The sequence below is a fragment of the Litchfieldia salsa genome (genome assembly GCF_900104555.1).
In the GTDB taxonomy this organism is placed as follows: domain Bacteria; phylum Bacillota; class Bacilli; order Bacillales; family Bacillaceae_L; genus Litchfieldia; species Litchfieldia salsa.
The window spans coordinates 286,272-343,942 of sequence record NZ_FNJU01000003.1 but is presented as its reverse complement, the minus strand read 5'-3'; the positions used below and the strand labels follow the sequence as shown (position 1 = coordinate 343,942).

The window sequence follows — 57,671 nt, the reverse complement described above, 5'->3', positions numbered from 1 at the left end:
TGAAGAACCTTTTATTATACCAATTCTCGACCAAATCATTTAGATTCCCTTCAGAAATAAACCTTAAAATATCTATATATGATAAGGTTCCAAGCGTTTTCTGACCAACATCTCTTACGATTAGACCGCTTAATTGATGTTCCTTCATCAATCTGGCAGCTTGTGTCATGGGCTCATTAGGTGAAATGAAGTAGGGAGTATCCATAAATGTTTTGACCCTAGTACTTAACAAGCGTATATTCTCATCTTCGTCACTGGCAGTATTACTTTTTATTTCGTTGTATAATGTCTTCATTCTTTCTCCGATACTTTCCCAAATCACCTTTGAGAATGTAGGATTAACTAACATAATTTCGAAAAAATGAGCTTTACTAAGCTTGAACACTGAACAATCCTCTAATGCCTGAACAGAAAAATTGAGTTCTCCACTCGTAAACATTACCATTAATCCAACAATGTCTCCTGGGTAATAATATCTTAATGAAACTTGTTTTCCGTTCGATTGGTGCAATATATTTTTCGAAAGACCGCTAACCAAAAAGTATAAATCTAATTCTTCAATTGATTCTTCCTCACGAAATAGAAACTCACCTTTTTTAAATTGGACTCTTCTTGCGTTTGTAACCACTTCATTTAATTGGTTTTCCGATAAGAGATCGAAAGGATAATAGTCTTTAAGCAGTATTTGTAAGTCATATTGTTGCATGGAGTAACCTCCTATAATAGCCTTTTTTGTATATATATAACCGTAACATAAATAATATAAAAATTAAAAATAATAAACCTTTGTATAAAAATGCATAAAATTCTATTAATATTCCTATATTTTTACATATTTAGACACTATGATAACGCTTTCTACAAAAAAGTTCATAAAAATGCAAATTTTATAGAAAAAAAGATTGTCAAACTATTATAAATTCAATATAATAAATTTATTGTCAGATAATATTACATTGAATGAGAGGTAATCAAACATGTCAGAAACTATTGTATCCCAAACAAACAATTCCACAATTACTTTAGAAGCGATTAAAGAAACAATTAAAACGAAATCAGTTGAACTATTACATCTTCAATTTGTTGATATTGAAGGTATTTTAAAGCATGTAACAGTTACTGCTGCACAACTAGAAGATGTAGTTGAAGGGAAAATGATGTTTGATGGCTCATCAATTAAAGGATTCTCACCTATAAATAAATCGGATCTTTATTTAATTCCTGATCTATCAACTTTTGCTGTCTTACCTTGGAGCGTTGAAGAAGGGTATGCAGAAGCACGCTTTTTATGTTCAGCAGCAAATCCTGATGGATCATTATTTGAAGGGGACACACGTAACGTCCTAAAAAAGACTGTTGAGCGTGCGGCAAACAAGGGATATACTATCTCTGTCGGACCTGAACTAGAGTTCTTCTTATTCAAAGCAGATGAAAATGGTAACCCAACATTTGAATTAGGTGATAATGGTGGTTATTTTGAGCCATCTCCAAAAGATTATGGTGAGCGTGTACGCTTAGAAATATATAAAGCATTAAAAGCAATGGGCTTAACAATTGAAGCATCTCATCATGAGGTTGCAGAAGGACAACATGAAATTAACTTTAAATATGCGGACGCATTAGGAGCGGCTGATTTAGCAACTACATACAAATGGGTTGTTAAAACAATTGCAAATCAGTTTGGATTACACGCAACATTTATGCCAAAACCTGTTTTTGGAATTAATGGATCAGGGATGCATGTAAATATGTCATTCTTTAAAGATGGCGAAAACTTATTTTTTGATGAGAACGGCAAACATCAACTTTCAGAACAAGCATATCAGTTTATCGCAGGTGTGATTGATAACGTGAAGAGCTTTGTAGCAGTTACCAATCCTCTAGTTAACTCATATAAGCGTCTTGTTCCTGGTTATGAAGCACCATGTTATATTGCATGGTCACCTTCAAATCGTTCAGCATTAATTCGTATTCCAGCAAAACGTGGAATGGCAACACGTGTTGAACTTCGTTGTCCAGATCCATCAGCAAATCCATACTTAGCATTTGCTGTGATTGCATCTGCAGGACTTGATGGAATTGAAAAGAAGTTAACGGCTCCAGCATCCATTGACGAAGATATTTTCCATATGTCAGAAGAAGAGCGCTTTGGTTTAGGGATTGAAAACTTACCAGGTAGCTTAGAAGCAGCAGTAGCAGAGTTAGAAAATGCTGAAATCGGCATTAAAACACTGGGTAAACATGTTTATGGTGAATATGTAGCATTAAAGAAAGCTGAGTGGGATAGTTATCGTACAGCTGTTCATACTTGGGAGTTAGTTAATTATCAATCAAAGTTTTAATCGAAGTAGTGGGGTTTGATGACCTCACTGCTTTTTTACATATAAGAAACTAAATAAAAGGCATACTATATAATCAAAAACTAATGAAGATATAGGACGGAGAGAAGGAAAGATGGAACCCATTCAGGATTATGTAGAGTATGGTTTGAAAATTCTTTTTGTAGGGTTTAACCCAAGCATACGTTCCAGTGAAACTGGCCATCATTTTGCCAATCCAAACAATCGTTTTTGGACAATTCTATCCCAATCAGGAATAACCCCAAGGAAGTTTGAACCGAATGAAGACTATAAACTGTTAGAGCTAGGATTTGGTCTTACTAATATAGTCAGTAGACCAACCAAAGCAGCTGATGAAATAACCACAGAAGAATATGAAGAGGGTAAGGTGCTCCTTAAACAAAAAATATCTATTTACAGACCAAAGGTCGTTTGCTTTGTTGGAAAAGGAGTCTACCTTGAATACGGAAAGAAAAAGAGGAGTCCTTGGGGAATTCAACAAGAACAAGTAGTACATGGAGTACATGACTTTGTTGCTCCATCCTCCAGTGGTTTAGTTAGAATGAAACTTGATGAAATCGTGAAAATCTACCGGGAACTACAAATATTTATCAAAGATTAAACTATCTAAAAGTTTTGATTAAATTGACTAATTCTATATCTATTGACCGTTTGGTCAAAAATCGTTAAATTTAAATAATAACTGTATTTTTGGAGGGAATCAATGAATATATTAAAAAAGCTATCCTTTGTTTTTCTCGGTCTATTGCTCACCTCGTTCGGAATAAAGCTTCTTTCACTTAGTTTATTGACTTTTGGAGGGACTGCTGGAATTGCAACGATCATTTCTTATCTAAATGAAGGATCCTGGGGAATCTGGTTCTTTCTCGTGAATTTACCCTTCTTTATTATCTCCATTCAACAATTAGGAAAGTGGTTTACCATCTCTAGTTTACTATCCATTACAGCAATCTCCTTTATTCGTGATTTACTAGACATATGGATTCCGACTTTTGAGATTAATATGTTCACCGCCTCAATTATATCAGGTCTTTTAATTGGAATAGGTGTAACTCTTGTTTTAAACAATGGGTCTTCTCTAGGTGGAATTCATATTTTAGGTTTATTCTTTGAGAATAAATTAGGAATAAATCGAGGGTTAGTTATATTCATATGCGATTCGTTAATTATTCTAGCAGCAATTTCAATCGTGGGCTGGTCAAAAGCACTGTTTTCTGTATTAACTATTGTTATTGCAAGTAGTTTGATCGGTAGATACAAAAGATCACCGATCAAAGAAATGGAACAAGATAAAGTCTCCGAACTTAAGAACGAGGTCCAGGCATAACTCGAATAAAGCTTGAAAATAATCAATACTATTGGTAGTATTTTTCTTAAAAGGTTGTTTTCTCAAAGTTTGTTGTTTAGACATATAATATTGAAATAGTAGTGACAAGCAGGCTGAATACACGTAGACTTCTGCGGGATCAGTGGCCAAAGTGAGACCCCACAGGAGCTTTAGCGACGAGGAGGCTCACTGGTCACCCGCCGGACGCGGAGTGTATTCAGCCTACGGGTTTAAAACAACAATCTATATGAAAACAGCTTTCTTAAAAGATCGTTTTTAAAAGGGAGAATACATTATGAAATGTGTATCAATTGATCTAGATGGAACTTTACTAAATACAGAACATATTATTTCAGATGAGGACAAAATGGTCGTTCAAGAATTAAAAAATAAAGGTCATGATGTAATCATTAATACAGGTCGTCAATATAAAGATGTGATTAAAATAGAAGGTGTTTCAGAACTTTCTTGTCCGATTTTTTGCTTAAATGGTTCGATGATTTTCTCTGAAACTGGGGAAACCCTATATGAAACTACCTTATCAACAGGTTTGTATAAAGAACTAATCCTTCTTCTAAAAGAATTTCAAGTCGGTATTCTAGTTTATACTAACCAAGGCGGGTTTCCTTGTACATTGCCACAACTCCGCGGTAGAAGTAATGAAGAAATACAGAGAATGTTTGAACAACAAGATTATGAAAGTATCTTAAACCTAAAAGATCTTAAAATTTATAAGTTAATTGCATGGGTTGAAGAAGATCAAAGCGTCCGAATTGAGGGAGTAAGGAAAAGATTGAATCCATTATCATCGATTTCTTGTTCTTCTTCATTCCCTAATAATATAGAAATCACTTCTTCAGAAGCTCAAAAAGGAAAAGCCATAAGACGTTATGAGCAAATCACTGGGGTAACTTACTCTGAAATTTACTCTTTTGGAGATGGAGGAAACGACCTTTCACAATTTGAAATATCCACACTTTCCTTTGCGATGGACAATGCACCAGAAGAAATTAAAGAAAAAGCAACACATATAACCAAAAGTAATAATGAAAGTGGCGTATCTCACGCTATTAAAAATATTCTAGCATTACTATAGTATTTAATGTTTAAATGGAAATAGAAAAGGACTATGTTGTTTAAGCGACATAGTCCTTTTTGAAAAGATAAGAAAGCATAAAAATTTCGTACTCAGATTTAGTGTCTAGCTCCAGCGCCTAGCCCCTCGTGGTCATAAGTCAAATCACTACGGAAAACAAGATTTCCTACGTGCTTTGCCTTATGCCTGTCGGGACTGAACAAGGCGCTTCCGCTTTTCTTATAGTGTATGATAGTAAAATATATAACTCTACTTATCCGGTAAAACACTTTAAACATAGGAGAGGATTAAATGAAATTTTTTCATACAGCAGATTGGCACTTAGGGAAATTAGTACAAGGCATTTATATGACCGAAGATCAAGAATACGTTTTGCAGCAGTTTATTAATGAAGTTGAAAAAGAAAAGCCAGATGCAGTCATTATAGCTGGAGACTTATATGACAGGGCTGTTCCACCTACGGAAGCAGTTCATTTACTAGATAAGACTTTAGAGAAAATCGTCATCGATTTAAACATCCCAGTACTAGCAGTTGCTGGAAACCATGATAGTCCAGGGCGATTACATTTTGGAAGTAAGATAATGAAAAATAATGGTTACTATGTACAAGGACAAGTTAATAAAGAAGTTGATCCGATTATTTTAAATGACGAACACGGTGAAGTTCACTTTCATTTAATACCTTATACCGACCCTAGCATTATTCGACATTTATTTAATGATGAAGAAATACGTACACATAATGATGCAATGAAAAAATTAACACAGAACATTGTATCTAATCTCAATAAAACTGCAAGGCATGTATTAATTGGACACGCATTCGTTACACCTCATGGAGAAGAAAAAGAGAATACAAGTGATTCTGAACGTCCGCTTGCTATTGGTGGAGCAGAGCACGTAAATGCAGGATTTTTCAAAGATTTCCACTATACTGCACTTGGGCATTTGCACCAGGCACACTTTGTCTTAAACGAATCGATTAGATATTCGGGTTCACCACTAAAATACTCCATATCAGAAGAAAATCACAAAAAAGGTTTTTTAATTGTTGAACTCGATTCAATTGGAAATGTTTCAGTTGAGAAGCGAATACTTACTCCAAAAAGGAATCTACGAACTATAGAAGCGACTATTGCAGAACTCATTACTCATGAAAGAAATGATGATTATGTGTTTGTTCGACTACTTGATGAAACACCAGTTCTTTCACCAATGGAAAAAATCCGCTCAGTTTATCCTAATGCAATGCATGTTGAACGAAAAATCCCAGTTGTTCAAATGAATCAGTCAGATTCAGCAGGAAAAGTAGAAAGACATAAAATGGATGATTTAACGCTTTTTAAAGCATTCTATGAAGAAGTAAAAGGAAGTGAAGTATCGACTGAAACTGAGGAGATTTTTAAAGAGATATTACAGGAGTTTCTAATTGAGGAAAACGTATTAGTAAAACCGGAATTCAAGCAGCCTGTAACGAAAAAATAAACGATAAAGGAGGGGATTCTGTGAAACCTATTAAATTAACATTAACAGCATTTGGACCTTATAAAAATTGTGAAATCATCGACTTTAGAGAATTAAAGAATAATAGATTATTCGTTGTCTCAGGAACAACAGGTTCAGGTAAAACAACCATTTTTGATGCTATTTGTTTTGCTTTGTATGGCACTGCTAGTGGTGAAGACCGAAGTGACACGAAGATGCTAAGAAGTGATTTTGCAGAAGATGATACACATACTGGAGTACAACTTGAATTTGAACTACGAAATAGAAAGTATCGAATATTAAGACAATTAAGTCATGTTAAAGAAGGTAATAAGAGTGCGACTGGAGAAAAGTACGAGTTCTTTGAAGTTACTTCAAACGGAGAATTACCGTGTGTAGACAGACAAATTGTTTCGGAAATTAATAAAAAGGTTGAAACATTATTAGGCTTATCGCAAGATCAATTTAGTCAAATAGTGATGTTACCCCAAGGAGAATTTAGAAAACTATTAACATCTCAGACAGAAAATAAAGAAGAAATTCTAAGAAAGATTTTCAAAACAGATCATTATAAGAAAATGAGTGAACGATTAAAAGAGAAAAAGACAAGAATAGAGGAAGTATTTAAGCAAGAAGCAATTAGAAGAGATTCCTATATAAATAATATTCCAGCGGTTCTTTCTTTGAGAGAAAATTCTTCACTTAAAACAGTACTTTCCCAGGAACACTATAATGTTAATCAAATATTAAAAAGCTTAGAAGATGAAGTATCTTTTTATGAAGAGCAAATGAGCAAAGACCAAAAGAATTATGACTATGCTTATCAAAAACATGATCTTAAATTAGCTGAATACCATATTGCGAAAGCGTTAAATGAACGATTTCATGTACTTGATGAGAAGACTAAAAAGATTGAAGAATTGGATACTAAACTCCCTGAAGTGAAAAATAAAGAAATTAAGTATGAACAAGGAGAAAGAGCCAGTCATATCAGGGTGTATGAAGAACAATTATATACGTTAAATGAGGAACTCTTAGAGAAAACAAAGTATCAGCAAAATTCCATCTTTGAAGAAAAAGAAGCAAAAGAACAGCTAGAAACAACTACTAATCAGTTCGAGATCGAAAAAGGAAGAAAAAGAGATCGAGAAGAGGTAACTACCTTACTTACCCATCTAAATGGTTATTTGACAGAGGTAAAAGATATAAAAAATAGAAAAGAATTACTTGAAGAACTAACAAAGGAAAGTAATCAATATACTAATTTAATAAATGAATCCACGACTAAAATTGAAGACATTAAAAAGATGAAAGAAGAACTGGGGAAGAATATTAAGGAGAAAGAGTCAATTGTGAACCAGTTGCCAGATATTCAGGAGAAACATGCTGAGTTAAGAGAAAGATTTAAGCTTATTAAAGATGTAATTCAATTACAGGAACAATTAGATACTCTTGAACTAAACGTTGAAAAGGCAGAAAAAGCTTATAATAAAAGCTTAGAAAAATATCAACAAATCGAGATAGAGTGGGTTAACTCTCAGGCAAGAGTTCTCGCAACACATCTACACGACGGTAGCGCATGTCCCGTTTGCGGAAGTTTAGAGCATCCCAATAAGGCTAGCCATGCTAATGTAATTGTTACGAAGGAACAGCTTGATTCCGCAAAGTCTGAAACTACGATGTTCGAAACGAATTATCGCACTATACTAGCTGATTATCGTAGCACTGAATCTCAATTACAGTTAAAAGAAGGTGAAGTTACTAGCTTAAAAACTTCTTCTATAAAAAATGAAGAAAGCTATCTTCTCCAAGAAGGGAAACGCTTGAGAGCACGTCTTGATGAACTGCAAAATATCCGTGCTCAGTTACAACCCTTAAGAGAAAAACATGATGGAGTTGAAATTGAATTAGATTCAATCACTCAAAAGAAAGTAAAAGTAGATGAACAATATCTTGAAACTAAATCTAAGTATGATTCCAATAAAGCAATACTAGAGGAAAAACTACAAAATATTCCTGAAGATGTTCAGGATTTATCTAAGCTTGAAAACAGAATTAAAGAAGTAGAACAACTTAAAACTTCACTAGAAGAAGCGTGGGAGAACCTACAAAAAGAACATCAGAATTCAATAACAGCTTATACAAGCTCTAAATTGAAGGTCGAACATGCTAAAATGCAACTTGATGAAGTACTAGTAAGAAAAGAGCGTGCCACTTTACAGTTTGATCAAGCACTTAGTGATGCTCAATTTAACACAAAGGAAGAGTATTTTAATGCTAAGTTACCTAAAGAAAAATTACTCTTATTAAAAAATGAAATCACATCCTTTAAACAGCTTCATAGCTCAATAGCACAACAAGTAACTGAACTTCAAATCGAATTAAAAGGGAAACAACGTGTTGATTTATCAGAGATAGAACAAATACTGAAAGACTTAAAAATAGCTTATGAATCGGCCCTTCAAGCGTATAATTTATCAAAAGATTATAAGAGTGAAGGTGAAAAGTTATTGTTCAAAATACGCAATATAGAAAAACAGTTAGAAGAACACGAGAAACAACTGTCGATAATAACTGATTTATATGATGTGGTAAGAGGTCAGAATTCAAGTAAGATTTCTTTTGAGCGATATTTGCAAATTGAATACCTTGAGCAAATCATTCTTGCTGCTAATGAACGATTAAAGGATCTGTCAAATGGACAATTTTATTTAATACGAAGTGACCGTCAAGAAAGCAGAGGGAAGCAAAGCGGTTTAGGATTAGACGTATATGATGCATATACAGGTACTACAAGAGATGTGAAAACATTATCTGGTGGAGAAAAATTTAATGCTTCTCTTTGTTTGGCATTAGGTATGGCAGATGTAATCCAAAGCTTCCAAGGAGGTGTATCTATTGATACAATGTTTATTGATGAAGGGTTTGGTTCACTTGATGAAGAATCTCTTCAGAAATCAATTGATACACTGATTGAACTTCAACAATCTGGAAGAATGATCGGTGTCATATCACATGTACAAGAATTAAAGTCTTCCATACCAGCTATACTCGAAGTAACTAAGTCAAAAGAAGGATATAGTCGTACTCAATTTGTATTGAAATAAACTAATATCCATCAAAGATAGAGACTGTGAAAACACTTAATTAAACAGTCTCTATTTCAATTGGTAACAATACTAATAATGGTTCTAATTGGATAGAATAGTAATTCATTATGATTAAATAGAAGGTGATGAATTACAAATGAAACCAATGAAGATTCTAACTATAGTCTTAATCTTATTAACTCTTTCTGGAAATACATATTTTAATAAATCATATGATGTCCTTGCACTAGAAGATGGGAACCCATTGACTCTTAGATTAAATGAAATAATAACAAGTGAACCAGGATTAAAAGGGAGTTTGACTGGTATTAGTATTCGATCAGCTACAACAGGAGAAATGATCTACGAGCATATCGGAGATACAAGGCTAAGACCAGCTTCTAATTTAAAGCTGTTTACGGCGGCTACAGCTCTTTCTGTTTTAGGTGAAAACTATCAGTTTCAAACACAGCTATTAACTGATGGAAAAATAATTGGAAACACTTTAAATGGGAATTTATACGTAAAGGGAAGTGGAGATCCAACTTTATTAAAAGAAGATTTAGACAAGATGGCAGAAGAGTTAAGTAAACAAGGTGTCCAAAAGATAAATGGGAATCTAATAGCTGATGACACTTATTTTGACAATGTCAGGTATTCAATGGATTTACCATGGAGTGATGAAACAACCTATTATGGTGCCCAAATATCTGCATTAACAACTTCACCAGATAAAGACTATGACGCAGGAACGATTATTGTTGAAGTTCTGCCAGGAAAGAAAATAAACGATAAGGCAGTAGTAAAGCTTACTCCAAATACAGATTATATAATTATTAAAAACGATACTACCACAATGAAGAATAAAGGAAAACACATCATTAAGGTAGAACGGGAACATGGTAAAAATATCGTTCATATTACTGGAACAATTTCATTAAATAGTAAGCCTGTTAAAGAATGGATAGCAGTATGGGAGCCTACAGAATACACACTGAATTTAATCAAGTCCTCGTTAGCTTCTAGTGGAATTGAACTAAATGGAATCCTAAAGGTAGGAGCTTCTTCTGAAGACTCAAAGGTTCTTGTCAACCATCATTCAATGCCTTTAACAGATTTGCTTGTCCCCTTTATGAAGTTAAGTAATAATGGACATGCAGAAACATTGATAAAAGCGATGGGTAAAAAGCAGAAGGAAGAAGGAAGTTGGCAATCTGGAATTGAAGTTGTTACACGTGAACTTAAAACCATGAAGGTTGACTCTGATTCGATGGTCATAAGAGACGGTTCTGGTATTTCACATGTTAATTTAGTAAGTCCAAATCAAGTAACAAATCTCTTATATCAAATTCAATCCCAATCCTGGTTCCACAGTTATTTTGAATCGTTACCTGTATCGGGATTTGGTGATAAGTTACTAGGAGGCACGTTAAGATATCGAATGTCTTCTCCAACGTTATTAGGTAAGGTCAGAGCTAAGACCGGAAGTATATCCACAGTTAGCTCACTATCCGGATATATTGAAACGAAGACCGGAGATACAGTTGTTTTTTCAATTATACTCAATAACATGTTAGATGAATCTATTGGAAAAGCAATAGAAGATAAAATGGTGAACACAATATATGAATATTACTAAAGATGAGCATAAGAAAGTAATTAAACTATAAGCTTTCTTACAAAGGGAGGTACCATGGAGCTATTAACTGCTACACATCTTCAAGCAATCGAGCATACAAAAGTGAAGATTTTTGAAGACATTGACCAATATCTAGGAGAACAAGAAATTCCACGTACATATCAAGAATATATAAGTGATAGAAAGCATTATATTGAACAAATTTGGGTGAATATTTGGTTAAATAAAGCGACCAACAAGATATCAAGAACAGAAAAGAAAGCATTTCTAAGTAACCAAGGTTATGAAGTAGAAGGCATCGATCGTAAAATTATTAATTCACTCTTTCGGAATGAATTAAGAGAATACAAACCTTTTCACGTTTTAGATTGGTTAAATGAAACCTATTTAAATAACGATTCAAGTTGGGGACAACGCTACGAGTATGCAAGAAACCATTATTTAATGAAGTTAGAAGAAGAACAGATTGAGGAAACAAAAGAATCTTTAAAAAATCAACTTAAAGAACAATCCAGAGAATTAATTAATAAAAATCAACATTTATATTATGTACACTTAAGATATGAAATGGCAAAACAATTACAGAAAGATTTTCAAACAAGAAAAAAATACATTGAAACACACTCTTACCGATATGAGGACCAACTTAAACAAAAGGGATCACTTAGGAAAGAGGATTATCAAACGATCCATGATTTCCTGTATGAGTTAACAGGGAATATCGAACAAACGATCTATTGGGGTAAAAATAATGTAGAGTATGAGTCATATTATTACATTTATGAGCGCTTAATCAATGATTATGTCTTTGATCATATAAGTAAGATCATTTACCAGGAACTTTCTAATGACGGAATGACCCATTTTGAAGAACTAGCAAATGAGAAATTAACAGTTAGGGAATATAAGAAGAATATGGCCAATGATCTGGCCATGTTAGCAAAACAGTATTTTCTTATGATTCAAGAAGAAAGAATTGATGACTTATTAGCACTTTTAACGAAATCTTTTGATCCATTTGAACATTTAACTATTTTTGAAAATGATTTAAAAGAAAGAGAAAGAAAAAGAGCAGAAGAACTGGCTGAGATACAGCGGCAGAAAGAAGAAGAAGCTCGGATCTTAGCAGATATCTTTAAGCATGAATATAGTCCCTCTTACAGCCCGAGTACAAAATATATTTTACACGTTGGAGAAACAAATACAGGTAAAACGTTCCAAGCACTTCAACGAATGAAAGAAGCTGAATCAGGACTATATCTTGCTCCATTAAGATTATTAGCTCTTGAAGTATTTGAGAAGCTAAACTCAGAGGGTGTTCCTTGTTCTTTAAAAACAGGTGAAGAGGAAAAGGATGTTAATGATTCAAAACATCTTTCTTCAACAGTAGAAATGTTCCATGAAAAAGACACATATGAGGTAATCGTGATTGACGAAGCACAAATGATTGCAGATAAGGACCGTGGGTTTTCATGGTATAAAGCAATAACAAAGGCGAACGCGAAAGAAGTTCATATTGTCGGTAGTAAGAACTTAAAAAAAATGATTCTACAACTACTAGAAGATGCAAATATTGAGGTACATGAGTATAAACGTGATATTCCATTAGAGGTTGAAGATAAGCCTTTCAATATTAAAAACACGAAAAAAGGAGATGCCCTTGTTTGTTTCTCTAGAAGAAGAGTTCTAGAAACGGCATCAAAGTTGCAAAATGAAGGGCATAAGGTTAGCCTGATTTATGGAAGTATGCCACCTGAAACAAGGAAAAAACAAATGCAACAATTTATCGAAGGCGACACAACAACGATTGTCTCAACAGATGCAATAGGGATGGGCTTAAACCTACCAATCCAACGAATTATATTTTTAGAAAATGATAAATTTGATGGTACACGACGAAGACGTTTGACTTCACAGGAAGTGAAACAGATAGCCGGTAGAGCGGGACGCAAAGGAATTTATGATATTGGTAAAGTGGCCTTTACAAAAGATATTAAAGTCATGAAACGTCTATTGTTTGACGAAGACCAACCTGTTCATACATTTGCTATTGCACCAACAAATACGGTTTTCGAACGTTTTCAACGATATTCGAGAGATCTTCAGACCTTCTTTGATATTTGGGATAAATTTGACAGTCCAAAAGGAACTAAGAAATCGACATTGGCAGAAGAGCGAGCTCTATATGAAACCATACAAGATACAGAGATTGAAGTAAGAATGCCGATGATGGAGCTTTATGGGTTTCTTCATTTACCTTTTTCATCTAATGAGCCAATACTTGTTAAACAATGGAAAAAAACGATGTATGCGATAGTAAATGGTCAAGATCTACCCGATCCAGTCTATAATAAAAGTGATACACTTGAAGATTTAGAGCTTTCATATAAGGTAATTGGATTACATTTACTATTTTTATATCGCCTTGAGCAACGAACCGAAGCAACATACTGGGAGAGAATTAGGGAAGGATTAACTGATGAAATCCATGAAAACCTAAAAAGTAATGTTAAAACATATACAAAAACATGCAAACAATGTGGAAAGCAATTACCATGGGATTATGATTTCCAAATTTGTGGAAATTGCTATTATCGAAGGGTTAAAAAAAGGCAGCAAGGCTAGGTAGCATTGATTATAATAGAAGTTCTCTGAGAATAGGTTCTCGGTAATAATTGTCCTCTTTTAGTAGATAATAAATAGATACTACTTTTAACTGGAGGAAATTCCATGCAAAATTTAAATTCAATTTTAAATTATTATATTGAAGGCATTATGAAGGAATATAATATTACCGACAGAATGGAAGCAGAGACCATTCTAGCCAGTGCATTAGTTCAAGACAAGTCAGATATAGCCATTACTGATGCAATTGAAAAATTGGTTGAAAATGAAACCTAATTAAAGGAAAACATGTGAAACACATTCACATGTTTTTTTGAATAAAGGAAACCTGTAGGTGTTTGTCGAATTTATTAAAGGGAGAAGAAATAATTATCTCATTGATTTCTATGTCAAAGGGATGGGAAACAGCATATTTCGCATATTACTGAACTTAGAAAACGGATTAATTGGTAAAATAAGGAGGAATGAATCATGAAACAAACATCACTTCAAAAACGAAATATCTCTTCTAGTAGGCTTGCTTTAGGATGCATGGGTTTTGGTGGTGGTTGGAATAAAGATCCAATTACGAGAGACCACGTCGTGCAAGCTGAAAAGGCAATTGATACTGCACTATCTATTGGAATTACAATGTTTGATCATGCTGATATCTATACGATGGGGAAAGCGGAAGAAGTGTTTGGGGAAATACTTAAAGAAAAGCCTTCATTAAGAGAGGATATTATTCTTCAATCGAAATGCGGTATACGTTTCCCAGAAGGTAACGTACCGGTACGTTATGATTTTTCAAGAGATTATATTTTAAGTTCTGTGGATGGAATATTGAAACGACTTAATACTGAATACATAGATATTTTGTTGCTTCATCGTCCTGATCCTTTGATGGAACCAGAGCAGGTATCAGAGGCGTTTAATACCCTAAAGCAAAGTGGGAAAGTGAAACATTTTGGTGTTTCAAATATGAATTCTTCCCAAATGAAATACTTACAGTCTTATCTGTCTGATCCTCTTGTCGTTAACCAGCTCGAAATGAATCTATCTCATTTAGATTGGCTAGACCATGGTGTTCATGTAAATCAACAAGCAGGTTCAACAGGATATTTTTCTGATGGTATTCTAGAGTATTGTCAAATGGAGGACGTACAACTTCAAGCATGGGGTCCTTTAGCAAGAGGTAAATTCACAGGACGTTCTGTCATTAATGAAAACGATTCAGTTGCTAAAACCGTGGAACTTGTTAAGAAAATGGCGAAGGAAAAGGGAACCAGCACCGAAGCTATTGTTTTAGGTTGGTTAATGAAACATCCAGCCAAAATTCAACCGGTAATTGGGACAACAAATCCAACGAGAATACAGGCTTCACAAGATGCAATACACCAATCAGAAACGATGACAAGAGATGAATGGTATAGTTTATATGTAAGTTCAAGAGGGGTAAAACTTCCTTAATAACTTTTCTAAGATACGATTTCAAAACAAAATTAAAATAACCTCACTGTTATCAGTGGGGTTTAATTTGAAGGATGAAATTAAAAAAGCCGCAATTGCCGTAACTTAGTAAGAAAGTTTTAAACCACCACTCCTCAAAGTGGGTGTTCGCAGAAACATTCCTGTTTGTCCTCCTAGTCGTATAGACAGAGGCTTGCCATTCCAGCTTCAATGTAAAACTCCCTATTACAGCTTAAAGGTTAAAACTTTATTATCATTACGAACAACGCAGCTTGTGTTACTATCATATACTAAACTCTCCAATATTTCAAATCGAGGAGGATTTTTTTTGAACAAAATCAGTTTAGCAATCGAAGTCGCAACAATTGCACACAAAGAGCAATATAGAAAATTAACGAATATACCTTATATTGTTCACCCTTACACAGTTGGAATGTATTTATTAAAACACGGTTGTAGTGAAGATGTTGTATGTGCAGGAATTCTTCATGATACACTTGAAGATACCGAAATAACATTACTTGATATTGAAAAACAATTTGGTAGCGAAGTTGCTAGGTTAGTGGAGGAATGTTCTGAGCCTTTTAAGGAAGATGTTTGGGAAGTTAGAAAACAACATACAATTGATTTTCTGAAAACAGCAACTAAGGAAGTGTGTATGATTACTTGCGCCGATAAATTACATAATATTCGATCCATTCGACATGATTATCAATTGATTGGTGAAGGAGTGTGGGAGAAATTTAATCGAGGAAGAAATCAGCAGGCTTGGTACTATAAAGGGATTGTTAATAGTCTATCTAAAGAGTTATCTGATGAGCAGCTTTTTTTAGACTTACAAAAAGAAATAAGTTATATTTTTGATTAAGGAATTAAAATCTATATTAAGGAGAAATAAATGGTAGAAAACCATACAATTAATTATACATTTTTAAGCGAATATTTTGACGAAGATAATAAGCTCGAGATCTATTCTGGAAAAAGTGGTTACAATAATACAACACGGTATTTAAATTATAAAGGCGAAAAATTCATTTTAAGAATATATGACACACATAAAGACGAATTAAAGGTTAAATTTGAGCATGAAGTTTTACTTAAATTAAACCAAATAAAAGGACTACCTTTTTCTATCCCCAAACCATTATTTACTAAAGATGGTCATTCCTTTGTGAGACTCAAAGACAGCTCCGATAAAATCGCTTGCATCTACCACTTTATTGAAGGAGTTAATCCTGACAATCTAGAAGGTAAAGCGATGGAATTGTATGGGGAACAGACAGGCTTTTTATTAAATGTTCTTAAAACAATCCAATTAAAACAACCCGTTACTTATCGCCCATATTATGAAATTGAGTATTCACATCCTAAATGTCAGATCGATGAAGTTGTTGAATGGTGTTCTAACCCTCCGTCTGAGTTTCATGAAGATCTACATACTTTAAGAGACATTTCGGAACAATTGTATCAATTCAACCAATACGTTCCAAAATTGAAGAAACTTCCTCACCAGTTAATTCATGGAGACTTAAATGAATCTAATATATTAACGAATACAGACGGTATGTTAAAAGCTATCCTAGACTTTGAATTCGTTACTTATGACTTACGAGTGATGGAAGTCGCCGTTTGTATATCAGAAATAATTATAAAAGAATCTGATGAGCGAATTTTATGGAATCAATTAACTTCTTATATCTCTGGAATATCCTCTATGCTTCAATTTACAAAGGACGAATTAAATGCACTCCCTATTTTGATTCAACTCAGACGTTTAGATGTATTCCTACACTTCTTAGGAAGATATTTAGACAGTATTGATGACTCAAGAGTATTAAAGGAACAAATCTGCAAAATTGGCATTAGTTTAAATTGGATCAATTTGAATGGTGAAAAATTAATTCACTGCTGGAATTCAGTAGGTAAGGAATCATAAATGAACCTAATTTTAGTGGTGGAGCTCGTTGATTGGAACGGAAGGTATGTGACTCCTCCGGGATGCGCAGGCAGGATGAGACCCCGCAGGAACGAACGGAACATCCCTGCACCAAGGAAAGCACATACCTGGAGTGCAAATCAACTTAACCTAGTCAAATAGCAACATAGTTTACGAAAAGAGCCATTTTTTATGAAGAAAATGGGTATTATAAAACTATTTAGTTGATACTACATATATCATGGTTGCAATTATCACTATTTATTAATTTGAAAAAAGGGGGAGCTTTCGTGGACCTTTCACCAGAACAAAGAATTACATTACATGGATTTAATAACCTTACAAAATCACTTAGTTTTAATATGTATGATATTTGCTATACAAGAACAAAAGAGGAACGAGAAGCTTATATTGAATATATTGATGAGGTTTATAATGCTGATCGATTAACAAAAATATTAACACATGTTTCTGATATTATTGGTGCGCATGTCCTTAATATCGCAAAACAAGATTATGTACCACAGGGAGCAAGCGTGACAGTCTTAGTTTCCGAGGGGCCGATCGTAGAAGTGCCAGATGAGTCTTATGATGAATCTCCAGGACCTCTTCCAGATTCTGTTGTACTACAACTAGATAAAAGTCATATTACCGTTCATACCTATCCAGAATACCATCCAGATGAAGGGATAAGTACCTTTAGAGCAGATATTGATGTTTCAACGTGTGGAGAAATTTCACCTTTAAAAGCACTAAATTATTTAATCCATTCCTTTGACACTGATATAATGACTATTGATTATAGAGTTCGAGGATTTACTCGTGATATTCAAGGTCATAAATTATTTATTGACCACGAAATAAGTTCCATACAGAATTATATTCCGGACGATGTGAAGGAATTGTTTGATTTAATAGACGTCAACATATATCAAGAGAATATCTTTCATACAAAGTGCAAATTGAAAAAATTTGATATTAACAATTATTTATTTGGTTACACAAAGGAAAAATTAAATGAAGATGAAGTTGAGGAAATTACTGAACGGTTAAAATCAGAAATGGATGAAATTTTCTATGGAAAAAATATTCAAGGACATTAAAAATTAAACGTCTAGTTAAAGGCTGTCCCCTAAGCCAAATCTGCTTTGGGACAGCTTTGTTGTAGTCATAGAGAACTATCCTTGCAAGGTTACTTCTTCTCTCTGCTTCTCTTTTTCAATTTCTATAGAAGAGACTATATAAGCGAACCCATTCATAAGAAAAATAACTACATTGGATTGTATACGGTCAATTTGATCTAAATACGTATTCATAATAATGAAAACCGAATAAAGAACGACAAAGAATAATGCAATCTTATTAAAAATCTTCATATTCTAATACCCCCTTTAACGCCTCTTACCTTAATCATATTAACTAAGTGTTAGTCCTATGTGTTTGAATTAACCAAGGTTTGACTCGTGCTTTTTGGTATCTGTCTTTTATTGTAATAGTGTATTGTGAATAAGGGAAACTTATATGTAATCTGTGTTGAAATAGGTGAAATAAATGAAAATGTTATGTATTGATGGTGGAGGAATTAGAGGTGTATTTGCTTTATCTATTCTAAAAGAGATAGAAGATGAGTTTGGTTGTCAAATAACTGATTTGTTTGATGTTGTTGCTGGTACTAGTACTGGTTCAATTATCGCATCTTCGATTATCCTAAAGAATAAAATGAGTGACGTGCTGAATAGCTATAAAGAGAATGGCGAAAAGATATTTGTTCCAAAAGCAAAAATCGGCTTATTTAGAAGCGTTTATAGTGATCGATTTTTAAGAAAATATCTTAAAGAAACGTTCGGTGACATAAAACTTTCTGACATAAAGAAACCCTTATTAATTCCGGCAGTGAATATTACAAATGGAAGACCGTATATTCATCGCTCAAACTATGGTCACACTAAAACTGGGGATTTAGATGTTAAACTTTGGGATGCCGTATTATCATCTTGTTCTGCACCAGTATACTTCCCTCCAAATAATATAGAAAATAAGTACTTGTCTATAGATGGTGGCTTATGGGCAAATAATCCATCGTTAGTTTGTATCACCGAAGCGACTAGTCATTTTAAAAAAAACATTTCTGATATCCAAATACTTTCAGTCGGGACCGGGTTACAAAATATTCAATTTTCAATGGAAAAAAATAAATATTGGGGAGTTAAGAAGTGGCTTCCTTTTCACCTTCCTTCAATGAAGGTAACGCCCAAACTAATCGATCTAGCTCTTAATTTATCCTCTGAATCCGTATCCTACCATTGCCAACATCTCCTAAATGAACGATACTTAAGAATGAATAAGGAGTTAGGGACGGAAATTCCTTTTGATGATATTTCAGCTATTGAACCATTAGTTGAATTAGGGAGACAAGTATCTAAAGAAATGAAGGAACAATTCATACAATTCATCAATAACTAAAATATATTATAGGGAGAAAGACTCTTGGAGTCTTTCTTCTATCAATTTTGAAGGGTTTTTTCTACAGATTTCACTTAATCTGTCGATAATAAGATAAAATATACTAGAAGTTATACTATTGATCTTTGGAGGAACTTTACTTTGATTTTAATGATGTCAGTAATATTAATCGCACTTATTTTAATCATCTTTTTATGTATAGGCGACCTTAAATTTAAAAAAGTAATATCGCATAACCAAGAAGAACGAAACGAAATCATGAATTTCATTGAACAATGTGGTGGAAATCATACATCACATTTATATTTACTAGGTGATAAGAATTATTTTTGGTCACAGCAAAAAAGAGTATTAATTACTTACCAGAGAATCACTAATATGTTTGTTGTATTAGGTGATCCATTAGGTGATCAACATTTAATAAAAGAAGCAATGAATGAATTTAACAGGTATTGTAATCAGCAGGGAGTAAGAAAAGTCTACTATCAGGTATCACACAAACATTTATCTTTATACAAAGATGAAGGATTATTAATAAAGAAAGTTGGGGAAGAAGCGAAGGTGTATATTCCTGACCATTCTCTTACTGGTAAAAAAATGACAAACATAAGGACAAACGTAAATAAATGCAAACGAAGTGGCTATCATTTCGAGATTTACACACCACCACATCACCCTCAATTACTACTAAATTTGAAGGAAGTATCGGATTCTTGGTTGGGAGATCGAAAGGAGAAGAGCTTTTCAATCGGTTATTTTGAAGAATCTTATTTATCTCATTTTCCCATCGCTGTTGTAAGTCAGTCTAACGGAACAATCATGGCTTTTGCTTCATTAGCTGAACATCAGGAACTTGGGGAAAAATTAATAACTATTGATCTAATGCGTTATCGAAGGGAAAGCTTATCCGGTACAATGGATTTTCTATTTTCCTCCATTTTAAATTGGTGCTCAGAAGAAGAGTATACTTGGTGTAGTTTAGGTAATTCACCACTGGCTAATATCGCTAATAAAAGTAAAAAAGGATGGTATGAGACTGTCGCAAACTATATGTTTACAAAGTCAAAATCAACTTATAATTTTAAAGGATTATTTGAATATAAAGATAAATTTAAGCCGAAATGGGATTCTAGATATCTAATATACGAAAAAAAATATGGACTACTATTAGTGATTCTTAATTTGATCTTACTAATTAATCGTAGAGTCAGTATTGAACGAACTCAACTAAGGTTTCCTGTTATACCTTTTGTAAAGAAAATGCGAAAAGTAGGTTAACAAATCTTAATATTCCCTTTAATGGTTTATTTTATTTACAAAGAAATTTTGAAATAAAACAATCAGATACCGTTTAAAATGAATCAGTATTGGGAATAAGAATAATGCAAGATAAAATTGTATTGCAATTCATTGTATTTGCAACATGCTTAGGAGGAACAAGAAAAATGGAACATGGTAAAGTAAAATGGTTTAACAGTGAAAAAGGCTTTGGCTTCATCGAACGTGAAGGTGGAGAAGATGTATTCGTACATTTCTCTGCAATAGAAGGTGAAGGCTATAAGTCATTAGATGAGGGTCAAGAGGTTACTTTTGACATCGAAAATGGTCAACGTGGTCCTCAAGCGACTAACGTTCGCAAATCATAGATTAACATAAAAAAATGTTACTCTTTATTTAATCCATGGGTTATAAAAAAGGTTGTCCCAAAGACTAAGTGCCAGTCACTTTATTGGGCAACCTTTTTTTGTGGAGAAAACTAAACAAATCAACAAACATACCGATAATTATAAAGATATATCAATATACAAAAACTGTTATATCAATATACATATGTAGGTCATTCTCCTACATAGAAAAATAGTTCTTAGCAAATACCCTAATCAAGGAGGAAAACATGATTAAGTTTTATTTTAAAAAGATGATTATGCTTGTGATTTTAAGTTTACTATTTCTGGTTGGATGTAATGACCAAAAAGTGAGCAATGAAGATAAAGTAGTAAAGGTTGGCATTATGTTATCAGATGTTGGATTAGGTGATCAATCTTTTAGCGATATGGCCTTTACAGGATTAGAAAGAGCTCGTGATGAGATGGGAATCGAATTCAATTATATGGAACTTAATGGCGATAGTAGTTATGAACAGGGCTTAACCAAATTGGTTGAAGAAAAGCCAGATTTAGTAATCGGGCTAGGATTTGCGATGCAAGAAGATTTAGAAAAGGTTGCGAAAGCACATCCTGATCAGTCATTTTTATTTATTGACGGAGTTTCGGAACTTGAAAATATCCACTCTATAACATTTAAAGAAGATGAAGGGGCATATTTAGTTGGAGTGCTAGCATCCTTTACTTCTAAAACTAACACATATGGATTTATTGGAGGAATGGATGTTCCAGTTATTGAAAGGTTTAGACAAGGATTTGAACATGGAATAAAAAGAATGAAGCCAGATGCAAATCTCCTTGTAGATTATACAAATGACTTTGGTAATCAAAAGAAAGGTGAAGAAATCGCGGTTAAGATGATGAATGAAGGAGCAGATATGATCTTCCCAGCAGCTGGTTTATCAGGACTTGGTGCGATTCATGCAACAGCTAAACATGACAATGTCTTTTCATTTGGAGTTGACACCGATCAGTTTTTCTTTGCGGAAAATACAGTCATTTCTTCAATGCTAAAAAAGGTTGATATCGCAATCTACCAGGCAGTAAAAGAATTGAATGATAACGGAAAACTTTTAGAAAAACACAAAGTACTTGGTATAAAAGAAAATGGTGTAGGATTGGCTCCAATTAGAAATACACAAATCACACCTACAATTGAAAGTGAAATTGAAAAAGCAAAACAAGATATTATAAATGGCACAGTAACGATTAAATCAGAGTAGGTGAAGAAAAAATGAAATTAAAACAAAGATTAATTATTAATATATTAGCACCATTGTCATTACTCGCTATTATTTTTATTATTGTCATCTTTCAAATGAATCAACTTAGATCAGATTCTGACGCAGAAGTGGCGATGTTAGTAAATATACAGCAATTAAAGGGAGATATCGTTTCCCTCCAACAATCTTTAGAAGCAACTGCATTTAATAAAACCGAAGCATCTGCTGAAAAGGTTAAAACCAGCTTATCATCAATAGATAGTTCTTTAGACAAAATTGGAAAGCAATTAAATAAGAATGAGCAATTACTACTCTATAAGTCACTAAATGAGAAATTTGATCAGATTAGTTCATTATCTCAGGAATCAATCACTGCAAAAAATTATGAGGAAGTAAAAAGACAATCTATTAGAGCAAGAGGAATTATTAATGATATTTTAAGACTTTATGACCGCTCTTTTGAGAACTATGAAGCAGCAATAGAAGGTCAGAAACAAAAAGTATCCTTCCTAATTACTTTTTCTATTATAGCAATTATTGCATTAGTTGTTGGTAGTATTATCGCTTCTATAATTGCAGCTAATCGCATGTCTAAACCAATTAAAAGACTTACAGCTAATGCAAATATGGTGGCTGAGGGTGATTTGAACATTAACAAGCTTGATCTAAAAGGGAAAGATGAGATTGTTGAATTGAATCATTCATTCAACAAGATGGTGGAAAATTTAAATGAAATTATCTTGTTGGTTGGCACCTCGAGTAGTCATCTAGCACAGACAGCTACCCAGTTTCAAACTACTGCTAATGATGGAAAAGCAATTACTCAGCAAATTACCTCTTTTATGGAAGAAGTCTCAGCTGGGGCAGAGCAAACAAAGTTAATGGCAGAAGAATCAGCTCGAGCAGTCGAGGAAACATCTATTGGAATTAACAGAATCGCGGAAAGTGCTTCAACGGTTTCAGATCTTACTGAAAGAACGACTGTCCTAGCAGAAGATGGAAGAGGTTCTCTAAATGATACAGTTCACCAGATAGAATCAATTTCTAGTGCCGTTTTAGAAACAGATGAATCGATTTCTCAGTTATATGAAAAGTCTGAAGAAATCTCATCAATCGTAAACATCATCACAGGAATCGCAGAACAAACCAATCTTTTAGCACTAAATGCTGCGATTGAGGCAGCGAGAGCTGGAGAAGCAGGAAAAGGATTTGCTGTTGTTGCAGATGAAGTGAGAAAACTAGCTACAGAATCAACAAAATCATCAAATGATATTAGACAACTTATTCAGGAAATACAAACTGCAACATTAAGTTCAGTTAATTCCATGAAAGATGTCAAAAACAGTGTTTCACTTGGTTCCGACAAAGCAAACCAGACAGCTGATAAATTTATTACGATTATGCAATCAATGAATGATGTAATGTCCCAAATCCAAGAGATTACCGCTACCACAGAAGAAATTTCTGCAGGAGCTGAGGAAGTTTCAGCTTCTGTTCATGAAGTGTCAGAGGTGTCGAAGCAATCAACTGAAAGTATAAATGAACTTTCCACTTCAGGTGAAAAACAGTTAGGCATGATGGAAGAAATTCAAAAGTCGGCTTCTTCTTTATCTGAGACATCATCAGAATTACAAAAGCTAATTTCAAAATTCACCACAAAATAAAACAACAGCCATATATTTGGTATGTTTGAATAATTTTTTTTAGTTAAAGTGATAATAACCTTGTTCAAACTGAATGAGGAGGTACTCTAAATGGAGAACAAAGAACCATACCAACCAAAAGATACAGGTAAGTTAACGAATTTCCATTATGCATCTAATGAAGATCGCCGTGACGAAGAAGTGTTAACAGAACATGGGACAGAAAAGATTGAGCACACACTAAAAGAAGAATAAAAGCGTAAAATTTATTTAAAAGGGCTACCCTGTTATATAACCATAATAACAGGGTAGCTTTTATTATAATTAAAAATAAAAAACAATTTTTAGAATAAAAATGACTGCTATATGAGATGGGGTTGGGCATGACTTAACTTATTGTATCTTCATGAATAGTGAAAAATGGCTGAAATTTTTGCTTCTATCTCAACTTGTCTCTTTTGAATAGCAGTATTTAAAGTGGATTGTAAAGCAAAAGATTCCTTTTGAAACGGAATGACTGACCGATTATTTTCTGTTATTTTTACCGGAACAATATTTAGTGACACTCCCAGTCCTTGAGCAATTTTCAGTGCTTTCTCTTGAGCATTTTTGATTGCTAGCTGTAATGCTTGTTGATAATAATATTCTTTATTAGATAAACGAAAATCTAACAAGTCAGTGAAATTTGCGCCAGCTTTGACAACAGCATCATAAATTTTCCCAATCAAAGAAATATTTTTAACTGTTACCTCAAATAATTGAATGACCTTGAATCCCTTTAGTAAGGTGTTACCTTCACTAAAATCATATAGTGGTTGAATAGTATAAGAAATCGTTTCAATATCATCTTTGGGAATGTTAAACTCTCTTAATACATCTAGTACTTTATTTGAACGAATTGCATTTTCTTGAGATGCGATTATTACATTTTGATTCTCTGTCATAATACCAACATTAATCACAGCTAAATTAGGCGTGATGCTTAATTTACCGTGTCCCTCTAGTTCAAGAAAGGGCTGTGTGAATGGATTTCCATTGGACTGACTGTAATGTAGGCTCATCTTTTAACTACCTTTCCTTTTTATTTAATTTAGAATTAATACTGGAGTCCCAATTGGAATGATGTTAGCTAATTCTTCAACATCTTTATTGAACATTCGAATACAACCTCTTGAGACGATTTTCCCAATTGATGATGGATCATTGGTTCCGTGTATTCCATAATGTTTTTTGGAGATACTCATCCACATTGTGCCAAATACTCCACCTGGATTTGGTGCTTTATTAATAATAATGAAATTTCCTAGTGGTGTAGGATGTTGTGCTCTTCCTATTCCAACTGGGTACGTACGCTGTATTTCGTTGTCCTTCATTAAACTGAGTGTTCTTTTGGATATATCGATAGTAATCTTATATGGGATTGATGATGTAGGCGGATAGCCAGGTATTACAATCTTTTGTCCAACATAAAGAATGTTTGGATTCAGTTCTGGATTCGCTAATAGAATCTCAGATATAGGAACTCGATAGTCCTCAGAAATGGACCACAGAACTTCTCCTGCTTTTACTGTATGAATCAGTTTAATCACCTACTTAACATTTTTTTATATCTTATGATTTACTTTTGACTTTGGGCATTGACGTGATCAGATTAAGTCAATAATTTATTTAATTTATTACACTCGAAGAACCAACTAAAATAGTATATTATTAAATACAAGCATTTATTTTAAGCATCAGGGGAGTTTTCAATGAAATTAGTTTCTTGGAATGTTAATGGGATTAGAGCATGTGTGCAAAAAGGTTTTTTAGATTATTTTAATGAAATAGATGCAGACATCGTTTGTTTGCAGGAAACAAAGCTACAGGAAGGTCAAATTACATTAGAACTTAAAGACCATCATCAATATTGGAACTATGCTATAAAGAAAGGCTATTCCGGTACTGCTATATTTACAAAGAAAAAACCTATTTCTGTATCTTATGGCATTGGAAAAGAAAATGAAGAGGCAGAGGGAAGGATCATCACTTTAGAATTTGAACAGTTTTATATCATAACTGTATACACACCTAACTCGAAAAGAGATTTAGCAAGAATCCAATATCGTCTAGAATGGGAAGACCTTATAAGAGAGTACATAAAAGAGCTGGATTTAATAAAGCCTGTCATTCTATGTGGAGATTTAAATGTTGCTCATCATGAGATTGATTTGAAAAATCCAAAATCAAATAAAGGAAATTCTGGCTTTACAATAGAAGAAAGAGATAAGATGACAGAACTATTGAATGCTGGATTTATAGATACATTTAGACATCTTTATCCAGACAAGGCGGATTCATATACCTGGTGGTCATATATGAATAAAGTCCGCGAACGAAATATTGGTTGGAGAATCGATTATTTTATTATTTCAAGTCACTTAAAATCCCACTTACTAGACTCTCAGATTCATACGGATATCTTGGGGAGTGACCATTGTCCAGTATACATTGAATTAGATATACCATAAAAGAATGGTATCAATAATACAGCAGGATTGGATATACTAATTATAATAAGTTGCATATAGGAGGATTACGGTTTTATGTTAAAAAAACAGATAGAAGCATACGTTAATCTAAAAATTGATACAGAAGGAAAAGGTCATCCCTTTGAACTCTTTAAAGAAGAATTTAACTACGTAAATAAATATAATTTACTACCAAATAATGATGTGAATTTGAATGAAATCGACTCGTCTTCTCGATTTGATGATGCCTATATTGAACGTTGTGATAAAGAGACAGAAAACGTTATAAATGAAGAAAACAGTTCTTTTTTAGATCATCCAATTACATATCTGAAAGAACATAAAAATGAATTTATTTATTTGGAGTCATCATGGTTTGATCTAATAGGAGTTGATGCTATATCAATCGAACAGGATGATGTTTTTGGAAATTATGATGTAATGCTAGGATTAAAACTACAGAAAAAAATGGAAAACGAACTAAAGAAACAATTACTTCTATTAATGCAAGAGGATGAATCAAGTTTTGATGTCATCTTTAGTCATGATGATGGTTTATGGAATGTGAATTTCTCTTTGAATGATATAAAAGGCTTTAATGAGGAAATGTCAATTAAGGATGCCTACAATCTAATATACAGTAGTATATTTAATCTAGTTGAAGAAATTGAAAAAAGATAAAAAACGTTTCTTTTAGAAACGTTTTTTTCTGAGCTATAACACAAGTTGCTGTAGTATTATTAGGTGAATTGGTTTATTATAGTAATATCAAAGTGCTAGCAGTTGATATCTTTTTGATAGTAATTTGATAGGAGGGGTACTGTGAACACAGAAACTAGAGTCCAGTTGAATGTTAGAGTTAGTAAATCAACATCAGATCAACTAGACGAAATCGTTGAATATTATCAACTTCATACAAAACTAGGTAGAGTGTATAAAGGAGATGTTTTAACTGATATCATTCAAAAATCTCATGAAATCATGGAAAAACAAAAGGTAATTAATAATAGAAAATACTAATGAAGGACATTAAACAGAGGGATAATGTAATGCTAATTTTAAGAAAAATAAATTTCACCTAAATATTTTTTTTTTTTGGATTACTCGCATCTAATCCTGTTTTATATGGAAAGATATAGTGGTACATAAGTAAAGGGAGGATGATTACAATGGAAAAGATTGAAGTTGGCGAAATCTTTACAATTACAGATGAAAACGAAAATGAAAATGAAGTAGAAGTACTAGCATCAATGACTGTTGAAGGTGCGGATTATATTGCAGTTGGATTTGTAGAAGAAATTGAAGTTGAATCTGAGGAAGATATTGATATTTTCTTTTTAAAGATTGAAGAAGATGGAGAGTTCTCTTACATTGAGAATGATGATGAATTCGAGAAGGTATCCGGAGCGTTTGAAAGTGTCATGGACGAAGAAGAGTAAGCATTAAAAAAGGGGGTAATCCCCTTTTTTATTATAATTAATTAGAAGGAGTGAGGATAATGAACGTGATTGAATTAGATGAGAAATTCTACAAGGAAGCTATCAAGTTATCAGAATATGCTTTTCAATATAAAGTTCCTGAGGAAAAAATCTCTGAACGACTAGAAACAATGAAAAGCTATCATAAATTATTTGGGATTGTTGATCAAGAACTTGTTGCAAAGCTTCACCTTTTACCATTTGAAATTTATCTACAAGATAATAAATTGAAAATGGGCGGAATAGCAGGCGTCGCTACATATCCTGAATTCAGAAGAAAAGGGTATGTCAAGGAAATGCTAACACATGTTCTTACTATAATGAAGGAAGATAACTGCACAGTTTCAATGTTGCATCCATTTTCGATTTCGTTTTATCGAAAATACGGTTGGGAAATTTTATCTAATAGGATAAAGTGTACTTTAACATCATCAGATTTAATTATGCGGCAAGATGTACCTGGGAATGTTAAACGTAAATGTACTGAAGATGCTTTTCACGATATTTCTGAAATCTACGAACAATACGCACTAAGATTCTCTGGTATGCTGGTACGTACCAAAGATTGGTGGCTTAAAAATGTTATTGATGATTCAAATCTAGCTATCTACTATAATCATGAAAATCAACCTAATGGTTATATTCTCTATTCAATCAAAGATAAAAAAATGAATATAGAAGAGTTTGTTGCATTAAACGGAGAAGCAAGGAATGGCTTATGGAATTTTATTTGCCAACACGATTCAATGATTAATGAACTTGTAATTACAACTAATGAACAAGACCCACTATTATATTCTTTACATAATCCTGCAATAAAAATAGAAAGATCACCTTATTTCATGGTGCGAATAATAGATGTAGAGAAGTTTCTCAAGCAATATACTTTTAATTGGACTGCAGGTCCTCAAGAGCTTCGGTTAAAAGTAGCGGATCCATATGCAACTTGGAATGAAAAAACATTTATTCTAAAAGATCAGAAAGTTGCGATCACAGAAAATAACTCCAATGATCATAACTGTGTGAGTGTTTCTATAAACGCACTCTCAACAATGTTATTTGGATATAAACGACCAATGGAACTTTATGATATTGGGCACATAATTGGAACAGTAGAAGAGATACAGAAGTTGGAAAGGTTAGTACCGCAGCAACAATCCTTTTTTAATGACTTTTTCTAAAATATTATAGTCTTTTCACAAATAGGCATTCACCCTTGTAAGAAAATCTACATAAGTTGTGATATATACAAAGAAAGGGTGATTTTGTGAGAGGAAAAATCCTTAATTATTATGCAGGTGGAAATACAGCAAAGGGCTTTTATAGTCTTTACGATTCAGCACTAGAAGGGCTAAATCGTCTATTCATCTTAAAGGGAGGACCTGGAACAGGTAAATCCACTTTAATGAAAAAAGTAGGCGAAGAGATTGTAAGCAAGGGGATTGATATAGAGTTCTTACATTGTGCCTCTGATAATCATTCAATTGATGGTATTATCATACCTCAATACAAGATTGGAATTGTAGATGGAACAGCACCTCATATAATTGAACCTAAAGCACCTGGTGTGATTGAAGAATATATTAATTTAGGGGTGGCCTGGAATTCGTCTAAATTAAATGAGAATAAAACAGAAATTCTTGAGTTAAATGAAGCTATTTCTGAAATGTTCCAAAAGGCGTATGACTCTTTCGCAGCCTCCCTTCGTGCACATGACGACATCGAAGAAATATATATATCGAATATGGATTTTGCTGAAGCGAATAAACTAACTAATGAGTTAATTAGCCAATTTTTTGGAGAACAATCCCTAGAAAAAGGAGCCGTTGTAAAACATCGTTTCCTTGGTGCAGCAACTCCAGAAGGTGCTGTCGATTTTATTCAAAATTTAACCGAAGATGTTAAGATGCGTTATTTTATAAAAGGAAGAGCAGGTTCAGGAAAATCCACAATGTTAAAAAAGATTGCTGCTGCTGGGAAAGAAAGAGGATTTGATGTAGAAGTATACCATTGCGGGTTTGACCCAAACAGTCTAGACATGGTTATTATTCGTGAGCTCAACATCGCAATCTTTGACAGTACAGCCCCACATGAGTACTTTCCTGATCGAGAGTCAGACCAAATTGTTGATATGTATCAAAGATGTATTACGAATGGTACCGATGAAAAATTCGCACAAGAAATTGAACGAACCTCTAAGGCCTACAAGGATAAAATGAAAGAAGCGATTTCATATCTTGCCGAAGCAAAGGCACTCCGAGATCAATTAGAAGCATTTTATATAGACTCAATGAATTTCACTAAGGTTGAAACAATACAGGAAGAACTTTTAGAAGAAATCAAACAATTAATTCAATAGTGCCAGGCACTCTGACTAGAAGCATCAATGGTGCCTGGTAAGATATATAGATGAAGGTGGTTTACACGTCTTGCTTCTTCGTCTTCCTTCTAGCTGAATCCTTACTAACACCATCAAACTCTCTATTGGTAGTACCTTGACCTTCGACTTGTGAGGAATTAAGGCCAATCGTAGATGGATCTTTTTTTGGTCTAGACATTGTTTAACACCTCCATAGTTAGTTTCACTTGAATTTAACTCTTTTATTCAAGCTAAACTAATAATTGACGTAAATAAACTAACAGGAATAAGTACTCCTGTTAGTTTTTTTGTAGGGGTAATTTAATTAAGAACACTGTTCCATTAATATCACTACGACTCACTTCCATCGAACCACCATGACTTTCAATGATCTTTTTGGATAGAGATAGTCCTAGTCCTGTTCCCTCATCCTTTGTTGTAAAGAACGGATCAAAGATATCAGGAATAAGTGAAGGGTCAATACCAATTCCATTATCGATGAAACGTATCAATAACCATTCGTGAATTATTTCAGTATTGAGTTCAATTTGTAATTGATTTTCTTTTTTTGCATCAATAGCGTTACGAAATAAATTAATAAATACTTGGATTAATTCTTCTTTATCAACTTTAAAATCCACATCCGATTTTTGCTTCATCTCAAAACTTATACTTACATTATGAAGCAGTGCCTCACTATTAAGAAATTGCATTAAATAATCATTAAAAAATTCCGTAACCTTCATAACGGAGGCTTGGGTTTCAACAGGTTTAGAAATTCTAAGAAAATCACTGATAATACGGTTCGATCGATCTATTTCAGGTATAAGTAGTGTTTTAAATAAGTCAGCAATTTCGGGCTCTACCTTTGAATCAAGCAACTGTAGATAACCTCTAACAGTGGTTAGGGGATTTCTTATTTCATGAGCAATACCTGCAGCAATTCTACCTAAATGCGCTTTTTTTTCAGCTTCTTTATAATCATTTAAAAACTGGAAAACACCAATAATTCTTTCAATAGTCCCATTTGGGTTATAAAGTATCCTTGTATTAATAATCCCATAATTACGGTCAAGCACTTCACGATTTACAATTTCTTTGCCAGTTTTGATTGTCTCTAACATGATGATCTGATTGTCTGGTATCCTTAATAACTCACGAATATGCTTTCCTTCCATTTCATCTCGGTTAACCATTAAGTCTTTCGCAGTTTGTAGATTACATAATGTAATGATTCCATTTTTGTCAGTAAAAACAATATGATGTGGCACTAAATCAAGAATCTCTCTTAAAAAACCCTCTATAGATTTAAAAAAAGAAATACTCAAATCATTATTTAAATTTGTTATTCTGTTTACTTGGAAAAAAGGTATTGAACATAGAAGTTCTTTATACATTTTATTTTCAATTCGCAAAGCTTCTAATTCTTTATTATTAGACAATTACATTAAACCCCTTAAGCGTATGTTATAAGTCTATTATACAAATTATTTATAAAAAATGACAAATGACTTCGTTTATATAATTCTACATTGAGTACTACTTGAAATTAAAATTGATTATCAAAAATAATCATAAGATAGGAGATTATCTAGAATACTCGTCCAATCGTTCAATCTTATTTTGAATAGTATAAAGTAATCCAACTAGAAAGGGGGGGATTTAATGTCTGAAAATAGAAGAAGAAGACCTGTTATCAATGCTGAAACAGTTATTATTAACGCAGAAGAAGTAATTGTCATTGAAGCTAATGACCGTAGACGTCATCGAAAAGAAAGCTTTGGAGACGTTGCTGGTGTACAAGATGAGAATCGTCATCGAAAGAGCGAACTTTTGGGAGACCAAGATGAGCGAAGAAGACGCTTCCCATTCTAACAAAGATAATTATTTTTCTAAATGATTATTTTATTACTCTAAAAGAGTAGTCTACTGACTGCTCTTTTTTCTTGTATGGACAACCATATATGACATTTGTCATATGACAGATATGACATGTATGACTACACACATTTTTGCGCACCCTGTATTATTAGAATATAACAAAGATGAAGGGAACTAAAACAATGAGTAAACAGAGTAATATGAACTTAAAAAAGCACATTTCACCTTATGAAAAGTCTAATACAAGAGATAGCGTTTGGCAGTTAATTAATACGCTTACTCCACTTATTATATTATGGATTCTAGCCTACCAAAGCCTTGCTATTTCATATTTTTTAACTCTCTTCTTCGCAATATTTGCTGCAGGGTTTGTTGTTCGAACATTTATTATCTTTCATGATTGTTGCCACCAATCATTCTTTAAAAATAGACGTCTAAATTCAATCCTTGGTACGATTACAGGAATCATCACACTGTTTCCATTTAGTCAATGGAAGCATGAACATTCAGTTCACCATGCAACAAGCTCTAATTTAGATAAGCGCGGAGTAGGTGACATTTGGGTCTTAACTGTGAATGAATACTTGGAAGCACCACTCAAAACGAAAATTGTCTATAGAATATATAGAAATCCTATTGTCATGTTTGGCTTAGGTCCGATTTACTTATTCCTTATTAAAAATAGATTTAACCGCAAAGGTGCTAGAAGAAACGAACGACTTAACACTTATCTAATAAACATTTCTGTTATTGTATTATATACAATTTTATCTCTTATTGTTGGATGGCAAGCTTTTCTGATCATACAAGGGACTATTCTTTTCATCTCAGGATCAGCAGGAATCTGGTTGTTCTATGTACAGCATACATTTGAAGATTCTTATTTTGAAGAAGATGAGAACTGGGAGTATGTTAAGGCTGCAGTTGAAGGTAGTTCATTCTACAAACTACCAAAATTATTACAATGGCTAACAGGAAATATTGGATATCATCACGTCCATCATTTAAGCCCTAGAGTACCAAATTATAAGCTAGAAGAAGCACATAATAATACAACACCTTTACAACATGTTCCTACAATTACACTTGCTACTAGTTTAAGTTCTATAAAATTCCGATTATGGGATGAAGAAAATAAAGTATTTGTAAGTTTCAGGAAAATCAAAACATTAAAGGTAAAGCAAAAGATAAGCGCAACATAATTTTAGAGATAAGGCTGTCCCAAAGTCAGGTGTAAGCTTTCTAAGGGACAGTCTTTTTACTAGCGACCATTTTAAATTATGATAAAATAAGACCGAGTGTATTATTAAAACAAAACGAGGTTTATACATGAAAAAGCGTTATTTAATTTTTCAAAAAGGATCAGGCATTTCTCCCTATATTTGGAGTGTCTTTAGTATCCTTCCTTTCTATTTTATTTTCCAAGCATCATCTACGTTTGAAATTACAATAGGAATAGTCCTAACTATTTTATTTTTTATAGCCCTACGTTTTGCATTCATTTCAACAAGATGGCCAGTATATTTGTGGACTTCAATATTAATCGCCATATCAATCACCATGACTGTACTCTTTCAATATGCTTATTTCGCATTCTATATCGCTTATTATAATGGAAATATAAAGAATAGAATTGCATTTATTACGTTATATATTATTCATTTAGTTTGTACGACTATTTCTATCAATTATAACTTAGTCATGCAGAAAGAAACTTTTCTAACTCAAATTCCATTCGTTATTATTATCTATATTAGTGTGATTCTTTTACCTTTCAACTTATATAATAAAATCAAACAAGGGAAATTAGAGGAACAATTAGAAACCGCAAATAATCGGATTGCTGAGCTTGTTAAACAAGAGGAGAGACAAAGGATTGCACGAGACCTGCATGATACATTAGGTCAAAAGCTTTCACTCATCGGATTAAAAAGTGATTTAGCTAGAAAACTTGTCTATAAAGATCCAGAAAAAGCTCGTAGTGAAATGAAGGATGTACAACAGACTGCAAGAACAGCATTGAAGGAAGTTCGCACAATGGTATCCCAAATGCGTGGAATTCGGTTGAAGGAAGAAATTGTAAGAATTAATCAAATCCTTAATGCTGCTGAAATCGAATTCATTATAAGTGAAGAAAAAGAACTAAATAATGTTTCGTTATTCCTAGAAAATATACTGAGTATGTGTTTAAAGGAAGCTGTTACAAATGTTGTAAAGCATAGTCAGGCAACCATTTGTCGTATTTCTATAAACCAGACATTAAACGAAATATCTATTATTGTTCATGACAATGGAATCGGGATTCACGATGATAAAGCCTACCAAAAAGGTAGTGGACTGTTAGGAATGCAAGAGCGCCTAGAGTTTGTGAATGGTAGTCTTGAGATTGATTCAGAAAATGGAACAAAATTAATCATGAAGGTACCCGACGTAAGAAAACAATTAGGGAAGGAGTAAACCAAATGATTCGAATTGTCATAGCAGAAGACCAAAGAATGTTATTAGGTGCACTAGGTTCGCTACTTAATTTGGAGGATGACATGGAGGTTGTTGGAAAAGCAACGAACGGGGTTGAAGCAATATCTCTTGTTCACGAGCACCAACCCGATATCTGTATAATGGACATTGAGATGCCTGAAAAAAGCGGGTTGGATGCTGCAGAGGAACTTAAGGAAGAAGGTTGTAAAGTAATTATTTTAACAACATTTGCTCGTTCTGGTTATTTTCAACGTGCATTAAAAGCAGGTGTAAGAGGTTATTTATTAAAAGATAGTCCTAGTGACGATTTAGCCAAATCCATACGCAACGTTATGGGAGGTATGAGAGTTTACGCACCAGAACTTATGGACGATGTTTATAGTGAAGGAAATCCTTTAACAGAACGAGAAAAAGAGGTGCTTGAATTAGTTGCCGACGGTAATAATACAAAAGAGATCGCCGCGAAAATGAGCATAAAAACAGGAACTGTAAGAAACTATATCTCTACAATACTCGATAAATTAGAAGTTAAAAATAGAATAGAAGCCATTTCTCAATCAAAAGAAAAAGGGTGGTTTAAATGAACTAGCGGATAAATTCCGGTAGTTTTTTTAAAAACATTTTAATAGAGACTGTTATGTTCCACCTTAATTTGATAAGTAGTTCCATCTTCAGCTTTAATAACTAAACCTGGTCTTTGTGTGCCCCGAAAAATATCTGACAAGTCAACAATTTCCTTATAGGCCACTTCTCCAAGATGTGCTTCACTATAAACCTTAAGTGCTCTTGATATTTCTTTAATCAGCTTTTGCTCCATATATAATCCCATAATCAATCCCCTTTGTTTAAAACTAGTCTTTACTGATTTATATTCCTCTTATTTCCAAATATAGAACTACAAGTTTGCTGCAAACAATAAAAAAGGCCGTCCTAACCTAAGTAAATGTACTTAGTGGACAGCCATTCTTTATGAAACTAATTCTTGTTGTTTTGAGCGTTTATTCAGCTTTAAATACCGGTGTAATTCAATAATTGGCTTTGTTACAGAGATAATAGGTTTGCTTGCCAATAAAAAGCTAATAACTAAAGTGGTAGAGATAAAAACGAAAATCGCATGAAGTTCGTTAGAAAAATCAAACAAAGGAGTATTTTGCAATAACTTAATTACTAAACCATGAAGCAAATATACATACAATGTTCTTCCTCCAAGATGTGTAAAGAAATATTCCCTCTTGGGAATTAGTGCCAAAAAGCAAACCGTAATAATAAAAATAACAACATACATTAACAAGCGTAAAAGCATCGCATAGTGAAGTTGATGTTCATAGCCCATTTCCAAATAGGATGATGAAGCTAAAAGCAAATCTCTTCCACTTTCAGGGAAAAAGAAATAATATCCGAGAAAGAGTAGTACCATTGAAATAGCTGAAATAGCTCTTGTTTTAGTTGTGATTAAATAGTTGAAATGTTTATGATTCAAATAATATCCTAAAAGAAAGATTGGAAAGAAAACAAAGGTTCTCGATAAACTCAAATAACTCCCAATCCCTTCGACATATCCAACTAGAAGGGCTATTAAGATTGCAAAGAATAATGGATATTTAACTTTCGTGAATAATTTCAATAAAACATTCCAAAATAATAGGCTCAATAAGAACCATAAAGTCCAATAGGGATCCACTAAGGTAAATGTAACCTCTTGATCTTTAATCGTATAAACAATTGAATAAATGAGTTGAAAAATAATGTAAGGAACAAGAATTTTTTGGACAACTTTCATTAGATAGCCTTCTTTAAACGATCCTTTTGAGAAAAACCCCGCTATTAATATAAATGCAGGCATATGAAAGCTATAAATAAAATGATAAGCTGTCGTTAATAAATGATACTCCATTCTAAAGGGACTAATAAGGTGTCCAAAAACAACGAGAACAATTAGAATGAATCTTGCATTGTCAAAATAGGCTGTACGATTTAAAGAACCTGACATGATGTAACCTCCTAGAGAAATGGTCCCTATAAAATTCTATACAAAATGTAAAAAGGTGGGGGGAATAAGAAAATTGTAAAGTGATTGTCAACTACTTGTAATAAACATATAAGGTTAGATTATTTTAAAATACTAGTTGGCATTTATATTAGTCTTTCTTATATCAAAATAATGTTTGACAAACTTTGAAATCATATGATATTTTAATATTTGTGTATTTTAACACTCTAACAATTTAATAAACTAAAGTGTCGAGAGGAGAACAATGATGAATGCAGTATTAATAGCCGTTCTAGTTATGCTCGTTCTAAGTCTTTTAAGAGTAAATGTTGTATTTGCTCTTATTGCGGGGGCCTTAATAGGAGGAATAACTGGAGGCTTAAGTATAGCTAGTACAATTGAGGTTTTTTCAAACGGATTGGGAGGAAGTGCTGAAGTTGCATTATCCTACGCCTTATTGGGTGGATTTGCTGTAGCTATTTCAAAAACCGGTCTCCCAAATTTGATGGTCGATAAGGTTCTACAAACAGTAGGAAAAGAAGGAGAGACTAAAAAGAAAACTTACTCCAAAGCCCTAATCGTCTTTTCAATTTTACTTATGGCATGTTTCTCGCAGAATTTAATACCCATTCATATCGCATTTATACCAATATTAATACCACCAATGTTAAATATAATGAATGAATTAAAAATAGATCGAAGACTAATTGCATCTGTTTTAACATTTGGATTAACAGCACCTTATATTTTACTCCCAGCTGGCTTTGGGAAGATCTTTCATGAAATTCTTGCCGAAAATATGGCCAATAGTGGTTTAACCATTGAACTAAGTGATATTCCGATAGCAATGTTACTTCCAACAGCCGGACTTTTGGTTGGTTTACTTATTGCCGTTTTCTTTTCATATCGAAAACCTAAAAATTACCAAACTATTGAAATAGCAGAAGTAAAGCAACAATCTTCTTATTCAAAAATTGCGATTACTTTTTCTTTTATTGCGATTATTACAGCATTAATTGTACAACTTGTATTAGATTCAATGATTTTTGGTGCTTTAGCTGGTATCATCGTTATTTATCTTAGTGGTGCAATTAAATGGAAAGAGGCAGACTCACTTCTAACTGAAGGTATGAAGATGATGGCTTATATTGGATTTGTTATGCTTGCTGCATTTGGTTTCGCAGATGTACTGAAGGAAACTGGTGATGTTGATGCACTTGTGAAACAAGCTGCTGCATTAATTGGTGATAATCAAGCATTAGCGGCAATACTGATGCTGTTTGTGGGATTACTGGTAACAATGGGAATCGGTTCTTCCTTTTCTACGATTCCTATCATTGCAACAATTTTTGTTCCACTCTCACTAGAGTTAGGATTTAGTCCGATGGCAACTATAGCCCTGGTAGGTACAGCGGCGGCCCTAGGTGATGCAGGCTCACCAGCATCTGACAGTACTCTCGGACCAACGGCTGGTTTAAATGCTGACGGACAACACAATCACATTTGGGATACCTGTGTTCCTACGTTTATCCATTATAATATACCGCTTATTCTGTTTGGATGGTTGGCGGCTATAATTTTATAATCGTACCTTATTAATGAGATTCTAAATTAGAATCTCATTTTTTTGTGAGACTGTTTTCTCAAAGTTTATTGTTATAGACATAAAACATTGAATTGGTAGGACAAAGCAGGCTGAATACACGTAGACTCCTGCGGGACCAGTGGCCATAGTGAGACCCCACAGGAGCATTCGCGACGAGGAGGCTCACTGGTCACCCGCCGGACGCGGAGTGTATTCAGCCTGCGGCTTCAAAGACAACAATCTATACGAATACAGCATTTTATAAAAACACACTCAAAGATGTAAAAAATGTCACATTCAATAGACTAATAATATGTAATAATCAAGGAAAATTTAATAGATTTAACAACTTAGAAAACTCAAAAAGGAGAACATCAGCATGAAATTTCTATTTAGACCAGCTACAATACTTTTAAACAGATTGACCTTTTCAAAAAAATTCTTGTTATTGTTTGTCATTATATTTTTAACAATATCAGTTTTGGCAAGTAATATTGTTATTAAAGTTAATGATGACCTTTCTTTTACAAAGAAAGAAGTAGAAGGGATTGAAATACTTAAGGAAATCTACCCTTTAATTCAATTAACCCAACAACACCGTGGATTGACTGTAAATGTATTATCTGGTGATCATAGTGCTAAAAGCACGCTTACAAAAGTACGTGAAGAAATCAATGGTAAACTAGAATCTCTTAAATCTACTCTAGATAATCAGGAAGACATGAAACGAGTAAATGAAAATTTTAAACAGATTCTGTCTACCTGGGAAAATACACAAAATAAAACATTATCGATGGAAATACCAGAATCAATAGCACACCATAATGAACTGATTGGAATTATGTTTCAAGTACTAGTTGATTTAGCAGATGAATCCAATCTTTCATTAGACTCTAATCTTGTTCATATTCACAGCGGTAATCTTTTAATTCAAACATTGCCTCAAATCACAGAGTTTATGGGAAAATCCCGGGCTGTGGGAGTAGGAGTCGCAACAACCGGTGAAATGACTGAAAACCAGAGAATTGAACTTGTGTACTTAATGAAATTGATGGATGAATACATTCAGACTGCTGAAAGAAGTTATCAGACAATCTTTACATTAGATCCAATGTCGAAAAGCACGATTGGTCAAAAAGTCGAAAAGTCACTTACTGACACAAAACAAATTGTAACCATCATTGATCAAGAATTATTAAATGCGGAGACTATTACAATAACTCCAGCTGAGTATTTTGAATTAACCACAAATACAATTAATTTCATGTATGAGTTAATATCTTATCAATCAGATGAATTAAAGGAATCTCTTAATTCAACAATCAATAGCTTAGAGACTGAATTTACAATAACAATTGTGGTCGTAATTCTTGTACTCTTATTCTTATTATACCTAGTAATTGGATTTTATTTAGGAATTCAAGATAGTGTGGCAAAGATAAGAACTACAACAGAGCTAATTTCTAAAGGTGACTTATCAAGTGAAATCAAGGTTGATACGAAAGATGAATTTGGAATGATAGGTGCTACTTTAACTCAAATGAATTTATCATTAAGGAATGTGATCGAAAACACTCAGCAAATTTCCTCAGAAGTTGCAGCATCAAGTCAAGAATTACTGGCTATTACTGAGGAGACAACTCAAGCAACTAACCAGATCACATCATCTATTGAAGAGGTATCGACGATTGCAGAGCATCAGAATATCCAATCTAAACAAAATGTTCATTTGGTTAATGAACTTAATCAGCAACTTGCAAGTGTTTCACAAATTACTTCAAATGCATCTAAAGCATCTAATGAAAGTTCAATAGAAGCAGAAGTAGGTAATAAAAATGTAATGGAAACAATTAAGCAAATGAAAGTGATTCAAGAAGCAGTTGTACAATCAGCAGAAGTGATTACCAAATTGGTACAACGTTCAACAGAAATTGATTCTATTTTGGATGCAATTACAGGAATTGCAGAACAAACAAATCTTTTAAGTTTAAATGCAGCAATCGAAGCAGCACGTGCGGGTGAGCATGGGAAAGGGTTTGCTGTTGTCGCTGGTGAGGTAAGAAAGCTTGCAGATGAATCTTCGGTTTCGGCAAAAAAAATCAGATCATTAATTGGAGAAATTCAACAAGATACAAAGCAATCCATTAGTTCTATGAATATCGTTTCAACTGAAACAAGTGAAGGTATGAAGTTAGTAGAAATCACTGGAGAAACATTTTCAGAAATTGTAAAAGCTACACAAAAAGTAGCTAAGGAAATAGAGGAGGTAGCTCAATCTGCGGAAAAGATGATATCACAAGTAACTCAATTAGAAGAAGCAATTGACGAAAGCTCTAAGCAGACAGAAATAACTGAGTCGAGTACTCAGATGGTGGCAGCATCGACAGAAGAACAGTTAGCTTCAATGGAGGAAATCACTTCATCCGCAAATGAGTTGAGCTCTAGAGCGCAACATTTACAAAACATTGTAGAGCAATTTAAACTATAATCAATTAGAAAGATCTTATCCTGATACCGCTTTTTAATTAGCGTGTAGGAGAAGAATCTTTCTTTTTCTTTTTCAAAAATAATCTATAATATAAATGATGGTAGTATTTAATTTTTATAGGAAGTGATTCATAAATGGTGGAAGACCAAGAAAGGTGCTATTGTTTAGAACTTTTCAAGAAACAATATGGTGATCATGTCAAAGGAAATTGTTTGAAGAATAAATGTGCTAGATATCGAACCGAAAAGGAAAAAGAAAAATTAAAAGAAACAAATAGTGAAAAATGGAAATAACTCTGAAGAACTTGGTATAATGGTGAATAATCGAATAATAAAGGAGATTTAAAATGACTAAAATACGTACTTACAGCATTCTCTTTTCAACAATCTTATTACTAGTGATGACTATTTCTGGATGTGGTACAAGTTCAGATCAAAATACTGGAGAAAATGGAAGTAGTCAACCTGAGCCTTTTAAAGTGGACAAAAACCCTATTGTGACAATTATGATGGAGAACAATAAAGAAATCAAATTAGAACTATACCCAGAAGTTGCGCCAAACACTGTTATGAACTTTATCTCATTAATTGAACAAGGCTATTATGATGGATTAACTTTCCACCGAGTCATTCCACAATTTATGGTACAAGGTGGAGACCCACAAGGAACAGGTGCAGGTGGCCCGGGTTACAGTATTGCAGGGGAATTTACCTCTAATGACTTCGTAAATGATTTGTCACATAGTCGAGGAATTCTTTCAATGGCAAGAACCCAAGATCCAAATTCAGCAGGTTCACAATTCTTTATTATGGTTGAAGACAAACCAGACCTTGATGGGGAATATGCTGCATTTGGAAAAGTTATCGAAGGCATGGAAACGGTTGATGAAATTGTCCAAGTTGCTACTGATGATAGTGATAAACCACTGGAAGCTCAAATTATGACTAAAGTGACAGTAGAAACATTTGACTTTGATTATGATGATCCAGTAAAACAATAATAATAAAGGGGTGTTAGTTTGAAGATAATAGTTGATGACTTAACTGGTCAGGAAATAACTAAGTTAATAACAGAGCATCTTAGAGGAATGGAATTACACTCCCCACCTGAGAGCATCCATGCCCTTAACTTAGAAGAATTAAAAAAACCTGAAATCACATTTTGGAGTGCATGGGAGCAAGATCAATTAGTTGGTTGTGGGGCACTAAAAGAGCTTAATTCTCAGCATGGAGAAATTAAATCAATGCGTACTTCTACTTCACACCTTAGAAAGGGAGTAGCTAGAAAAATTCTTCAGCATATCATTGAAGAAGCCAAAGATAGGGGATATCAAAGGCTTAGTTTGGAAACTGGGTCAATGGAAGCTTTTGAACCAGCCAAAAGATTATATTTAAGCTTTGATTTTCAATACTGTAGCCCTTTTTCAGATTATATTGAAGACCCAAACAGTGTATTTATGACAAGAAAGCTATAAGAACATCTTTTTCAATAATAAAAGGCATGAGAAATCGATATTCTCATGCCTCTTTCCTGTTCTGCCTTTTGTATACTCACATTTTAATTACGATTATCTGGAACTATCATCTTTGTAGTCTATTAATTGATGTTTAATTCCCTTACTTGTATATAATAAATATCCTAAATTATTGTCTAATTGGGCTATAGGTTCACTATTTAGAGAATCATAAGTGATTTCTTCCTTCCAAATCGTTTTATTGTCCCCTTCAATACCAATTAAATTGGAAGGGCCACAATACCGCTTCACTTGAAATTTACCGTGTAATGTTAGTATTGCTTTTAATAAAACTCCTTTTAAACCACCGAAGCTCATGTTTTTCAAGGGACTACTGGTAAATTGATGTATGATTCTTTCATTCGTTTGCTTTGAGTGTACTATTTTTGCTTGAAGCGAATACGCCATATGAGCATCACCAGATAGAATTATACAGTCACTAGGGTTCCATTGGTTCACTTGTTGATGAAAGGTCGTAAAACCCTTTCCATTAAACCTCCACCATTCAATGTCAGATGTCGTTTGTATTTTAGGGTAGATTGAACTTAGTGGCAAAAGATATTGAGATAAAAATGTTTCAATCATACTAATTCCATATAGTGGGCATGGAGAAATAATTATGAGTGGAGTTTTTGATTTCCACTTACTATTTGCTAACATGTTAGATACTCGCTTCCATCCCTCAGAGCTTATAAGGTTGGGTCCTTGTGTACCAATTTTGGACATTGTGTCACTATTAAAAAGACTAGGTTGAGGGGAATAAGACCGCTGTGTACGTGTATCAAGAACTAATGCTTTTGGATCTGTTGGTGTTACATAATGCCACGAGTTAAAATCCCAAAGAGTATCTAACCATTTTTTATGCTCTAAACCGTTAACATTCAATGTATTTAAATATCCTTTTACAGTGTTTTTGAAGTCATTCGAGAAAGATTTAGGCTGATTACCCCATCCTTGAAATGCCCAATAAGCTGTCAATCCATTTGCAATAATATGGCTTCCTAGCGCACTACTTTTAACTTGTTTTTTCCATTTATCAGTAATATTCCAGTCATCAGTAATATCATGATCATCAAAAATCATATAGGTTGGAATATTTGCTAATAACCTACGAATCTTTGGTAACTCTTCAAGAAATGATCGTAATTCTTTTTTTTGATCATCGTATCGTATACGTAATCTATCAATCTCTACTTCTTGTTTATTTCCTAAGAGGCTATCATGATATTTACCTTTCGAATAAGTTTCGTCAAATAAATCAAATCGACCGTCCTTAAACGCTATATTTAAAAGTTCAGGATTCCAACTGCATAAATACATTGCTGCATACTCACCAAGACTAATCAAATGGTTGTCACAATTTCTAGATGTGAAGCCACAATCACGGACTATCTTTGCTCTTCCGCCAATTTTGAAGAGGGGGTTAACTTGGTATGCTCTTTCATCAATAGGTAGCAAATTTTCTTTCTTCCCGATTAATAATTCACCTAGTTCATATAGATAAAGAGCAACTGGATCAGCAACATCATCTGCATAAATTTGATCGCCCATCAAGAACAAAGAACTTGGCCGTGCACTTAAATTTGATACATTCTGTTCAACAACGGAATCACCTTTTGCTAACGCATCCTTATTTTTACCGTGAAGTTTTCTGCAGGAGCCATATAACATTCTGGAGTCGTGACCCTCATTTATAAAAAATGTTGGATACTTATACTTTCCATATATGATTGAACTTGAAGATTCAGGATCTAATAATTGAAAGTCCTGTAATCCCCACGAATTCTTTCCATCTGAAAGAAAGACGTTATAGCCTATCAAAGAATTCACAGGGAATATAGAATCATTTGGAACAATCTTTATTAAATATATAAATAACTTTTCACCAAGACGAACAGATTCAGGCTGAGAGTGAGTACTAATTAATTCATATTTATTAAATGAGTCTATATGATATATTTTAGAATCAACATTAAGTTCCTCGCTTAAAGCAATCCATATCACTACCTCGCTTGGTTCTACCCGCCTTATAATCGGACCGGCTAGAATTGTAGGTAGGTCCAAGGTCATCACCACCAAATTAAATTGATGGAATAGTCTATTCAAAAAGAAGGAACCATGTGTCTTTCCCTTTAATTATTATTAGGTATAATAGAATTAATTAGACACTGATCCAACAAGATATCAAAGAAAGGGATGATTCTTATAACTCCTTTTACTATGAAAGTGCTTGAAATCATTCAAAATATCCCTGAAGGAAAAGTGATGACCTATGGACAAATTGCAGCATACGCTGGTAGTCCGCGAGCTGCGCGTCAAGTGGTTCGTATCCTTCACTCAATGAGCAGGAAGCATCAACTACCATGGCATCGAGTTATTAATTCAAAGGGAAAAATCGCACTTCAAGATGATGAATCCTATAATGAGCAAAGACTAGCACTCGAAATTGAAAATGTACAACTAGGAGTAAATGGTACGATTGATTTAGAAAAATATCAGTGGAAAGTCAGCCACAATGAAAAAATATGTAGTGAGGAGGAGTTCCATGAAGAAATATAAAATCGTATTATTTGATTTAGATGGAACATTAACAGACCCGAAGGAAGGGATCACTAAATCCATACAGTATGCTTTAGAAAAAATGGGGATTGAGGAGCTTGATCTTGAAAAGCTAACACGCTATATTGGCCCACCATTACAAGAGACTTTTTCACGGGGATATAAAATGGATGATGATGAAGTGAAAAAGGCCATTGACTTTTATCGTGAGCGCTTTAAGGAGATTGGCATGTTTGAAAATAAGCTTTATCATAACATACCACAATTATTAAATTCCCTAGCAAAGGACTACACGTTGGTTGTGGCTACATCAAAACCTACGGTATTTTCTGAAACGATATTAAATCATTTTAATCTTGATCATTATTTCGATCTTATTGTAGGTAGTAATCTAGATGGTACAAGGAGTTCAAAAACAGAAATAATACAATACATATTAGATAAATATGATAAACATCCATTAGGAGATTTTATTATGATTGGTGATCGAAAACATGATCTCATTGGGGCAAAAAACACTGGTATTGACTCTATTGGAGTTACTTATGGCTATGGGTCAGTAGAAGAACTGAAGAGTTCAAATCCTAATTATCTAGTAAACGAGGTAATTGATATTGAAACAGTTATTAGAACCCATAGTAGGGTTTAGTCACATAAAATTAATCAAAAACATATCCTTTGTATTTGAAATTTATTTCAATTATAGTAGTAAATATAGTAAAGATTATTGGAGGTAATATGATGGCAAAAGTAGCATTTCTTCTAGCAAGTTATTATGAAGATTCTGAAATGGTGAACCCATATAACGCTATTCGTGAAGCGGGACATGAAACAACAATCATTGGTTTAGAAAAAGATTCTGTGTGTAATGGCAAAAATGGAACCTCTTACACAACAGAATTATCAGCCTCAGAAGTTAAAGCTGCAGACTATGATGCAATTGTTATTCCTGGTGGAGGAGCACCTGAAGCATTACGAGTTAACGAAGATATTGTTCGTTTTGTTAAGGAAGCTAATCAACAAGGGAAAGTAATTGCGGGAATCTGTCATGGACCACAAGTTATGATTAGTGCTGACATACTCAAAGGTAAAGAAGCAACCAGCTATATCGGAATTCGTGACGATGTTAAACTTGCTGGTGCAAATTTCAAAGATGAGGAAGTTGTAGTAGGTGAAAATATCATCACTTCTCGTACACCAAAGGACGAACCAGCATTTATCCGTGAGATATTAGCAAAATTATAAATGAGTAAGCCCGGGACAAAATCTTCCCGGGCTTTTATATGTTCATGTAGCATTTTTTTTCAGGTTTAGCTTACAACTTTTTCTTCGAGTTTTTTCTTCGGTAAATTCGTTTTCTTTGTTTGGGTCCCAACATAAACCCCTGTTAATACACAGATAGCACCAACCGCATGTGCCCATGTGAAAGTCTCACCTAGAAACAAGGTAGCCATGATGACAGCTGACAATGGCATCACATTTATAAAAATAGATGCTTTAGCCGCTCCAACCTCCTTGATCCCATGATAATACATAACAAATGAAACGACTGTTACAAAAACACTCATGTGAGCGATTGCTATCCAAACATTAAATGGAGCCTGTTGTATATCTAACCAACTAGTTTCCAGTATTGCAAATGGAAATAAGAATATCGTTCCAAATGCAACTGCATAAGTGGTTGACACAACTGAGCTATATTTCTTTAAAACTATTTTTCCAACGACACTGTATAATGCCCAACTGATCACTGCACCTAACAGAATAAAATCAATAGGTTCAAAGCCCATTTGTAAAAGAGTAACTAAATGTCCATCAGTAATGATAAAGGTAACTCCAGTTAATGCAATTAACATTCCAATAATGTTATTTTGAGTAATTTTTTCTTTTAAAAACAGTCCAGATAGAAGTACAATCAATACAGGATTGGATGCTATAAATAGAGAGCTTTTAATTACAGGTGCATGTTTGCTGGAAAGGAAAAAACAAATATTATAAATTGCAATTCCAGTTAAACCTAACACAGCAAATAAACCATAGTCTTTTAAAGTAGGCTTTATTTTCTCTTTATCCATTAACCACATTAATGGAAACAAAAGTAAAGCAGCTCCAAAGAATCGTATAAATGCAATGGTTGAAGGTTCAAAGCTCTGTATAGCCACTTTTCCTGCAATAAATGCGCTTCCCCATGTTGCCGTTGCCAAAGTAAGCATCCCATATGTTAGCCATAATTTCTTTTCCATTAATAATCTCCTAGTTTCTCTTCATTTTTATAAATTGTATTGTACCATTTTTTTCGATAATCGAAATAACTTATTTTAATTATCTTTCAATTAATTACTATATTTATTTTTATGTTCTTGATTGCCCAACATACTAGAGGATAAAATGAAAAAGGGGAGTGGAGGGAAAATCATGAGCAATAGAGAGATTATATATATAAGTAAAGGGCATCCAGTAAATAAGACGTTCGAAGGGAATGAATATCATTCTGGAATCTGGAAAAACCTAAGTGATCAGCTTGATGTCGGTTTTCTTAGTATTTCGGGAGATTCAGTAGCAAACCATGTCAACCATGGTGGAAAAGAACGAGTCGTTTGTTACTATCCATATGAACACTATACATATTGGAAAGAAGAATTTGGTCAAACCTTAACTACTTCGGCATTCGGTGAAAACATAACTGGTTTGAATATGAAAGAAGATGAAGTGTGTGTAGGTGATATTTTTCAAGTTGGAGAAGCAATTCTCCAAGTATCACAAGGAAGATTTCCATGTGTCACAATTAATAAGCGAAATAATAATCCTCTTTTATTAAAAAGAATCATTGAAACAGGATATACTGGTTATTTTTTTAGAGTACTAAAAGAAGGTAGGATTAAGCTAAATTCTGAGATTAAGCAACTTTCTGCCCATCCGATGGGAATAACTGTTTCAGAAATTCATCATCTCTATTTCCACAAGCAATCAGTCACTTTAGGCGAAATAGACCGTGTATTGAACTTAGAAGCACTAGCAGAGCAATGGAAGAAATTACTTATTGGGAAGAAAAGTCAGTTAAATGTTGGGGAGGGTTAAGCAATTGTCAGAAGAAGAGGCCTTACAAATTATAAAAAAATTACAATTTAAAGATAACGGACAACCTGTACTTATTTTAAATGCTCCTAAATCATACGACATTATTAAGGCTGTTTTTGTCGGTGATGTACATCAGGAAGCAATAAATGAGATCTACGATTTTGTTCAAGTTTTTGGCACTAGTAATGAAGAGCTACAAACTAATGCAAGAATAGGATTAAAAAAACTCCAAGTTAATGGACTTTTATGGCTTTGTTATCCAAAAAAGACATCCAAAACCTATAAAGAATCTGATTGTAGCCGAGATCGCGTTGCAGGCTTACTGTCCATAGAAGGCTTTGAACCTGTTCGTCAAATTGCCATTGATGAAGATTGGTCTGCACTACGTTTCAAAAAAACCGAGAACATAAAGACAATGACAAGAAAGTTTGCGGTTACTGATAAGGGAAAAGAACGAACACAAGTAGAGTAAGAAATGGAAAAAAGAGTCTCCCCTAAGTACAAGCACTTATAGGGAAGACTCTTTTCATTTATGTCTTATGATTAATTCTTATTTTATATGTGCGATAAAGATAATCGAAAATTAGACTGTTTGCATCATCATATTTTTTGTACCATTCTTTATTTGATAAATCAACGATTTCGCTTTTTAGTGATTTAAAATCACTTTTCGCATTTTCTTTAAGGTTATGTGTCAAAGTGGTAGTAAAAAGGAGGGCAATATTAAGAAATAAGTCCATAATAATATTTCGATCATTAAAGATAAAATCAACTACTGGATTTAAACCAGGAAAAAAGGAAAAATGAAAATAATATTTCGTCATCGTGAAAATTAATATTGTAATTAGGAACATCATTAATTTGAAGTGAAGAGCCTTGTAATAATTATGTTTTCGATCAAACTCAATTAATCGTTCTAGAGAATCCTTGTCCTCTTTCGTAACAGGACTCCCAGCTTGATTCCAAGGAGCGTCCATACATTTTCCTCCAATCACAGTATAACTTGTCTATATACTATTAATATGTATGAATGTACAGAGTATGATTGATCAATAAAAAAAGACCTAAACTCTCCCTTATCCATTAGAGAGAGTAGGTCTAATCGAATCATTGACTAAATCCAGTAAATACTAAGAAGAATCCAGCGATTACGAGTAAAATAACCAGTAGAACTAATAGGACTGAAATAATTACGATGATCCAACCAGCAACTTTCCTACCTGTTTTAATTAGGTAAATACCAAGAACGATTGGGCCAAATACAAATCCTAAAACCCCCCATAACCATGGGCTTTTGTCATGCTTTGGTGCATCAATTGCTAAGTAAATTGTAATTGCAATAGATATAAGAAGACCAAAACTTAATTCCATGTTAATTCCTCCTCAAAAAAAATTAAACTTCCATTTAATAATATACTTTAACAAGGATTATATCATTACTATTTAAATCTGTTCAAAAAATTAATCACCATAGGAAAACTTGTGGGGACATCTATAGCAAGAATGAAAAAGACTTAATTTTTTTAAAAGTATAGTGTATTATACGTAAGTACGACTTTTTACAGAGAGGATTTATTATATGTCACAACAACAAGAGCAATGGAAGTCTAAAATTGGATTTATTTTTGCTGCCGCAGGTTCTGCAATTGGCTTGGGAGCGATTTGGAAATTTCCATACGTAGCAGGAACGGGAGGAGGCGGAGCTTTTTTCCTAGTTTTCTTACTATTTACTTTACTATTAGGGTGGCCATTACTAATTGGTGAATTCACTGTTGGACGAAAAGGGCAAACTGATGCGATTTCAACCTACCGAAAGCTAGCACCTAATACAAATTGGGCAATTATAGGAAAAATAGGTGTTTTCACTAACTTTTTGCTCCTTTCATTTTATAGTGTAGTCGGTGGATGGATTGTCCTATATTTAGTTGAAGCTTTGACTGGGAGATTATCAGGATTATCACAGGAAGCTTATGGACAAAGGTTTGGTGAGGTTATTTCAAATCCTACCTCAACATTACTTGCACAATTAATCTTTATCTTACTAACAGTTATTGTAGTTGCGCAAGGTGTTCAAAAGGGAATTGAAAAAGCTAGTAAGATAATGATGCCAGCATTGTTTATATTATTCGTTATATTAGTAATACGTTCACTGACACTAGATGGGGCAATGGAAGGAGTCAAATTTATACTAGTTCCTGACTTTACCAAGCTTTCTTCTGAAACTATTTCATTCGCACTTGGACAAGCATTCTTTACATTATCAATTGGAGCATCTGTAATGGTTACATATGCCTCTTACTTACCAAAGACACAGAATCTTCCCAAGTCAGCACTATCTATTATCGTGATGAATATTGCGATTGCTTTGTTAGCGGGTCTTGCTATTTTCCCAGGTGTTTTTGCATTTGGACTTGAACCAAATGCAGGACCAGTTTTAATTTTCACCGTATTACCAGTTGTATTTGATCAACTACCTTTTGGATTTTTCTTTTTAATTTCTTTCTTAATTCTATTTTTATTTGCAGCTTTGACTTCTGCTTTTTCAATGATTGAAATTATTGTTGCAACGTTAACTAAAAATGATCAAAAGAAACGGAAAAAATATACATGGATCATTGGACTGTTAATTTTCATTGTAGGTGTTCCTTCATGTTTATCTTATGGGGTAATGGCTGATTACAAAATTTTTGATCGGATATTTTTCGATCTAATTGATTACTTAGTAAGTAATATATTACTACCATTAGGTGCTTTACTGATTTCTATTTTCATCTCTTATAAAGTTCCGAAGAATGAGCTTTTTGAAGAGATAAGACAAGGATCTTCTATAGGAAAAGTAGCCTTTGCTCTATGGCTTTTTATTATAAAGTACATTACGCCAATTGCGATTATTGTTGTGTTCCTAGATGCAATAGGTCTTTTAGATTGGTTTATTAGATAAGAATAAGGCTGCTCCAAAACTTTGTGGTAAACACTAAGATTTGGAGCAGCCTTATATTAATAATCCGTTACAATTAACTTTCTGTCTAAGTATGATTCGATCACTTCACTAATTTGGAAAGAAACTTGAGGTAAGTCATAATTTTGAAAAACATGTTCACATTCTTCTTTATAATCCATTGTCTTGTCATAATAATTCATATGACGTTGAATCGCTTGGTCATCATCGCCACGTTCTTTTTGTCTTTGAATGACAGTATCTCTATCAGCAGAAATAAAGATTCGGACAACCTGGTCTTTATATAAATCTTTTAACAGTTGCGCACCCTCGATATTCATCGTTAAGTAAACTACCTTATGTTTGCTGAAAATCTTATCTATATCTATTTCGCGAATCCCATAATGGTATCCTTCAATTAGAACACTTTCCAGGAATTCACCTTGTTGCTTCATTTGTAAAAATGTTTCCTCACTTACAAAATGATAATCTTTTCCATTGCTTTCAAAAGGACGAGGATCACGAGTTGTGAATGAAGGAACTGTTTCCATATCAAACGCTGTTGCAACCATCTTTGCTAAGGTTTTTCTACCTGACCCATCTGGTCCTGTGTAAATGAAAAGCATCTCTTTTTCTTTTAACTGATACATAGGTACCTCCTTAAAGGATAATAGATAATTACTTATATGATTATAGCATATTTAGGATGTTATTCTAAATAAAGCAAGATAATCTATTATATACCAATATTAATTAATATTATGTAAGGAGGGGAGAATATACCCACTCTTTTTCATCAAAAGTATGTTCTTAATAGTCGTTCTATAGGAAAAAGATAAGTAGCTGTGATGTAATAGCAACTAAAATAAGTGCAAAGGGATATGCTGCTGCATAAGCAATTGCAGGATCTTCAGAGTCTATAAGTTGGTTAACAGAACCTAATCCTGGTGTGCTTGTCATTCCACCGCAGAGGGCGCCTAATGAATGAACAATGCTTAAGCGGAAGAGTTTTCTAGCAAGAAGAAAACCAACAACCATAGGCAGAATCGTGATGAGCGCACCTCCAACTAACAAACTTAAACCCTCTGTTTGAATGACTTCTACTATACCCTGACCAGCTGTTGTTCCTGCACCCGCTAGAAACAAAGCAAGCCCAATATCACGAATTACTTGATTTGAAGGTTGATAATAGCGTGCTTGAATCGGACCTAATTTACCAAAGTGACCAATTATTAGGGCTACAAATAAAGGTCCTCCTGCAACACCTAAGGTAATTATACCTAATCCGGGTAAATGAATGGGAATCATTCCTACCAAAATACCAACTAAAAGAATGATGCTTAACGAGAATATATGAACATTCGTTACGGTTAGTGTTTTTCTTGTAAAAAGTTTCTCTACATCGTTTAATCTGTCCTCACTACTTACAATAGATAGGACGTCACCTCTTTCTAAACGCATTCTTGAATTTTGGCTATACTCTAATCCACTACGTTCAATTCGTGTAACTGTCACCCCATAATCTCGTCTCAGATTTAATTCCCTTAAGGTTTTACCAATTGTATCTTCTGAATCAACAATTACTCTACGGACTTTAATATGATCAACGTTTTCAAGTGCGGTTGTTACTTTGACACCAACATGATTACAGAAGGCTTCTAGTTCTGACCGAACACCTACTGTCACCAGCCGATCACCATTTAAGATCACAGTATCATTTAAGGCGATAATGTTTCGGTTTCCACGTATAACACGGCTAATGACTACAGAGTTTATTTTTTGAAACTTAAGTTCTTTCAGAGTTCGTTTATTAATTGAGGGGTTAGTTACTTCAATTGTCATGACCTCGGGAGATCGATCATTTCTCACAGGATTATTTGTACGTTGTAAATCTTTTTCTAAATCTACTTTAAGAATCCTAGGTAATAATTGGACAAAAAGCACAACTGCTAACACTCCAAATGGGTATGCAATACCATACCCAACTGATGCCAAAGGGTCGTTTGTTGCTTGAAGTGCTGCAGCAAGACCAGGTGTACTTGTTAAAGCTCCTGTCATAATACCAATACTTAAGGCTGGTGATAGGTGAAAAACCTTCGAAACAATGATTGTTGTTATAGCAGCTACTAATACAATGATTACAGCTATAATTCCAAACACAATTCCATTAGATCGAATCATTCGAAAAAAACGAGGTCCAGCTTGTAATCCCACTGCTACAATAAACAAACTTAGACCGAAATTCTGTACAATTGATGATACTTGATAACCAAAATGACCAAATGTCATAGCTACAAGTAGAATACCCGCTGAACCAAGACTAAGACCCTTAATCTTTGTGTGACCGAGCCATGATCCTATAAATAAGATCACAAATAATAAGACTAGTGGCTCTTGAAGAATCTCATTCATAAATTCCACCTTCGTTACCTCCAATTTCTTATAAAAAACGATACTTCATTATAACTTTTTAAGTGTAAAAAAAAAGAAACCCCATTACAAATTCACTATTTTGCCACAGTAAAGCCTTTTCATTGTGAATAGTTATAGATGATTTTTAGTTTTGAAATAAACCTCACATTATTATGCTAAGCATTATAGTTTGTTTTTCTTAATGAAATTGGTACTATGTAATCAATCCACTAACAAGAAAGGACAGTGTAAATGTCTACAATACACATACCCGTTTCAGTATTAAACCTTGCTCCAATTCGAGATGGAGAAGGACCTAAAGATGCCATTGATTCTATGATAGATTTAGCGCAAGCGACAGAAAAAATGGGTTACTCAAGATACTGGATTGCTGAGCATCATAATACACCTACACTTGTTAGTTCAGCAACTTCAATTTTAATAAAACATACTTTGGAACATACAAACAAGATTAGAGTTGGTTCTGGGGGAGTTATGTTACCTAACCATGCACCTCTAGTGGTTGCTGAACAATTTGGAACGATGGCAACCATCTATCCAGACCGACTAGATTTAGGTCTAGGAAGAGCTCCTGGAACAGATATGCTAACAGCAAGTGCTTTAAGAAGATCACAACATGATTCTGTTTATACTTTTCCTGAAGATGTTGTTTCGTTACTTAATTACTTTGGTCCTGACACTAAACAAGGAAAGGTAAAAGCATATCCTGGTGTTGGAACGAATATTCCTATTTATATACTTGGTTCATCGACAGATTCTGCTTACTTGGCTGCAAAATTAGGTTTGCCTTACGTTTTTGCTTCACATTTTGCACCTACGCATATGGAAGAAGCAATTTCCATTTACCGTAATCGATTCCAGCCGTCGGAATACTTGGATTCACCTTATATGATGGTTTGCTTAAACGTGATAGCAGCAGAAAGCGATGAAGAAGCTACATTTGAAGCTACAACCATGAAACAATTCTTCCTAAATGTTGTTCGAGGAACACAAACGAAGTTAAAGCCTCCAGTTGAGAATATAGACCATATATGGAGTCCATCAGAGAAACAAATAGCGACTTCAATGTCCAGTGTAACTTTATTAGGGGGGAAAAACTCTATCAGAGAACAATTAACTAATTTCCAGGAGAAATATAACGTCAATGAAATTATGGCGGTTTCGTATATTTACGATCCTGAGAAACAGAAACGTTCTTATGAAATCTTGAAAGAAGTAGTAGACGGAATATAAAAATAGATATCCCTGCTACATTTATAGGAAAAGAGGCTACCCCAAAAGAATGTAAAACACTTGAGGGGGAAGCCTCTTTAAATTGGATGAAAGAGTTTATTTTAAAGTCCGATAATATTTAAGATCTTTCTCAATAGTCAATAATTTTTCTTCTTGCTTCTCGATTGAATATCCAAGAGACTCTAATCTTTCCATATCATCCTGTATTCTTATATACTCCATTTTTAGCTCTGCAATTTTATGTTCTATTTCACTAGGTTTCACAAGTCCCACCACTTTCCCTGAAAAGTTATAGTATTAGTTTAACGAATCAATTGAAAATCTACAAACAAAAGACATACTTAAAAAATTTCAAGATTATACCTATTTACTTAATAAAATGATATGATTTTCTATATATCGATTGCTATCAAATTCTAGGAGGAATTCTAAAATGGAAGCGTATTTATTTGTGCACTTTAAAGAGAAAAAAACGCCTGATGGGGAGCAAGTATATTTTGCACTTAGCACTGATGGATTTAACTGGGAAGAGGTGAATGGAGGACAACCCGTTCTCTGGAGTGAAATAGGGGAGAAAGGGGTAAGAGATCATACTATTATTAGAACACTTGATGGGAAATTCTTTATTCTTGCAACAGATTTAAGTCTTGCCAATAGCTTTAATACAAAGTATAAAGGGGATTGGGAGAATATTGGGAGAGAAGGGAGTAAATGTCTTTCAATTTGGGAATCGGACGATCTTGTTAATTGGTCTGAACAAAGATTGATTGAATTAGGTGATGAAGATTACGGTTGTCTATGGGCTCCAGATATCATTTACGACCATAAACATGAAGATTATGTTATTCATTGGTCATCTTCCCACGCCTCAAATAATTACGGGAATAAAGCCATTTTTAATACTAGAACAAAGGATTTTAAGAACTTTTCTCAAGCAAAGATTTTATGCAGGAAGGATGATAGTGGTATCATCGATTCTGCCATATACGAAGAAAAAGGTATCTATTATCGCTTCTTAAAAAGTGAAAAGAATCCAGCTGGAATTATTTTAGAAAAAGGAAAAACACTTACAGGTGAATTTACTAGAATTCATGATTTTGATAAAGAAATGGAAAAGCTTGGTCATCATGCCTATGAAGCGCCTACAGCTTTTAAACTCAGTAACGGCAAATGGTGCCTCATGTTGGACTTTTACGGTGTAGAAGGGGAAGGTCAGGGTTATGTTCCCTTTATCGCAGATAATATAGATAGCGGCCGCTTTATCCGTTCAGATGAAAGGTTCAACTTTCCTTACCGCTTCAAACACGGAACTGTTCTTTCGATTACAATGGATGAATACAACCGTATAAGAAATTGGAAGTAAATGATAATTAAACGTTTTGTGAATAGTACCTAACTTAAATGATGTCTTACGCCTGTCATTCACTCTAGTAATATAGTAAGAGGTCTGGTGATAGGCGTTCGTTCTTTATATGGCAATGGAAGTAAATCTAAATTAATATTTAAAAACATGTTGTCCTATAACGACAGCTGTTGCTCTAGAATCTAGCCAACGACTCGTTGCAATTGTAGGGTTGTAAAAGAATAATGAACCTTGAGCAATAGATCTCATATCGGTTAAAGCTGCATGTACTGCCCTAATAGATTCCTCGTCAGCAGGTTTATTAATCTGGCCATTTGAAACTGGTTGAAATTGGCGTGGCTGATAAATAACTTCTTTGATCGAATTAGGAAATAAATCACTTTCTACTCTATTCAAAACAACCGCGGCCACTGCAACTTTTCCCTCAAATGGCTCTGATTGGGCTTCAGCTCGTACAATTCTAGCCAATAAATCTAGTTCATTTGCAGAAAAACTAGCATTTTCTTCATTCGGCACACTTACAGTGTTAGAGCTTGCAGTATTTACAATTGGTTCAGAATGATCAATGGATTTATCGGTATTTATCTGTTGACCAACGTAAATCAGGTCAAGATTCTTTACTTGTGGGTTAGCCTGTGCCAACTCTTCTAAGGTTAATCCAGTTTCTTTAGCTATTTTTGACATCGTATCACCTTTTTCAACCGTATAAGCAAAAGCATGCTCAGCAAAGAAAAAAGAAGCAAGTAACGTAAACAATAATATTATTTTTTTCATAAATATTAATCCTCCTAATTAGTCAAGTATTTGGACAACTTCTTTATACCTCTATTTCTATGAAAAAAAAGTAAAACATAGTATTACAATTTCTTTACATTAGAAGAGGTAGACTTATAGGAAGAGTTTTAACCAACAAAAAACTGGCTCAACAGGCAGCCAGTTTCTCTAAGTAATTATTGATTAATTTCCTTTAATCGTTGGTCTGATGGTAAGAACATCGTTAATATTCCTATTAAGGGGATAGAAGCAATTATAAGCATCGTGCTTGGAAGGCCAATTAAATCAGCAATCCACCCAATTGCAATCGAACCTACTGCACCCATTCCAAATGCTAAGCCAACGATTAGTCCAGAAACGGTCCCGATTTTTCCTGGTACTAGTTCCTGGGCATAAACAACGGTAACGGAAAAACTAGATAAAATAATAAAGCCTATTACAGAGATAAGCAAATATGAAGTAACAGGACCTGAATATGGCAAAAGTAAAGCCAAAGGTGCTGAACCTAACATCGAGAAGAAAATCATATTTCTTTTTCCAAATCTATCTGCAAGCGGCCCCCCTGCAAAGGTACCGATCGCACCCGCAGCTAAAAATATAAAAATATAAACCTGTGCTTGCGAGATTGTTAGATTAAATTTATCAATAACATAAAAAGCGAAAAAGTTAGTAATTCCAGCGTGAAACCAAGATCTAGCAAAAACTAAAAAAATTAGGAGACAAATCGAATAAAAAACAATTTTCTTTTTTTCATGGTTAGGTAAGTGTACTTCGGTTTTTTCAATTTTTTTGTTTTTCGTATTTTTTAGAGTAGCATATATCCTTATTTGCTCAGCATACCAACGTGCAATATACATCAGTATGGCTACAGCCAAAGCTGCAACAATTGCAAACCAAATAGCCCCGAATTGACCAAAGGGCACTAAAATTAATGCAGTAATAAGTGGAGCCAACGCTTGGCCTGTATTCCCACCAACCTGAAAAATTGATTGAGCAAGTCCTCTTTTCCCAC

58 protein-coding genes and 1 other RNA gene (2 of these 59 cut by a window edge) are annotated in these 57,671 nt (G+C 33.8%); 41 read left to right on the top strand and 18 right to left on the bottom strand.

Annotated features, from left to right (window positions below; genetic code table 11):
* Positions 1-706, bottom strand: partial view of a DUF294 nucleotidyltransferase-like domain-containing protein gene (locus BLQ56_RS08655; protein ID WP_090852355.1) — the 5' portion only. The gene continues 1,208 nt to the left of window position 1, outside the view; 706 of the gene's 1,914 nt are visible here — the first part of the coding sequence; it begins with the start codon at positions 704-706; the stop codon falls past the left edge of the window.
* Positions 707-977: 271 nt separating this feature from the next.
* On the opposite strand from BLQ56_RS08655, the gene glnA reads away from it, so the two are divergent.
* The 10 genes from glnA (at position 978) to BLQ56_RS08610 (ending at position 15,070) form a co-directional block, all read left to right on the top strand.
* Positions 978-2,342, top strand: coding sequence for a type I glutamate--ammonia ligase (gene glnA / locus BLQ56_RS08650; protein ID WP_090852353.1), 1,365 nt, complete (start codon positions 978-980; stop codon positions 2,340-2,342).
* A 112-nt stretch (positions 2,343-2,454) separates the two neighbouring features.
* Positions 2,455-2,961 (top strand): mismatch-specific DNA-glycosylase, encoded by a 507-nt coding sequence (locus tag BLQ56_RS08645; RefSeq protein ID WP_090852350.1) that lies wholly within the window; start codon positions 2,455-2,457, stop codon positions 2,959-2,961.
* A 102-nt stretch (positions 2,962-3,063) separates the two neighbouring features.
* Complete coding sequence (locus BLQ56_RS08640; RefSeq protein WP_090852347.1) at positions 3,064-3,687, top strand: YitT family protein; 624 nt, start codon at positions 3,064-3,066, stop codon at positions 3,685-3,687.
* Positions 3,688-3,982: 295 nt separating this feature from the next.
* Positions 3,983-4,783 carry an HAD family hydrolase gene (locus BLQ56_RS08635; RefSeq protein WP_090852345.1) on the top strand — a complete coding sequence of 267 codons (801 nt, stop codon included), beginning with the start codon at positions 3,983-3,985 and terminating at the stop codon, positions 4,781-4,783.
* Between the two features lie 291 nt (positions 4,784-5,074).
* Entirely contained in the window at positions 5,075-6,268 is a 1,194-nt protein-coding gene (locus BLQ56_RS08630) for an exonuclease SbcCD subunit D (RefSeq protein ID WP_090852342.1), read from the top strand.
* Positions 6,269-6,288: 20 nt separating this feature from the next.
* Entirely contained in the window at positions 6,289-9,375 is a 3,087-nt protein-coding gene (locus tag BLQ56_RS08625; RefSeq protein WP_090852338.1) for an AAA family ATPase, read from the top strand.
* A 139-nt stretch (positions 9,376-9,514) separates the two neighbouring features.
* Entirely contained in the window at positions 9,515-10,996 is a 1,482-nt protein-coding gene (gene dacB / locus BLQ56_RS08620) for a D-alanyl-D-alanine carboxypeptidase/D-alanyl-D-alanine endopeptidase (protein ID WP_090852335.1), read from the top strand.
* 54 nt (positions 10,997-11,050) lie between these two features.
* Entirely contained in the window at positions 11,051-13,621 is a 2,571-nt protein-coding gene (locus tag BLQ56_RS08615; RefSeq protein ID WP_090852332.1) for a DEAD/DEAH box helicase, read from the top strand.
* A 105-nt stretch (positions 13,622-13,726) separates the two neighbouring features.
* Positions 13,727-13,897 (top strand): hypothetical protein, encoded by a 171-nt coding sequence (locus BLQ56_RS23430; RefSeq protein ID WP_175490238.1) that lies wholly within the window; start codon positions 13,727-13,729, stop codon positions 13,895-13,897.
* A 195-nt stretch (positions 13,898-14,092) separates the two neighbouring features.
* Positions 14,093-15,070 (top strand): aldo/keto reductase, encoded by a 978-nt coding sequence (locus BLQ56_RS08610; protein ID WP_090852329.1) that lies wholly within the window; start codon positions 14,093-14,095, stop codon positions 15,068-15,070.
* A gap of 82 nt (positions 15,071-15,152) precedes the next feature.
* On the opposite strand, the gene ssrS is transcribed toward BLQ56_RS08610, so the two are convergent.
* Positions 15,153-15,347: non-coding RNA, 6S RNA (gene ssrS, locus BLQ56_RS08605), on the bottom strand.
* A 51-nt stretch (positions 15,348-15,398) separates the two neighbouring features.
* Between ssrS and BLQ56_RS08600 the strand changes: the two genes are divergently transcribed.
* The 3 genes from BLQ56_RS08600 (at position 15,399) to speD (ending at position 18,109) form a co-directional block, all read left to right on the top strand.
* Positions 15,399-15,938: an HD domain-containing protein gene (locus BLQ56_RS08600; RefSeq protein ID WP_090852327.1), complete on the top strand. Its 540-nt coding sequence runs from the start codon at positions 15,399-15,401 to the stop codon at positions 15,936-15,938.
* A 30-nt stretch (positions 15,939-15,968) separates the two neighbouring features.
* Entirely contained in the window at positions 15,969-17,006 is a 1,038-nt protein-coding gene (locus tag BLQ56_RS08595; protein WP_090852324.1) for a phosphotransferase, read from the top strand.
* A 290-nt stretch (positions 17,007-17,296) separates the two neighbouring features.
* Positions 17,297-18,109: an adenosylmethionine decarboxylase gene (gene speD, locus BLQ56_RS08590; protein ID WP_090852321.1), complete on the top strand. Its 813-nt coding sequence runs from the start codon at positions 17,297-17,299 to the stop codon at positions 18,107-18,109.
* 75 nt (positions 18,110-18,184) lie between these two features.
* Here the strand turns inward: speD and BLQ56_RS08585 are convergent, their stop codons facing one another.
* Positions 18,185-18,382, bottom strand: a complete 198-nt coding sequence (locus tag BLQ56_RS08585; RefSeq protein WP_090852318.1) for a hypothetical protein — start codon at positions 18,380-18,382, stop codon at positions 18,185-18,187.
* A gap of 175 nt (positions 18,383-18,557) precedes the next feature.
* On the opposite strand from BLQ56_RS08585, the gene BLQ56_RS08580 reads away from it, so the two are divergent.
* The 6 genes from BLQ56_RS08580 (at position 18,558) to BLQ56_RS23425 (ending at position 24,254) form a co-directional block, all read left to right on the top strand.
* The gene (locus BLQ56_RS08580; protein WP_090852315.1) at positions 18,558-19,469 is read left to right on the top strand and encodes a CBASS cGAMP-activated phospholipase; all 912 of its coding nucleotides are present in this window, start codon (positions 18,558-18,560) and stop codon (positions 19,467-19,469) included.
* 150 nt (positions 19,470-19,619) lie between these two features.
* Positions 19,620-20,747, top strand: coding sequence for a phosphatidylglycerol lysyltransferase domain-containing protein (locus BLQ56_RS08575; RefSeq protein WP_238457227.1), 1,128 nt, complete (start codon positions 19,620-19,622; stop codon positions 20,745-20,747).
* Between the two features lie 167 nt (positions 20,748-20,914).
* A complete protein-coding gene (locus tag BLQ56_RS08570) occupies positions 20,915-21,115 on the top strand; it encodes a cold-shock protein (RefSeq protein ID WP_090852960.1) in 201 nt (66 codons plus the stop codon).
* A 248-nt stretch (positions 21,116-21,363) separates the two neighbouring features.
* Positions 21,364-22,356, top strand: coding sequence for a BMP family lipoprotein (locus tag BLQ56_RS08565; RefSeq protein ID WP_090852308.1), 993 nt, complete (start codon positions 21,364-21,366; stop codon positions 22,354-22,356).
* Positions 22,357-22,367: 11 nt separating this feature from the next.
* Positions 22,368-24,020, top strand: coding sequence for a methyl-accepting chemotaxis protein (locus BLQ56_RS08560; RefSeq protein ID WP_090852305.1), 1,653 nt, complete (start codon positions 22,368-22,370; stop codon positions 24,018-24,020).
* 90 nt (positions 24,021-24,110) lie between these two features.
* Entirely contained in the window at positions 24,111-24,254 is a 144-nt protein-coding gene (locus BLQ56_RS23425) for a hypothetical protein (protein ID WP_175490237.1), read from the top strand.
* 149 nt (positions 24,255-24,403) lie between these two features.
* Here the strand turns inward: BLQ56_RS23425 and BLQ56_RS08555 are convergent, their stop codons facing one another.
* Entirely contained in the window at positions 24,404-25,060 is a 657-nt protein-coding gene (locus BLQ56_RS08555) for an SIMPL domain-containing protein (protein WP_090852302.1), read from the bottom strand.
* A 24-nt stretch (positions 25,061-25,084) separates the two neighbouring features.
* Positions 25,085-25,579: a L,D-transpeptidase family protein gene (locus BLQ56_RS08550; RefSeq protein ID WP_090852957.1), complete on the bottom strand. Its 495-nt coding sequence runs from the start codon at positions 25,577-25,579 to the stop codon at positions 25,085-25,087.
* A gap of 171 nt (positions 25,580-25,750) precedes the next feature.
* Between BLQ56_RS08550 and BLQ56_RS08545 the strand changes: the two genes are divergently transcribed.
* From BLQ56_RS08545 to BLQ56_RS08520, 6 genes are all read left to right on the top strand, one after another.
* Positions 25,751-26,509: an exodeoxyribonuclease III gene (locus tag BLQ56_RS08545; protein ID WP_090852299.1), complete on the top strand. Its 759-nt coding sequence runs from the start codon at positions 25,751-25,753 to the stop codon at positions 26,507-26,509.
* A 75-nt stretch (positions 26,510-26,584) separates the two neighbouring features.
* Positions 26,585-27,190 (top strand): branched-chain amino acid aminotransferase, encoded by a 606-nt coding sequence (locus tag BLQ56_RS08540; protein WP_090852296.1) that lies wholly within the window; start codon positions 26,585-26,587, stop codon positions 27,188-27,190.
* 141 nt (positions 27,191-27,331) lie between these two features.
* Complete coding sequence (locus BLQ56_RS08535) at positions 27,332-27,529, top strand: hypothetical protein (RefSeq protein ID WP_090852293.1); 198 nt, start codon at positions 27,332-27,334, stop codon at positions 27,527-27,529.
* A gap of 149 nt (positions 27,530-27,678) precedes the next feature.
* Positions 27,679-27,948, top strand: a complete 270-nt coding sequence (locus BLQ56_RS08530; protein ID WP_090852290.1) for a DUF1292 domain-containing protein — start codon at positions 27,679-27,681, stop codon at positions 27,946-27,948.
* Positions 27,949-28,007: 59 nt separating this feature from the next.
* Positions 28,008-29,168: a GNAT family N-acetyltransferase gene (locus BLQ56_RS08525; protein ID WP_090852288.1), complete on the top strand. Its 1,161-nt coding sequence runs from the start codon at positions 28,008-28,010 to the stop codon at positions 29,166-29,168.
* Positions 29,169-29,254: 86 nt separating this feature from the next.
* Positions 29,255-30,346 carry a PRK06851 family protein gene (locus tag BLQ56_RS08520; RefSeq protein ID WP_090852285.1) on the top strand — a complete coding sequence of 364 codons (1,092 nt, stop codon included), beginning with the start codon at positions 29,255-29,257 and terminating at the stop codon, positions 30,344-30,346.
* 61 nt (positions 30,347-30,407) lie between these two features.
* Here the strand turns inward: BLQ56_RS08520 and BLQ56_RS08515 are convergent, their stop codons facing one another.
* Together BLQ56_RS08515 and BLQ56_RS08510 are read right to left on the bottom strand one after the other, a co-directional pair.
* Positions 30,408-30,545: a YuzL family protein gene (locus BLQ56_RS08515; protein WP_090852282.1), complete on the bottom strand. Its 138-nt coding sequence runs from the start codon at positions 30,543-30,545 to the stop codon at positions 30,408-30,410.
* Positions 30,546-30,645: 100 nt separating this feature from the next.
* The gene (locus BLQ56_RS08510; RefSeq protein ID WP_238457221.1) at positions 30,646-31,788 is read right to left on the bottom strand and encodes a two-component system sensor histidine kinase NtrB; all 1,143 of its coding nucleotides are present in this window, start codon (positions 31,786-31,788) and stop codon (positions 30,646-30,648) included.
* Positions 31,789-32,011: 223 nt separating this feature from the next.
* On the opposite strand from BLQ56_RS08510, the gene BLQ56_RS08505 reads away from it, so the two are divergent.
* The 4 genes from BLQ56_RS08505 (at position 32,012) to BLQ56_RS08490 (ending at position 35,289) form a co-directional block, all read left to right on the top strand.
* Positions 32,012-32,221 (top strand): hypothetical protein, encoded by a 210-nt coding sequence (locus BLQ56_RS08505; protein WP_090852279.1) that lies wholly within the window; start codon positions 32,012-32,014, stop codon positions 32,219-32,221.
* Between the two features lie 188 nt (positions 32,222-32,409).
* Entirely contained in the window at positions 32,410-33,429 is a 1,020-nt protein-coding gene (gene desA, locus BLQ56_RS08500; protein WP_090852276.1) for a Delta(5) desaturase DesA, read from the top strand.
* Between the two features lie 127 nt (positions 33,430-33,556).
* Entirely contained in the window at positions 33,557-34,684 is a 1,128-nt protein-coding gene (locus BLQ56_RS08495) for a sensor histidine kinase (RefSeq protein WP_090852274.1), read from the top strand.
* A gap of 5 nt (positions 34,685-34,689) precedes the next feature.
* Positions 34,690-35,289, top strand: coding sequence for a response regulator transcription factor (locus BLQ56_RS08490; RefSeq protein WP_090852271.1), 600 nt, complete (start codon positions 34,690-34,692; stop codon positions 35,287-35,289).
* A 38-nt stretch (positions 35,290-35,327) separates the two neighbouring features.
* Here BLQ56_RS08490 and BLQ56_RS08485 read toward each other — a convergent pair whose 3' ends face one another.
* A complete protein-coding gene (locus BLQ56_RS08485; RefSeq protein WP_090852268.1) occupies positions 35,328-35,534 on the bottom strand; it encodes a hypothetical protein in 207 nt (68 codons plus the stop codon).
* 138 nt (positions 35,535-35,672) lie between these two features.
* Positions 35,673-36,695, bottom strand: coding sequence for an acyltransferase family protein (locus BLQ56_RS08480; RefSeq protein WP_090852265.1), 1,023 nt, complete (start codon positions 36,693-36,695; stop codon positions 35,673-35,675).
* A 268-nt stretch (positions 36,696-36,963) separates the two neighbouring features.
* On the opposite strand from BLQ56_RS08480, the gene BLQ56_RS08475 reads away from it, so the two are divergent.
* The 4 genes from BLQ56_RS08475 (at position 36,964) to BLQ56_RS08460 (ending at position 42,242) form a co-directional block, all read left to right on the top strand.
* The gene (locus BLQ56_RS08475; RefSeq protein ID WP_090852263.1) at positions 36,964-38,280 is read left to right on the top strand and encodes a Na+/H+ antiporter family protein; all 1,317 of its coding nucleotides are present in this window, start codon (positions 36,964-36,966) and stop codon (positions 38,278-38,280) included.
* Between the two features lie 379 nt (positions 38,281-38,659).
* A complete protein-coding gene (locus tag BLQ56_RS08470) occupies positions 38,660-40,768 on the top strand; it encodes a methyl-accepting chemotaxis protein (protein ID WP_090852260.1) in 2,109 nt (702 codons plus the stop codon).
* Positions 40,769-41,114: 346 nt separating this feature from the next.
* Positions 41,115-41,768, top strand: a complete 654-nt coding sequence (locus BLQ56_RS08465) for a peptidylprolyl isomerase (RefSeq protein ID WP_090852257.1) — start codon at positions 41,115-41,117, stop codon at positions 41,766-41,768.
* An 18-nt stretch (positions 41,769-41,786) separates the two neighbouring features.
* The gene (locus BLQ56_RS08460) at positions 41,787-42,242 is read left to right on the top strand and encodes a GNAT family N-acetyltransferase (protein ID WP_090852254.1); all 456 of its coding nucleotides are present in this window, start codon (positions 41,787-41,789) and stop codon (positions 42,240-42,242) included.
* A 93-nt stretch (positions 42,243-42,335) separates the two neighbouring features.
* On the opposite strand, the gene BLQ56_RS08455 is transcribed toward BLQ56_RS08460, so the two are convergent.
* The gene (locus BLQ56_RS08455) at positions 42,336-44,345 is read right to left on the bottom strand and encodes a metallophosphoesterase family protein (RefSeq protein ID WP_090852251.1); all 2,010 of its coding nucleotides are present in this window, start codon (positions 44,343-44,345) and stop codon (positions 42,336-42,338) included.
* A 141-nt stretch (positions 44,346-44,486) separates the two neighbouring features.
* On the opposite strand from BLQ56_RS08455, the gene BLQ56_RS08450 reads away from it, so the two are divergent.
* From BLQ56_RS08450 to BLQ56_RS08440, 3 genes are all read left to right on the top strand, one after another.
* The gene (locus BLQ56_RS08450; RefSeq protein WP_090852952.1) at positions 44,487-44,840 is read left to right on the top strand and encodes an MGMT family protein; all 354 of its coding nucleotides are present in this window, start codon (positions 44,487-44,489) and stop codon (positions 44,838-44,840) included.
* Positions 44,827-45,489, top strand: coding sequence for an HAD family hydrolase (locus BLQ56_RS08445; RefSeq protein ID WP_090852248.1), 663 nt, complete (start codon positions 44,827-44,829; stop codon positions 45,487-45,489). Before BLQ56_RS08450 ends, BLQ56_RS08445 begins: the two co-directional genes overlap by 14 nt.
* 92 nt (positions 45,490-45,581) lie before the next feature.
* Entirely contained in the window at positions 45,582-46,085 is a 504-nt protein-coding gene (locus tag BLQ56_RS08440) for a type 1 glutamine amidotransferase domain-containing protein (RefSeq protein ID WP_090852244.1), read from the top strand.
* Positions 46,086-46,150: 65 nt separating this feature from the next.
* On the opposite strand, the gene BLQ56_RS08435 is transcribed toward BLQ56_RS08440, so the two are convergent.
* Positions 46,151-47,083, bottom strand: coding sequence for a DMT family transporter (locus tag BLQ56_RS08435; RefSeq protein ID WP_090852242.1), 933 nt, complete (start codon positions 47,081-47,083; stop codon positions 46,151-46,153).
* Positions 47,084-47,255: 172 nt separating this feature from the next.
* On the opposite strand from BLQ56_RS08435, the gene BLQ56_RS08430 reads away from it, so the two are divergent.
* Together BLQ56_RS08430 and BLQ56_RS08425 are read left to right on the top strand one after the other, a co-directional pair.
* Positions 47,256-47,918, top strand: coding sequence for an MOSC domain-containing protein (locus tag BLQ56_RS08430; RefSeq protein ID WP_090852239.1), 663 nt, complete (start codon positions 47,256-47,258; stop codon positions 47,916-47,918).
* A gap of 4 nt (positions 47,919-47,922) precedes the next feature.
* Positions 47,923-48,390 (top strand): DUF3052 domain-containing protein, encoded by a 468-nt coding sequence (locus tag BLQ56_RS08425; RefSeq protein WP_238457220.1) that lies wholly within the window; start codon positions 47,923-47,925, stop codon positions 48,388-48,390.
* A gap of 58 nt (positions 48,391-48,448) precedes the next feature.
* Here BLQ56_RS08425 and BLQ56_RS08420 read toward each other — a convergent pair whose 3' ends face one another.
* Positions 48,449-48,895 carry a DUF2663 family protein gene (locus tag BLQ56_RS08420; protein WP_090852234.1) on the bottom strand — a complete coding sequence of 149 codons (447 nt, stop codon included), beginning with the start codon at positions 48,893-48,895 and terminating at the stop codon, positions 48,449-48,451.
* Between the two features lie 130 nt (positions 48,896-49,025).
* Positions 49,026-49,289 (bottom strand): hypothetical protein, encoded by a 264-nt coding sequence (locus BLQ56_RS08415; RefSeq protein ID WP_090852231.1) that lies wholly within the window; start codon positions 49,287-49,289, stop codon positions 49,026-49,028.
* Positions 49,290-49,497: 208 nt separating this feature from the next.
* Between BLQ56_RS08415 and BLQ56_RS08410 the strand changes: the two genes are divergently transcribed.
* Complete coding sequence (locus tag BLQ56_RS08410; protein WP_090852227.1) at positions 49,498-50,859, top strand: sodium-dependent transporter; 1,362 nt, start codon at positions 49,498-49,500, stop codon at positions 50,857-50,859.
* Between the two features lie 56 nt (positions 50,860-50,915).
* On the opposite strand, the gene BLQ56_RS08405 is transcribed toward BLQ56_RS08410, so the two are convergent.
* Both BLQ56_RS08405 and BLQ56_RS08400 read right to left on the bottom strand, forming a co-directional pair.
* On the bottom strand, positions 50,916-51,506 hold the full coding sequence (locus BLQ56_RS08405; RefSeq protein ID WP_090852224.1) for a guanylate kinase: 591 nt from the start codon (positions 51,504-51,506) through the stop codon (positions 50,916-50,918).
* Positions 51,507-51,678: 172 nt separating this feature from the next.
* Positions 51,679-53,268: an aspartate:alanine exchanger family transporter gene (locus BLQ56_RS08400; protein ID WP_090852949.1), complete on the bottom strand. Its 1,590-nt coding sequence runs from the start codon at positions 53,266-53,268 to the stop codon at positions 51,679-51,681.
* 252 nt (positions 53,269-53,520) lie between these two features.
* Here BLQ56_RS08400 and BLQ56_RS08395 point away from each other — a divergent pair, with 252 nt between their 5' ends.
* Positions 53,521-54,522 (top strand): LLM class flavin-dependent oxidoreductase, encoded by a 1,002-nt coding sequence (locus tag BLQ56_RS08395; protein WP_090852221.1) that lies wholly within the window; start codon positions 53,521-53,523, stop codon positions 54,520-54,522.
* Positions 54,523-54,618: 96 nt separating this feature from the next.
* Here the strand turns inward: BLQ56_RS08395 and BLQ56_RS23420 are convergent, their stop codons facing one another.
* A complete protein-coding gene (locus BLQ56_RS23420; RefSeq protein ID WP_175490236.1) occupies positions 54,619-54,786 on the bottom strand; it encodes an SE1832 family protein in 168 nt (55 codons plus the stop codon).
* A gap of 169 nt (positions 54,787-54,955) precedes the next feature.
* On the opposite strand from BLQ56_RS23420, the gene BLQ56_RS08390 reads away from it, so the two are divergent.
* On the top strand, positions 54,956-55,885 hold the full coding sequence (locus BLQ56_RS08390; RefSeq protein ID WP_090852219.1) for a glycoside hydrolase family 43 protein: 930 nt from the start codon (positions 54,956-54,958) through the stop codon (positions 55,883-55,885).
* Positions 55,886-56,017: 132 nt separating this feature from the next.
* Here the strand turns inward: BLQ56_RS08390 and BLQ56_RS08385 are convergent, their stop codons facing one another.
* Together BLQ56_RS08385 and BLQ56_RS08380 are read right to left on the bottom strand one after the other, a co-directional pair.
* Complete coding sequence (locus BLQ56_RS08385) at positions 56,018-56,659, bottom strand: cell wall hydrolase (RefSeq protein ID WP_090852217.1); 642 nt, start codon at positions 56,657-56,659, stop codon at positions 56,018-56,020.
* Between the two features lie 176 nt (positions 56,660-56,835).
* Positions 56,836-57,671: the 3' portion of an MFS transporter gene (locus BLQ56_RS08380; protein ID WP_090852215.1), read on the bottom strand. 421 nt of this gene lie beyond the right edge of the window; the window shows 836 of its 1,257 coding nt (coding positions 422-1,257); its start codon lies off the right edge, out of view; it ends in the stop codon at positions 56,836-56,838.

Coding starts and splice junctions, on each gene's coding strand:
- glnA (WP_090852353.1), top strand. CDS start 978: ATGTCAGAAACTATTGTATCCCAAACAAACAATTCCACAATTACTTTA.
- BLQ56_RS08645 (WP_090852350.1), top strand. CDS start 2,455: ATGGAACCCATTCAGGATTATGTAGAGTATGGTTTGAAAATTCTTTTT.
- BLQ56_RS08640 (WP_090852347.1), top strand. CDS start 3,064: ATGAATATATTAAAAAAGCTATCCTTTGTTTTTCTCGGTCTATTGCTC.
- BLQ56_RS08635 (WP_090852345.1), top strand. CDS start 3,983: ATGAAATGTGTATCAATTGATCTAGATGGAACTTTACTAAATACAGAA.
- BLQ56_RS08630 (WP_090852342.1), top strand. CDS start 5,075: ATGAAATTTTTTCATACAGCAGATTGGCACTTAGGGAAATTAGTACAA.
- dacB (WP_090852335.1), top strand. CDS start 9,515: ATGAAACCAATGAAGATTCTAACTATAGTCTTAATCTTATTAACTCTT.
- BLQ56_RS08615 (WP_090852332.1), top strand. CDS start 11,051: ATGGAGCTATTAACTGCTACACATCTTCAAGCAATCGAGCATACAAAA.
- BLQ56_RS23430 (WP_175490238.1), top strand. CDS start 13,727: ATGCAAAATTTAAATTCAATTTTAAATTATTATATTGAAGGCATTATG.
- BLQ56_RS08610 (WP_090852329.1), top strand. CDS start 14,093: ATGAAACAAACATCACTTCAAAAACGAAATATCTCTTCTAGTAGGCTT.
- BLQ56_RS08595 (WP_090852324.1), top strand. CDS start 15,969: ATGGTAGAAAACCATACAATTAATTATACATTTTTAAGCGAATATTTT.
- BLQ56_RS08585 (WP_090852318.1), bottom strand. CDS start 18,382: ATGAAGATTTTTAATAAGATTGCATTATTCTTTGTCGTTCTTTATTCG.
- BLQ56_RS08580 (WP_090852315.1), top strand. CDS start 18,558: ATGAAAATGTTATGTATTGATGGTGGAGGAATTAGAGGTGTATTTGCT.
- BLQ56_RS08575 (WP_238457227.1), top strand. CDS start 19,620: ATGATGTCAGTAATATTAATCGCACTTATTTTAATCATCTTTTTATGT.
- BLQ56_RS08570 (WP_090852960.1), top strand. CDS start 20,915: ATGGAACATGGTAAAGTAAAATGGTTTAACAGTGAAAAAGGCTTTGGC.
- BLQ56_RS08565 (WP_090852308.1), top strand. CDS start 21,364: ATGATTAAGTTTTATTTTAAAAAGATGATTATGCTTGTGATTTTAAGT.
- BLQ56_RS08560 (WP_090852305.1), top strand. CDS start 22,368: ATGAAATTAAAACAAAGATTAATTATTAATATATTAGCACCATTGTCA.
- BLQ56_RS23425 (WP_175490237.1), top strand. CDS start 24,111: ATGGAGAACAAAGAACCATACCAACCAAAAGATACAGGTAAGTTAACG.
- BLQ56_RS08555 (WP_090852302.1), bottom strand. CDS start 25,060: ATGAGCCTACATTACAGTCAGTCCAATGGAAATCCATTCACACAGCCC.
- BLQ56_RS08545 (WP_090852299.1), top strand. CDS start 25,751: ATGAAATTAGTTTCTTGGAATGTTAATGGGATTAGAGCATGTGTGCAA.
- BLQ56_RS08540 (WP_090852296.1), top strand. CDS start 26,585: ATGTTAAAAAAACAGATAGAAGCATACGTTAATCTAAAAATTGATACA.
- BLQ56_RS08530 (WP_090852290.1), top strand. CDS start 27,679: ATGGAAAAGATTGAAGTTGGCGAAATCTTTACAATTACAGATGAAAAC.
- BLQ56_RS08525 (WP_090852288.1), top strand. CDS start 28,008: ATGAACGTGATTGAATTAGATGAGAAATTCTACAAGGAAGCTATCAAG.
- BLQ56_RS08515 (WP_090852282.1), bottom strand. CDS start 30,545: ATGTCTAGACCAAAAAAAGATCCATCTACGATTGGCCTTAATTCCTCA.
- BLQ56_RS08505 (WP_090852279.1), top strand. CDS start 32,012: ATGTCTGAAAATAGAAGAAGAAGACCTGTTATCAATGCTGAAACAGTT.
- desA (WP_090852276.1), top strand. CDS start 32,410: ATGAGTAAACAGAGTAATATGAACTTAAAAAAGCACATTTCACCTTAT.
- BLQ56_RS08495 (WP_090852274.1), top strand. CDS start 33,557: ATGAAAAAGCGTTATTTAATTTTTCAAAAAGGATCAGGCATTTCTCCC.
- BLQ56_RS08490 (WP_090852271.1), top strand. CDS start 34,690: ATGATTCGAATTGTCATAGCAGAAGACCAAAGAATGTTATTAGGTGCA.
- BLQ56_RS08485 (WP_090852268.1), bottom strand. CDS start 35,534: ATGGGATTATATATGGAGCAAAAGCTGATTAAAGAAATATCAAGAGCA.
- BLQ56_RS08480 (WP_090852265.1), bottom strand. CDS start 36,695: ATGTCAGGTTCTTTAAATCGTACAGCCTATTTTGACAATGCAAGATTC.
- BLQ56_RS08475 (WP_090852263.1), top strand. CDS start 36,964: ATGAATGCAGTATTAATAGCCGTTCTAGTTATGCTCGTTCTAAGTCTT.
- BLQ56_RS08470 (WP_090852260.1), top strand. CDS start 38,660: ATGAAATTTCTATTTAGACCAGCTACAATACTTTTAAACAGATTGACC.
- BLQ56_RS08465 (WP_090852257.1), top strand. CDS start 41,115: ATGACTAAAATACGTACTTACAGCATTCTCTTTTCAACAATCTTATTA.
- BLQ56_RS08445 (WP_090852248.1), top strand. CDS start 44,827: ATGAAGAAATATAAAATCGTATTATTTGATTTAGATGGAACATTAACA.
- BLQ56_RS08440 (WP_090852244.1), top strand. CDS start 45,582: ATGGCAAAAGTAGCATTTCTTCTAGCAAGTTATTATGAAGATTCTGAA.
- BLQ56_RS08435 (WP_090852242.1), bottom strand. CDS start 47,083: ATGGAAAAGAAATTATGGCTAACATATGGGATGCTTACTTTGGCAACG.
- BLQ56_RS08430 (WP_090852239.1), top strand. CDS start 47,256: ATGAGCAATAGAGAGATTATATATATAAGTAAAGGGCATCCAGTAAAT.
- BLQ56_RS08420 (WP_090852234.1), bottom strand. CDS start 48,895: ATGGACGCTCCTTGGAATCAAGCTGGGAGTCCTGTTACGAAAGAGGAC.
- BLQ56_RS08415 (WP_090852231.1), bottom strand. CDS start 49,289: ATGGAATTAAGTTTTGGTCTTCTTATATCTATTGCAATTACAATTTAC.
- BLQ56_RS08410 (WP_090852227.1), top strand. CDS start 49,498: ATGTCACAACAACAAGAGCAATGGAAGTCTAAAATTGGATTTATTTTT.
- BLQ56_RS08405 (WP_090852224.1), bottom strand. CDS start 51,506: ATGTATCAGTTAAAAGAAAAAGAGATGCTTTTCATTTACACAGGACCA.
- BLQ56_RS08400 (WP_090852949.1), bottom strand. CDS start 53,268: ATGAATGAGATTCTTCAAGAGCCACTAGTCTTATTATTTGTGATCTTA.
- BLQ56_RS08395 (WP_090852221.1), top strand. CDS start 53,521: ATGTCTACAATACACATACCCGTTTCAGTATTAAACCTTGCTCCAATT.
- BLQ56_RS08390 (WP_090852219.1), top strand. CDS start 54,956: ATGGAAGCGTATTTATTTGTGCACTTTAAAGAGAAAAAAACGCCTGAT.
- BLQ56_RS08385 (WP_090852217.1), bottom strand. CDS start 56,659: ATGAAAAAAATAATATTATTGTTTACGTTACTTGCTTCTTTTTTCTTT.